52 protein-coding genes and 2 pseudogenes (2 of these 54 only partly in view) are annotated in these 55,680 nt (G+C 63.0%); 34 read left to right on the forward strand and 20 right to left on the reverse strand.

The window, feature by feature from the left end:
• The 6 genes and pseudogenes from ACZ9IU_RS04555 to ACZ9IU_RS04580 all read left to right on the forward strand — a co-directional run.
• A protein-coding gene (locus tag ACZ9IU_RS04555) for a peptidylprolyl isomerase (protein WP_051899649.1) crosses the window boundary here: on the forward strand, nt 1-760 show its 3' portion. 110 nt of this gene lie to the left of the window's left edge; 760 of the gene's 870 nt are visible here — the last part of the coding sequence; its start codon lies beyond the left edge, outside the window; it ends in the stop codon at nt 758-760.
• Between the two features lie 62 nt (nt 761-822).
• Complete coding sequence (gene argJ / locus ACZ9IU_RS04560) at nt 823-2,064, forward strand: bifunctional glutamate N-acetyltransferase/amino-acid acetyltransferase ArgJ (protein ID WP_038540195.1); 1,242 nt, start codon at nt 823-825, stop codon at nt 2,062-2,064.
• Nucleotides 2,033-2,853: pseudogene (locus ACZ9IU_RS04565) on the forward strand (GNAT family N-acetyltransferase). The gene argJ and the pseudogene ACZ9IU_RS04565 overlap by 32 nt, the downstream one beginning before the upstream one ends.
• Nucleotides 2,850-3,263, forward strand: a complete 414-nt coding sequence (gene mutT, locus ACZ9IU_RS04570) for an 8-oxo-dGTP diphosphatase MutT (RefSeq protein WP_038540201.1) — start codon at nt 2,850-2,852, stop codon at nt 3,261-3,263. Before ACZ9IU_RS04565 ends, mutT begins: the two are co-directional and overlap by 4 nt.
• A gap of 107 nt (nt 3,264-3,370) precedes the next feature.
• The gene (locus ACZ9IU_RS04575; protein ID WP_038540203.1) at nt 3,371-3,691 is read left to right on the forward strand and encodes a hypothetical protein; all 321 of its coding nucleotides are present in this window, start codon (nt 3,371-3,373) and stop codon (nt 3,689-3,691) included.
• A gap of 47 nt (nt 3,692-3,738) precedes the next feature.
• On the forward strand, nt 3,739-3,912 hold the full coding sequence (locus ACZ9IU_RS04580) for a Flp family type IVb pilin (RefSeq protein ID WP_038540206.1): 174 nt from the start codon (nt 3,739-3,741) through the stop codon (nt 3,910-3,912).
• Nucleotides 3,913-3,929: 17 nt separating this feature from the next.
• Here the strand turns inward: ACZ9IU_RS04580 and ACZ9IU_RS04585 are convergent, their stop codons facing one another.
• A complete protein-coding gene (locus ACZ9IU_RS04585; protein ID WP_038540208.1) occupies nt 3,930-4,805 on the reverse strand; it encodes a class I SAM-dependent methyltransferase in 876 nt (291 codons plus the stop codon).
• Between the two features lie 58 nt (nt 4,806-4,863).
• Between ACZ9IU_RS04585 and ACZ9IU_RS04590 the strand changes: the two genes are divergently transcribed.
• Genes ACZ9IU_RS04590 through ACZ9IU_RS04605 form a run of 4 tightly spaced genes read left to right on the forward strand, consistent with a single transcriptional unit; the run spans nt 4,864 to nt 7,249 of the window.
• A complete protein-coding gene (locus ACZ9IU_RS04590; protein WP_038548765.1) occupies nt 4,864-5,640 on the forward strand; it encodes a ComF family protein in 777 nt (258 codons plus the stop codon).
• A gap of 59 nt (nt 5,641-5,699) precedes the next feature.
• Nucleotides 5,700-5,957, forward strand: a complete 258-nt coding sequence (grxC, locus tag ACZ9IU_RS04595; RefSeq protein ID WP_038548767.1) for a glutaredoxin 3 — start codon at nt 5,700-5,702, stop codon at nt 5,955-5,957.
• Between the two features lie 12 nt (nt 5,958-5,969).
• The gene (locus ACZ9IU_RS04600; RefSeq protein ID WP_038540211.1) at nt 5,970-6,824 is read left to right on the forward strand and encodes a carbon-nitrogen hydrolase family protein; all 855 of its coding nucleotides are present in this window, start codon (nt 5,970-5,972) and stop codon (nt 6,822-6,824) included.
• On the forward strand, nt 6,821-7,249 hold the full coding sequence (locus ACZ9IU_RS04605) for a DUF1178 family protein (RefSeq protein WP_038540215.1): 429 nt from the start codon (nt 6,821-6,823) through the stop codon (nt 7,247-7,249). Before ACZ9IU_RS04600 ends, ACZ9IU_RS04605 begins: the two co-directional genes overlap by 4 nt.
• 274 nt (nt 7,250-7,523) lie before the next feature.
• Here ACZ9IU_RS04605 and ACZ9IU_RS04610 read toward each other — a convergent pair whose 3' ends face one another.
• The 3 genes from ACZ9IU_RS04610 to ubiG form a co-directional block, all read right to left on the reverse strand.
• Nucleotides 7,524-7,826 (reverse strand): type II toxin-antitoxin system RelE/ParE family toxin, encoded by a 303-nt coding sequence (locus ACZ9IU_RS04610; RefSeq protein WP_038540218.1) that lies wholly within the window; start codon nt 7,824-7,826, stop codon nt 7,524-7,526.
• Nucleotides 7,823-8,092 carry a type II toxin-antitoxin system ParD family antitoxin gene (locus tag ACZ9IU_RS04615; protein WP_038540221.1) on the reverse strand — a complete coding sequence of 90 codons (270 nt, stop codon included), beginning with the start codon at nt 8,090-8,092 and terminating at the stop codon, nt 7,823-7,825. The genes ACZ9IU_RS04610 and ACZ9IU_RS04615 overlap by 4 nt, the downstream gene beginning before the upstream one ends.
• 63 nt (nt 8,093-8,155) lie before the next feature.
• Entirely contained in the window at nt 8,156-8,902 is a 747-nt protein-coding gene (ubiG, locus tag ACZ9IU_RS04620) for a bifunctional 2-polyprenyl-6-hydroxyphenol methylase/3-demethylubiquinol 3-O-methyltransferase UbiG (protein WP_038540224.1), read from the reverse strand.
• Nucleotides 8,903-8,943: 41 nt separating this feature from the next.
• On the opposite strand from ubiG, the gene ACZ9IU_RS04625 reads away from it, so the two are divergent.
• Both ACZ9IU_RS04625 and ACZ9IU_RS04630 read left to right on the forward strand, forming a co-directional pair.
• Nucleotides 8,944-9,279: a hypothetical protein gene (locus ACZ9IU_RS04625; protein ID WP_157885073.1), complete on the forward strand. Its 336-nt coding sequence runs from the start codon at nt 8,944-8,946 to the stop codon at nt 9,277-9,279.
• A 535-nt stretch (nt 9,280-9,814) separates the two neighbouring features.
• The gene (locus ACZ9IU_RS04630; protein WP_038548768.1) at nt 9,815-10,708 is read left to right on the forward strand and encodes an alpha/beta hydrolase family protein; all 894 of its coding nucleotides are present in this window, start codon (nt 9,815-9,817) and stop codon (nt 10,706-10,708) included.
• Between the two features lie 15 nt (nt 10,709-10,723).
• Here ACZ9IU_RS04630 and ACZ9IU_RS04635 read toward each other — a convergent pair whose 3' ends face one another.
• From ACZ9IU_RS04635 to bglB, 8 genes are all read right to left on the reverse strand, one after another.
• Entirely contained in the window at nt 10,724-11,068 is a 345-nt protein-coding gene (locus ACZ9IU_RS04635; RefSeq protein ID WP_038540230.1) for a hypothetical protein, read from the reverse strand.
• A 102-nt stretch (nt 11,069-11,170) separates the two neighbouring features.
• Complete coding sequence (locus ACZ9IU_RS04640) at nt 11,171-12,253, reverse strand: ABC transporter ATP-binding protein (RefSeq protein WP_038540233.1); 1,083 nt, start codon at nt 12,251-12,253, stop codon at nt 11,171-11,173.
• A 9-nt stretch (nt 12,254-12,262) separates the two neighbouring features.
• Nucleotides 12,263-13,315: a carbohydrate ABC transporter permease gene (locus ACZ9IU_RS04645; protein ID WP_038540238.1), complete on the reverse strand. Its 1,053-nt coding sequence runs from the start codon at nt 13,313-13,315 to the stop codon at nt 12,263-12,265.
• Complete coding sequence (locus ACZ9IU_RS04650; protein WP_038540242.1) at nt 13,315-14,331, reverse strand: carbohydrate ABC transporter permease; 1,017 nt, start codon at nt 14,329-14,331, stop codon at nt 13,315-13,317. The genes ACZ9IU_RS04645 and ACZ9IU_RS04650 overlap by 1 nt, the downstream gene beginning before the upstream one ends.
• 336 nt (nt 14,332-14,667) lie before the next feature.
• On the reverse strand, nt 14,668-15,936 hold the full coding sequence (locus ACZ9IU_RS04655; protein ID WP_038540246.1) for an ABC transporter substrate-binding protein: 1,269 nt from the start codon (nt 15,934-15,936) through the stop codon (nt 14,668-14,670).
• Nucleotides 15,937-16,029: 93 nt separating this feature from the next.
• Complete coding sequence (locus tag ACZ9IU_RS04660; protein ID WP_038540249.1) at nt 16,030-18,516, reverse strand: hypothetical protein; 2,487 nt, start codon at nt 18,514-18,516, stop codon at nt 16,030-16,032.
• 11 nt (nt 18,517-18,527) lie between these two features.
• Entirely contained in the window at nt 18,528-19,364 is an 837-nt protein-coding gene (gene kduI / locus ACZ9IU_RS04665) for a 5-dehydro-4-deoxy-D-glucuronate isomerase (RefSeq protein ID WP_080719115.1), read from the reverse strand.
• A complete protein-coding gene (bglB, locus tag ACZ9IU_RS04670; protein WP_038540252.1) occupies nt 19,361-20,461 on the reverse strand; it encodes a beta-galactosidase BglB in 1,101 nt (366 codons plus the stop codon). Before bglB ends, kduI begins: the two co-directional genes overlap by 4 nt.
• 146 nt (nt 20,462-20,607) lie before the next feature.
• Between bglB and ACZ9IU_RS04675 the strand changes: the two genes are divergently transcribed.
• From ACZ9IU_RS04675 to ACZ9IU_RS04705, 7 genes and pseudogenes are all read left to right on the forward strand, one after another.
• Nucleotides 20,608-21,657 carry a LacI family DNA-binding transcriptional regulator gene (locus ACZ9IU_RS04675; RefSeq protein ID WP_038540255.1) on the forward strand — a complete coding sequence of 350 codons (1,050 nt, stop codon included), beginning with the start codon at nt 20,608-20,610 and terminating at the stop codon, nt 21,655-21,657.
• Between the two features lie 142 nt (nt 21,658-21,799).
• A pseudogene (locus ACZ9IU_RS04680) lies at nt 21,800-22,309 on the forward strand (SH3 domain-containing protein); the annotation flags it as partial.
• A gap of 362 nt (nt 22,310-22,671) precedes the next feature.
• Nucleotides 22,672-23,946, forward strand: a complete 1,275-nt coding sequence (locus ACZ9IU_RS04685) for an aspartate kinase (protein ID WP_038540258.1) — start codon at nt 22,672-22,674, stop codon at nt 23,944-23,946.
• Nucleotides 23,947-24,027: 81 nt separating this feature from the next.
• Nucleotides 24,028-26,295 carry a phosphoenolpyruvate--protein phosphotransferase gene (gene ptsP, locus ACZ9IU_RS04690; RefSeq protein ID WP_038548776.1) on the forward strand — a complete coding sequence of 756 codons (2,268 nt, stop codon included), beginning with the start codon at nt 24,028-24,030 and terminating at the stop codon, nt 26,293-26,295.
• A 29-nt stretch (nt 26,296-26,324) separates the two neighbouring features.
• Nucleotides 26,325-27,407, forward strand: coding sequence for a peptide chain release factor 1 (gene prfA / locus ACZ9IU_RS04695; protein ID WP_038540260.1), 1,083 nt, complete (start codon nt 26,325-26,327; stop codon nt 27,405-27,407).
• Nucleotides 27,404-28,267 carry a peptide chain release factor N(5)-glutamine methyltransferase gene (prmC, locus tag ACZ9IU_RS04700; protein WP_038540263.1) on the forward strand — a complete coding sequence of 288 codons (864 nt, stop codon included), beginning with the start codon at nt 27,404-27,406 and terminating at the stop codon, nt 28,265-28,267. The genes prfA and prmC overlap by 4 nt, the downstream gene beginning before the upstream one ends.
• A gap of 301 nt (nt 28,268-28,568) precedes the next feature.
• On the forward strand, nt 28,569-29,459 hold the full coding sequence (locus tag ACZ9IU_RS04705) for a DUF4167 domain-containing protein (protein WP_038540267.1): 891 nt from the start codon (nt 28,569-28,571) through the stop codon (nt 29,457-29,459).
• Between the two features lie 82 nt (nt 29,460-29,541).
• On the opposite strand, the gene ACZ9IU_RS04710 is transcribed toward ACZ9IU_RS04705, so the two are convergent.
• Entirely contained in the window at nt 29,542-30,630 is a 1,089-nt protein-coding gene (locus ACZ9IU_RS04710; protein WP_244447472.1) for a 3-deoxy-7-phosphoheptulonate synthase, read from the reverse strand.
• A gap of 384 nt (nt 30,631-31,014) precedes the next feature.
• Here ACZ9IU_RS04710 and clpB point away from each other — a divergent pair, with 384 nt between their 5' ends.
• A complete protein-coding gene (gene clpB / locus ACZ9IU_RS04715) occupies nt 31,015-33,615 on the forward strand; it encodes an ATP-dependent chaperone ClpB (protein ID WP_038540270.1) in 2,601 nt (866 codons plus the stop codon).
• Between the two features lie 290 nt (nt 33,616-33,905).
• Here clpB and groL read toward each other — a convergent pair whose 3' ends face one another.
• Nucleotides 33,906-35,549 carry a chaperonin GroEL gene (gene groL / locus ACZ9IU_RS04720; protein ID WP_038540272.1) on the reverse strand — a complete coding sequence of 548 codons (1,644 nt, stop codon included), beginning with the start codon at nt 35,547-35,549 and terminating at the stop codon, nt 33,906-33,908.
• A gap of 59 nt (nt 35,550-35,608) precedes the next feature.
• Complete coding sequence (groES, locus tag ACZ9IU_RS04725) at nt 35,609-35,905, reverse strand: co-chaperone GroES (protein ID WP_007752582.1); 297 nt, start codon at nt 35,903-35,905, stop codon at nt 35,609-35,611.
• Nucleotides 35,906-36,358: 453 nt separating this feature from the next.
• Between groES and ACZ9IU_RS04730 the strand changes: the two genes are divergently transcribed.
• Nucleotides 36,359-37,207 carry a TIGR01459 family HAD-type hydrolase gene (locus ACZ9IU_RS04730; protein WP_038540277.1) on the forward strand — a complete coding sequence of 283 codons (849 nt, stop codon included), beginning with the start codon at nt 36,359-36,361 and terminating at the stop codon, nt 37,205-37,207.
• Between the two features lie 39 nt (nt 37,208-37,246).
• Entirely contained in the window at nt 37,247-38,227 is a 981-nt protein-coding gene (locus tag ACZ9IU_RS04735) for a bifunctional riboflavin kinase/FAD synthetase (protein WP_038540280.1), read from the forward strand.
• 4 nt (nt 38,228-38,231) lie between these two features.
• On the opposite strand, the gene ACZ9IU_RS04740 is transcribed toward ACZ9IU_RS04735, so the two are convergent.
• On the reverse strand, nt 38,232-38,690 hold the full coding sequence (locus ACZ9IU_RS04740; RefSeq protein ID WP_038540284.1) for a type II toxin-antitoxin system VapC family toxin: 459 nt from the start codon (nt 38,688-38,690) through the stop codon (nt 38,232-38,234).
• Nucleotides 38,687-38,959, reverse strand: a complete 273-nt coding sequence (locus tag ACZ9IU_RS04745) for a type II toxin-antitoxin system Phd/YefM family antitoxin (protein WP_038540287.1) — start codon at nt 38,957-38,959, stop codon at nt 38,687-38,689. The genes ACZ9IU_RS04740 and ACZ9IU_RS04745 overlap by 4 nt, the downstream gene beginning before the upstream one ends.
• A gap of 280 nt (nt 38,960-39,239) precedes the next feature.
• Between ACZ9IU_RS04745 and ileS the strand changes: the two genes are divergently transcribed.
• Together ileS and ACZ9IU_RS04755 are read left to right on the forward strand one after the other, a co-directional pair.
• Nucleotides 39,240-42,218, forward strand: coding sequence for an isoleucine--tRNA ligase (gene ileS, locus ACZ9IU_RS04750; RefSeq protein WP_038540290.1), 2,979 nt, complete (start codon nt 39,240-39,242; stop codon nt 42,216-42,218).
• A gap of 134 nt (nt 42,219-42,352) precedes the next feature.
• Nucleotides 42,353-42,982, forward strand: a complete 630-nt coding sequence (locus tag ACZ9IU_RS04755) for a hypothetical protein (RefSeq protein WP_038540292.1) — start codon at nt 42,353-42,355, stop codon at nt 42,980-42,982.
• 7 nt (nt 42,983-42,989) lie between these two features.
• Here the strand turns inward: ACZ9IU_RS04755 and ACZ9IU_RS04760 are convergent, their stop codons facing one another.
• Nucleotides 42,990-43,445, reverse strand: coding sequence for a nucleoside deaminase (locus ACZ9IU_RS04760; RefSeq protein WP_038540295.1), 456 nt, complete (start codon nt 43,443-43,445; stop codon nt 42,990-42,992).
• A 147-nt stretch (nt 43,446-43,592) separates the two neighbouring features.
• Here ACZ9IU_RS04760 and ACZ9IU_RS04765 point away from each other — a divergent pair, with 147 nt between their 5' ends.
• Genes ACZ9IU_RS04765 through ACZ9IU_RS04775 form a run of 3 tightly spaced genes read left to right on the forward strand, consistent with a single transcriptional unit; the run spans nt 43,593 to nt 47,265 of the window.
• Complete coding sequence (locus tag ACZ9IU_RS04765) at nt 43,593-45,806, forward strand: pseudouridine synthase (protein WP_038540298.1); 2,214 nt, start codon at nt 43,593-43,595, stop codon at nt 45,804-45,806.
• 6 nt (nt 45,807-45,812) lie between these two features.
• Nucleotides 45,813-46,373 (forward strand): 16S rRNA (guanine(966)-N(2))-methyltransferase RsmD, encoded by a 561-nt coding sequence (gene rsmD / locus ACZ9IU_RS04770; RefSeq protein ID WP_038540301.1) that lies wholly within the window; start codon nt 45,813-45,815, stop codon nt 46,371-46,373.
• Nucleotides 46,374-46,383: 10 nt separating this feature from the next.
• Nucleotides 46,384-47,265, forward strand: a complete 882-nt coding sequence (locus ACZ9IU_RS04775; RefSeq protein WP_038540304.1) for a patatin-like phospholipase family protein — start codon at nt 46,384-46,386, stop codon at nt 47,263-47,265.
• 12 nt (nt 47,266-47,277) lie between these two features.
• Here ACZ9IU_RS04775 and ACZ9IU_RS04780 read toward each other — a convergent pair whose 3' ends face one another.
• Nucleotides 47,278-47,883 carry an NAD(P)H-dependent oxidoreductase gene (locus ACZ9IU_RS04780; RefSeq protein WP_038540307.1) on the reverse strand — a complete coding sequence of 202 codons (606 nt, stop codon included), beginning with the start codon at nt 47,881-47,883 and terminating at the stop codon, nt 47,278-47,280.
• Nucleotides 47,884-47,962: 79 nt separating this feature from the next.
• Between ACZ9IU_RS04780 and ACZ9IU_RS04785 the strand changes: the two genes are divergently transcribed.
• The gene (locus ACZ9IU_RS04785) at nt 47,963-48,583 is read left to right on the forward strand and encodes a TetR/AcrR family transcriptional regulator (protein WP_038540309.1); all 621 of its coding nucleotides are present in this window, start codon (nt 47,963-47,965) and stop codon (nt 48,581-48,583) included.
• Here the strand turns inward: ACZ9IU_RS04785 and ACZ9IU_RS04790 are convergent.
• On the reverse strand, nt 48,580-50,391 hold the full coding sequence (locus ACZ9IU_RS04790; protein ID WP_038540313.1) for a monovalent cation:proton antiporter-2 (CPA2) family protein: 1,812 nt from the start codon (nt 50,389-50,391) through the stop codon (nt 48,580-48,582). The two genes, ACZ9IU_RS04785 and ACZ9IU_RS04790, sit on opposite strands and share 4 nt — an antisense overlap.
• Before the next feature lie 104 nt (nt 50,392-50,495).
• On the opposite strand from ACZ9IU_RS04790, the gene ACZ9IU_RS04795 reads away from it, so the two are divergent.
• The 6 genes from ACZ9IU_RS04795 to lpxK form a co-directional block, all read left to right on the forward strand.
• Nucleotides 50,496-51,842, forward strand: coding sequence for a TldD/PmbA family protein (locus ACZ9IU_RS04795; RefSeq protein ID WP_038548780.1), 1,347 nt, complete (start codon nt 50,496-50,498; stop codon nt 51,840-51,842).
• Between the two features lie 5 nt (nt 51,843-51,847).
• Nucleotides 51,848-52,651, forward strand: coding sequence for a 3'(2'),5'-bisphosphate nucleotidase CysQ (locus ACZ9IU_RS04800; protein ID WP_038540315.1), 804 nt, complete (start codon nt 51,848-51,850; stop codon nt 52,649-52,651).
• A gap of 61 nt (nt 52,652-52,712) precedes the next feature.
• Entirely contained in the window at nt 52,713-52,955 is a 243-nt protein-coding gene (locus tag ACZ9IU_RS04805) for a DUF4170 domain-containing protein (RefSeq protein ID WP_007756862.1), read from the forward strand.
• A gap of 169 nt (nt 52,956-53,124) precedes the next feature.
• Complete coding sequence (gene waaA / locus ACZ9IU_RS04810) at nt 53,125-54,444, forward strand: lipid IV(A) 3-deoxy-D-manno-octulosonic acid transferase (protein WP_038548783.1); 1,320 nt, start codon at nt 53,125-53,127, stop codon at nt 54,442-54,444.
• On the forward strand, nt 54,441-55,169 hold the full coding sequence (locus ACZ9IU_RS04815) for an HAD family hydrolase (protein WP_038540320.1): 729 nt from the start codon (nt 54,441-54,443) through the stop codon (nt 55,167-55,169). The genes waaA and ACZ9IU_RS04815 overlap by 4 nt, the downstream gene beginning before the upstream one ends.
• 90 nt (nt 55,170-55,259) lie before the next feature.
• Nucleotides 55,260-55,680, forward strand: the 5' end (the start) of a protein-coding gene (gene lpxK, locus ACZ9IU_RS04820; protein WP_038540323.1) for a tetraacyldisaccharide 4'-kinase. Its footprint extends 626 nt past the window's final position; only the first 421 of its 1,047 coding nucleotides appear in the window; the start codon lies at nt 55,260-55,262; its stop codon lies off the right edge, out of view.

The following is a 55,680-nucleotide window of genomic DNA, read 5'->3' on the forward strand; positions in this document are numbered from 1 at the left end:
AATTCATCAGTCGGAACTGGAGATTGCGGTCCAGAACCTGGATCCGCAGCTCGCCCAGCTTCCGGACGAACAGAAGAAGGTCGCAGCCCTTTCCGGCGCCATCGACGTCAAGCTGCTCGCCAAGGGCGCTCTCGCCGAAGGCATCAAGGACACCCCGGACTTCAAGAAGCGGATGGATTATATCGCCGACCGCGAGCTGCATAACGCCTATTTCCGCAAGCATGTGATCGACGCCACCACCCCGGCGGAGGTCAAGGCCCGTTACGACAAGGAAATCGCTTCCCTGCCGAAGCAGGAAGAGGTGCATGCCCGCCACATCCTCGTAAAGACAGAGGACGAGGCCAAGGCGATCATCGCCGATCTCGACAAGGGCAAGGATTTCGCCGCGATCGCCAAGGAAAAGTCCCAGGATTCCAACAAGGATGAAGGCGGCGATCTCGGCTGGTTCGGCCGCGGCCGCATGGTTCCGGAATTCGAGGAAGTCGCTTTCGCGCTGAAGAAGGGCGAATATTCCAAGACGCCGGTCAAGTCGCAGTTCGGCTATCACGTCATCAAGCTGGAAGACACGCGCGATGCTCCGGCACCGGCTTTCGACCAGGTCGAGGACCAGGTCAAGCAGCTGGTGATGCGCGACAAGTATGTGGCTCTGATCACCAAGGCCAAGAGCGAGCAGAAGATCGACATCAAGGATGCGGCCCTCAAGAAGGGTTATGAAGACGTCAGCAAGATGCAGGACGGCGACGTCCCGGTGCAGCAGTAATCATTTGACGACGGGCCCGGATCTTCCGGGCCCTTTTCCTATTTGAGCCAGGTAATTATCCGATGTCCGATTCCGTTTCGCCGCTCGCTCCGAAATCCTATCCCGACATGCCGGCGATCCGCGGCGTGCGGATGGCGACTGCCGCCGCCGGGATCAAGTACAAGAACCGCACCGACGTGCTGCTGATGGTGTTCGACAAGCCCGCGACCGTCGCCGGCGTCTTCACCCGCTCCAAGTGCCCCTCGGCACCGGTCGATTTCTGCCGCGCCAATCTGTCGCACGGGGTGGCGCGCGCCGTGGTCGTCAATTCCGGCAATGCCAACGCCTTTACCGGCGTCAGGGGCAAGGCTGCGACTGAACTCACCGCCAAGTCGGCCTCCGAAGCGGTCGGCTGCGGCAAGAACGAGGTCTATCTCGCTTCGACCGGCGTGATCGGCGAACCGCTCGACGCAACGAAATTCGCAGGCGTGCTCGGCGACATGAACAGCGGCGCCACCGGCGACTTCTGGCTCGAAGCTGCCAAGGCGATCATGACCACCGACACCTATCCGAAGGTCGCGACCCGCACCGCCGAGATCGGCGGCGTCAAGGTGACGATCAATGGCATCTCCAAGGGCGCCGGCATGATCGCCCCCGACATGGCGACCATGCTGTCCTTCGTGGCGACCGATGCCGACATCGCGTCGCCGGCACTGCAGAGCCTGCTGTCCGCCGGCGTCGGCCCAAGCTTCAACTCGGTCACCGTCGACAGCGATACTTCGACCTCCGATACGCTGATGCTGTTTGCCACCGGTGCCGCCGCCGAAGATGGCCAGGTCCGTGTCGAGACCGCCGACGATCCGCGTCTCGCAAGCTTCCGCGCCGCGCTCAATGACCTGCTCAAGGATCTGGCCCTGCAGGTCGTCCGCGACGGCGAAGGTGCGCGCAAGATGGTCGAGATCACCGTCACCGGCGCCGAAAGCGATGCCGCGGCAAAGGTGATCGCGCTGTCGATCGCCAACTCGCCGCTGGTCAAGACCGCGATCGCCGGCGAAGACGCCAATTGGGGCCGTATCGTCATGGCCGTCGGCAAGTCGGGCGAAATGGCCGACCGCGACCGGCTGGCGATCTGGTTCGGCGACGTGCGCGTCGCCGTCGACGGCGAGCGCGATCCGGCCTATTCCGAAGCAGCGACCACCGCCGTCATGAAGGAACAGGACATTCCGGTGAAGGTCGATATCGGTCTCGGCAGCGGCCGTGCGACCGTCTGGACCTGCGACCTCACCAAGGAATATGTTGCCATCAACGGCGACTACCGGAGCTGACAGGAATTGAACGAAGCATCATCTCCTCAGAACGATCTGCCATTGGTCCGGCGGCTCGAAGCCGTCGGCTTTCGAGCCTGGCCGGCGGCGTCCGTCATTTATGACGGCAGCTGGCAGGTGCGGCTGACCGGCGGTCATCCTTCCAAGCGCTTGAACTGCATCGTGCCGCTCGACCCGTCCGATCACCGCGACATGGCGATGCGGCTCGAGAAGGCGCGCAAGCGGTTCGAGGACTATGGCCGGCAGCTGGTCGTCAGGGAGACGCCGCTTGCTCCACCGAAACTCATCGACCACCTCAATGCCGCCGGCTGGCGGGCGTTCGAGACCGTCGACGTCCTGACCGTCAACCTCACCGAACTGGAACTGCCGGACACGCTCGATCATTTGCCGAGCCACGATATCGGCCGGTTCTGCGATGCGAGCCTTGCCATTGACGGCGAGGATGCGGCGCTGAAGCCGGCGCTTGCGGAGATCCTGAGCTCGATCAAGCCGACATCCGGCTTCTTCATCAAGGAGAACCCGCAGGAAGGCGCCGCGGCCGTGGCGCTCTGCGTCCAGGACAACGACCTGGCCGGCATCATCTCTTTTGCCGTCGCCAAGGCACATCGGCGCGAGGGTCTCGGCACCGAGATCCTGTCCTCGGCGCTGCGCTGGGCCCGCATCAGCGGTGCACGGTCGGCCTGGCTGCAGGTCGTCTCGACTAACGAACCGGCGCTGGCGCTCTATCGCAAGTTCGGCTTCCGCAAGGCCTACGAATACCGCTATTGGCGGCAGGAAAGCCGGGCATGAGCGACACCCCCCGCAAGATCCTGCTCGTCGCCGCCTGCGCGCTGATCGATACGGACGGTCGCATCCTTCTGGCGCAACGGCCGGAAGGCAAGTCGCTGGCCGGCCTCTGGGAGTTTCCGGGCGGCAAGGTCGAGCCGGGTGAAACACCGGAGGAGACGCTGGTGCGCGAGCTCGAGGAAGAGCTCGGCATCCAGACCAAAATCCCCTGCCTTGCGCCGCTCACCTTCGCCAGCCACAGCTACGAGACCTTCCACCTGCTGATGCCGCTCTACATCTGCCGTCGCTTCGAAGGCATTCCGACGGGGCGGGAAGGGCAGGCGATCAAATGGGTCCGGTCGAACGCGCTGCGGGACTACCCAATGCCGCCGGCTGACGAGCCGTTGATCCCGATCCTGCAGGATCTCCTCTGATCGATAAAATTAGAGCCGCCGAATTCATACGGCGTTAAGGGATCGTTTAGCCGATTGTGGCACCTTCAAGGCTTATCCGGTAACGCGTTGATGAGGCTTTAGAAGGCATGGACGAGGAATTCTGGAAAACTGTGCGGGTCCGTCAACGGACGACGCATGGCTCCGGCAAAACCGGCGCGCTGAATATCGCACTCCTGTTCGGGACGGCCGCGATCGCTCTTTCGCTGATCGTGACGCCGATGCTCGCCAGCCGCAATGACGAGCGCCGTCTGGCGCATGTCCAGGAGGATTTCGACCTGATCAGCACGGGCTCCATCAAGCCCGGCGAAAAGGGAGCAAGACATTATACGATCCGGCGCAGCGTATTGCAGGAAACGCCCGGTTCGGTCTGCATCGTACAAGGCTATGGCGTCGGCAGCGACTGCTGACGCCGGGACTTTGAGGCCGGACTCCCATTTGATCCAAAGGTCAGTTCATGCGCCTTTTCAGGTTCTTTCTGAATAATAACAGCGGCGCGACGGCCGTGGAATACGGCCTCATCATCGGGATCATCTCGCTGTCGATGATCGCCGGGTTCACCACCTTTACCGACGCATTGACGAATACGTTCAAAACCATCTCTAACAGCATTGACGACCCTGTTCCCTGAATTTGGGTCGGGTCCGTTCAGCGCGGGCTGCGACTGTTGAGGGCGTCGGCAAGCCGCATCTTGGCGGAGCCCGGCTTCAACGGCTTCTGCTGGCTTTCATGCGGCGCCCAGCCGGATGCGTAGATGATCGAGAATGTCGCGCGGATGCGGCCGTCCGGATCGGAATAACGCTCGGCATAAAGTTCTGCAGCTCTCACGAAGAAACGCCTCGTCACCGGCACGCGACTGCGTCCCGCGAGCGGATTGGTCATGCCCATGGCCCGCAGATCCCGCATCAGCGGGAACAGCGAGTCGTAACGCACCGTGTAGGTCTCGGCATCGACGACCGGCAGCGAAAAGCCCGCCCGCTGCAGCAGCGCACCGACATCGCGCACATCGGCAAACGGAATGACGCGCGGGCTTGCCCCGCCGGTCAGTTCGGCCTCGGCGGACAGAAGGACGTCCCGCATTTCCTGCAACGTGCCCGAGCCTGGGATCGCCGCCAGGAAAAGCCCGTCCGGCTTCAGTGCCCGGCGAATGCGGATCAGCGTGCCGGGCGTATCATTGACCAGATGCAGCGACAGCGGCGACAGGACCAGGTTGACGGAATCCGGTTCGAGCGGCACGTCCTCCAATGGAGCGGCCGTGAAGGCATCTCCGGGCTTTGCAAAGGTCTCGTCGGTTTCGATCCGGCGGATGGTGCCGATCTTGCCGGTGGCAAGCGCTTCGCGGGCGGCGATGCCGGTTCCGCCATGGAGTTCGACCGCCGTCTCGAAGCGGCGCTCGACGACCGCCAACCGGTCTGCAAGCTCGCGGCCGGCGATATCCAGAAGAAAGGCGGCGTTGTTGTCCTGAGTGGTTATCGCGCGTCTGCGGCGGGCACTCACCAGCTGTTCGTCGAAGAGAATTTCCATGGTTGTCCACTCGTATTCTGCCGTCGCAAAGGCGCGTTCCATCCGCTATTGTCAAGTCATGTCCGCCGAGCCGAACGTCAATGCCCTGCGACTTTTAACATCGTTCGCCGCGGGGTGGACGAGATGGATCGGCGATTTCGTCTATCCGCCGATCTGTCCCGGCTGCGGGGTGCGGACCGGCGCGCATCAGGGCTTCTGCCCCTCCTGCTGGCGGGAAATCCGTTTCATCGAACGGCCCTATTGCGAGAAGCTCGGCCTGCCGTTTTCCTATGATCCGGGGCCAGGCATTCTGTCGGCGCAGGCGATTGCGGAACCACCCGTCTTCGACCGTTTGCGCTCGGCGGCAATCTTCGAGGGCGCCGCCCGCGACCTCGTCCATTCGCTGAAATACCGCGACCGCACCGACCTTGCGGGGATGATGGCCGGCTGGATGCTGCGCGCCTCCGATGGTTACGTGGAAAACTGTGACGCCATCCTGCCGGTGCCGCTGCATCGGTCGCGGTTCGCCTCGCGCAAGTTCAACCAGGCGGCGGAGCTCGCCCGGCATCTGTCGCAGAAATCCGGTCGGCCGTTCCTGCCGTCTACCCTCATTCGCGTCAAACGCACCAACCGACAGGTGGGGCTTACGGCGCGGGCCCGCGAGGATAATGTACGGGCGGCCTTTGCAGTCGCGCCGCGCCATGAGGACCGCGTTTTCGGCAAGCGGCTGGTGCTGGTCGACGACGTCTACACCACCGGTGCGACGGTTTCTTCGGCCACGCGTGCCTTGCGGAAAGCCGGCGCTGCGGAGGTCACTGTTTTGACCTTTGCAATGGCTGTCGGCGGGCCTATATGACAGAAGAAAACACTATTGCGCGCGGCCTTTTCCCCGCCTGGTCGCGCCCGGAGACGATCATGGCAGAGGTCACTATCTATACCCGCGAATATTGCGGTTACTGCGCGCGCGCAAAAGCTTTGCTGGATACAAAGGGCGTCGCCTATACCGAGCATGACGCCACCTATTCGCAGGAACTGCGCCAGGAAATGATTGGCAAGGCGAACGGCCGCTCGACCTTCCCGCAGATCTTCATCGACGGCACACATGTCGGCGGCTGCGACGATCTGCACGCACTCGACCGGGCCGGCAAGCTGGACCCGATTCTGGCGAACTGAGAGGTTTCTTCCATGGCTTTCAAAGCTGCCGCCATCCAGATGTGCTCCGGCGTCGATCCGGAAAAGAACGCCGCCGACATGGCGCGGCTGGTGCGTGAAGCGGCGGCGCACGGGGCGACCTATATCCAGACCCCGGAGATGACCGGTTTCCTGCAGCGGGACCGCAAGGCTATGCGTGCCGTGTTGCGCGACGAGGCGGGCGACATCATCGTTTCGACCGCCCGCAGCCTTGCGAGCGAGCTCGGCATCCATCTGCATATCGGCTCGACGGCGATCGCCGTCGACGGCGGCAAGATCGCCAACCGCGCCTTCCTGTTTGCGCCGAGCGGCCGGCAGATCTGCACCTATGACAAGATCCATATGTTCGATGTCGATCTGGACAATGGCGAGAGCTGGCGCGAAAGCTCGGCCTATGAGCCGGGAAGCGAAGCGCGGGTCGCCGGCCTGCCGTTCGCCAAGCTCGGTTTCGCGATCTGCTACGACGTGCGCTTCCCGCAGCTTTTCCGCACCGAAGCCTTGGCCGGCGCCGAGATCCTGACCGTGCCGGCCGCCTTCACCCGCCAGACCGGCGAAGCCCATTGGGAAATCCTGCTGCGCGCCCGGGCGATCGAGAACGGTGCCTTCGTGATCGCCGCCGCTCAAGGTGGCGTGCATGAAGACGGCCGCGAGACATTTGGCCACTCGATGATCGTCGACCCCTGGGGCAAGGTGCTGGCGTCTGCCGGCGGCACCGGCGAAGGCGTCGTGCTCGCCGACATCGATATTGCCGCCGTTGCCGCAGCCCGGGGAAAGATCCCCAACCTCAAGAACGCCCGCGAGTTCTCGCTCGATGCGGTTCCCGACGCGGCGGGAGAGGTGGCCGCTTGATCAAGTATTCCCTCTCCTGCGACAATGCCCACGCGTTCGAAGGCTGGTTTTCGGAAAGCGCCGATTTCGACCGGCAGGTGGCGAGCGGCTTCCTGACCTGTCCGGTCTGCAATTCCGCCGCGATCTCCAAGACACTGATGGCGCCCTCCGTTTCGACCGCCCGCAGGCAAGAAGAGAAGCAGGCGATGGTGATGGACCTGGCACGCCGCGAGGCGATCGCCAAGCTCAAGGAAGCGGTGGCGGCGATCAAGGCCAATGCCGAGGACGTCGGCGAGAAGTTTCCCGAGGAAGCCCGCAAGATCCACTACGGCGAGGCCGATGCCCGCGGCATCATCGGCCAGGCGAGCCTCGGCGAGGTGCGCGACCTGCTCGACGAAGGCATCGAGATCGCACCTTTGCCGGTCATTCCCGAAGACGCGAACTGAATGAACGGGGCGGCTGGCCATCTACAATTTCGGCCTGTTCGGCGCTCTTCATAAAGGCGCTGAGGTCGAAGGAGTTCGATTTCGCGAGCCTCCAGTCTTCAGGCCTGCGAACCCGAAAGGTTTCCATTTCAAAGAACCCTACGGACCGAACGGCGAAAGGATCGTCATCGACCGAGCCCGAGAACTTTCCGCGCGCAATACGGAGAATTAGACCGACCTGCTTGCGCATGTGCTGTCAGCGAGAGTGTAGCCGAGCGGGAGGCGGCGGGGATGATCAATCGTCGGGAAAGAGGATGCTTTCGTAGTCCTGGGCGCCGTGAAGAATCCTCAAGACGACCAACTCCGCATCCAAAATCTCGTAAAAGATGAGGTAACTCCCATGCGGCCGACGGCGGATATGGGCGGCGCTGCTATGCGGCACCTTGGAGAAAGCGAGCGGCATTTTCGCCAGCTGGAGGCACTTGCTCTCCAGTTCCGTGACGAAGGTATCGGCGCGAACGGGATTTGACGGAAAGATATAGTCGCCGATCCTGACGAGATCCTCGATGGCTTCCCGCGACAGGGTGACTTTCGTCACCGCCCGCTTTTGGTGATGCCCAACCTTCTACGGACTTCCGCGAATGCTTCGTCGATCGGCACCACTCGGCCGGCCCGCACATCGTCGAGCCCCTTCTGCAATTCCGCGTCAAGCTGCTGGCGTGCGCGTTCGCGCTCTTGGCGCTGGCGCAAGACCGTCTCGATATACTCGCTGGTCGACGCAAACGATCCGCGTTCGACCTCGTTGCGAACGAAATCCTGGATGTCCGGCTCCAGCGTCACGGTGATTTTCACGGCCTCGCCCATCGGTCTCTCCAAAAGGAAGCTTTGCGAAGCTTATCACAGCAACGGCAGGCCTTGGAAGTTGTCTCACGCCGGCCGCTTGGCCAGCATCATGTAGTTGACGTCCATATCCGGCGACAGGTTCCAGCGGTCCTGCAGCGGATTGAAGAAGACGCCGGTGCGGTGGATGATATCCATGCCGGCTGAGGAGATCGGCCTTTCGAGCTCTTCCGGGCGGACCAGCTTTTCGTATTGATGGGTGCCGCGGGGCAGCCAGCGCAGGATGTTTTCGGCAGCGAAGATCGCAAGCGCGCCGGCCTTGAAGGTGCGGTTGATGGTGGCGACGAACATCAGGCCGCCGGGGCGGACCATGTTGGCGCAAGTCGTCATGAAGAAATTGACGTCCGCGACATGCTCGACCACTTCCATGTTCAGCACGACGTCGAACGTCTCGCCGGCTTCGGCGAGCTGCTCGGCGGTGACGGCGCGGTAGTCGACCGAGGTGCCGGTCTCGGCGGCATGGGTGGAGGCGATGCCGATATTCTTTTCCGACGGATCGGCGCCGACCACGGTTGCGCCCATGCGGGCGATCGGCTCGGAGAGCAGGCCGCCGCCGCAGCCGATATCGAGGATGCGCAGGCCGGAAAGCGGAAGGTGGCTCTTGCCGTCGCGGCCGAAGTTTTCACAGATGCGGTCGCGCAGATAGGCAAGCCGCACGGGGTTGAACTTGTGGAGGGGCTTGAACTTGCCGGTCGGGTCCCACCACTCGGCGGCCATCGCGGAAAACCGGTCGACTTCGCTCTGGTCGATCGTCGTGCGGGCGGCTTCGGTCATGGCTCTACTCCTTGTTCCGCTGTTGAAGTCGGATGCAGCGGATGAGAAGTCAAGAGATGTTTCTTGGCGCGCCGCCTTGCCGCAACCAAGATGCAGGCGCGGAGCACGTCGAGATTCGGTTCATCGATCGCTATCTGCTGAAGCTTCTGCAAGGTCTGTTTGAAGAGTTCATAATGTTGCGGTTCGCGATTGGCGATGCAAAGCGGAAGGTCGGCGCAGGCCTTGCCGCTCAGGCCGATTTCCTGCTGGGCACGGACTTTCCAGATCTGATGCGCCGATGGCAGCATCGGGCCGCTGCAGACACGCCGGCGGCCGCAGGCCCGCAAATGGCAGAAGCCGTTGCCCAGAAAGCCGATCGACGCCGTGGCGCGGCATAATTCCTCGTGCTGTTCGGCGCGAAGCTTTTCGTAATCGCTAAGATCTGGCTTATCCATGTTCTTCCTTGCCCAATCTCAAGGCGTACTCATCCCTTGGTGCTTTTGCGGTTTTCAGGTCGGCCGGGACACGTCGGGTGCCTCGAATGGAAATTTTAATAATGACACGCGACGTGTCCCGTTCGGTGTATTTTTCCGCGCAACTCCGGTCCCTCTGCGGCGGTATGGACCTCCTTGCGGAGCCATGCCGGGTTGTGTGCGACACACGCACGCCCCGCCAGAAGGCGAGAGGAGGACCATTTTCTGCGCAGCCCCTGGCAACCCGCCTGCATGACGGCGGATCATCAAGGCACCGGTCCCATCTCGCCGGTCATGCGGGCCGGTGTAGCCGAAACGGGACGGGCAGATTGTAGGCATAAGACCACAAGGCGGGGATGCGAGGGGATGAGATTTCGTCTATGTCATTGAAGATCTGGCAGGCACAGATCGCGGTTATCCTCTCTGGAGGGGAGGGATGGCGCACCGGGAGGAGGGCAAGATGGCGATCACGGTTGAGCGATTGAAGGAACTGCTTGCCTTCGAAGAGGTCTCCCTGACGCTGGCGGACAGTTCCGCGGAAAACCGCGACGGCTATATTCTCGAAAGGTTGCGGTTTCGGTTGAACGACGGCACGGAAGTGCGTGGCTTCCTGACCCGGCCGAGCGAAGGCTTCCTCACCCGCGGCCCGGCGATCCTCTATGCCCATGCACACGGCGCTCGCTGGGATATCGGCGCATCGGAACTGGTCGACGGCCGGCCGGCTCTACTCGACGCCCCGGGGCCGGTTCTGGCGCGCGAAGGTTATGTGGCGCTTTGCATCGACATGCCGACGTTTGGCGAGCGGGCCGGGGTGACGGAGGATGCCGCGACCAAGGCGGCGCTCTGGCACGGCAAAACATTGTTCGGACAGATGCTGTCCGAACAAGCGGCGGCGCTGACCTGGCTCGTCGGCCGCCCGGAGGTCGATCCGCAAAGGATCGGCATCTCGGGGCTGTCGATGGGGGCGACGCTCGCCTATTTCCTGGCGGCGATCGATCCGAGGGTGAAGGCGACGGCGCATCTGTGTTGTTATGCGGATTTCGCGACGCTGGTCAAAATCGGCGCCCATGATCTGCACGGTCATTACCTGACCGTGCCGGGGCTGCTCAACGAGACCTCGATCGGCGAAATTGCCGGGCTGGTGGCGCCGCGGCCGCAGCTGATCTGCGTCGGCTGGGACGATCCGCTGACACCGCCTGACGCGGTGGAACGCGCCTTTGCCGAGACGGAGGCCGCCTATTTGAGAGCGCAGGCGCTCGGGGCGCTGGTGTTTCTGCCGCAAGCGGGCGTCGGTCACCGCGAGACGGCGGAGATGCGGCGGGCAACGTTGGCCTTTTTCAGCGGCTATCTCTAGAGGGAGACGCGCAGGTCAAAAGCGGTCGTAGAGGCTGCGTCTTGCTCGATCTACCTTGATCGCTCGCATCTGCCGGTCGAGCGTATTGTACGCTGCCTGCATGATGTCGAGATCCTTCATGGCGCCGATCGCGGCAATCTCCTTCATCAGCTCGCCAATTGCGGTATCGATGGCGGGGGCAGGCCTGGCGGCAGCAGTGGCCGCGGCAGTTGCAAGCCCTTCGGCAGAACCGCCAAGAACGTAAAAAAGTTCTATCGCGGCCACGAGACAGGCCTGGCTGCGTTGCTCCCGGTCGAAGCTGAAATTTTCACCCGCGCTTGCCGTTACCAGTGCGACAGCTCTGTTCTGATACTCGCCCATGATCTTTCCCAATGATGACGCTTTGCCCCTGGGGCATATTAGCGCTCAACTTCTTATCATCGGGTTATCAGCTTGTCCTAATGAACCGCCGCAAGGCGCGGTTCACGTCCCCTTCACCCTCAACCCATTCCTGTCGAACAGGTGCAGCGGGGCGCCGGCGACGGAGAAATAGGCTTCGTCGCCCGGCGAAATCGGCTTCTGGCCGGACACGACCGCGAGCAGCTTTTCGCCGTTCAGATCCGCATGGATGACCGTCTCGGAGCCGAGCGCCTCGACGAGGCGCACCTTGACCGTGAGACTGCCGGGGTCGCCGGCGAGCGTGATGTGCTGCGGGCGGATGCCGATCGTCAGCTTGTCGCCGACGGAAAGCGAATGGCCCGAGAACGGCACGAGAAGGCGGTGGCCGCCGGATGTCGTAAGCGTTGCGGTGCCGGTCTGCAGCTCGGTGACTTCGCCGGCCAAGAAATTCATGTGCGGCGCGCCGATGAAGCCGGCGACGAAGCGGTTGGCGGGCGTGTTGTAGAGGTCGAGCGGCGTGCCGACCTGTTCGATCTTGCCGGCGCGCATGACGACGATGCGGTGGGCAAGGGTCATCGCCTCCACCTGGTCGTGGGTGACGTAGATCATCGTTGAACCGAGGCGGGCATGCAGGGCCGCGAGTTCGGCGCGCGTCGAGACGCGCAACTCGGCATCGAGGTTCGACAGCGGCTCGTCGAGCAGGAAGGCGGTCGGGCGGCGCACGATGGCACGGCCGATCGCGACGCGCTGGCGCTGGCCGCCGGAAAGCTGGCCGGGCCGGCGTTCCAGATAGGGCTCGATCTCCAGCATGCGGGCGGCTTCGGTGATGCGTTCGGCCACTTCGGCCTTCGGCATGTTGGAATTTTCAAGGCCGAAGGCGAGGTTCTGGCGCACGCTCATATGCGGATAGAGCGCATAGGACTGGAAGACCATGGCAAGGCCGCGGTCGGCGGCGGACACTTCGTTGACGCGCTTGCCGTCGATCTCGATCTCGCCGCCGGTGACCTTTTCAAGGCCGGCGATGGTACGCAGCAAGGTCGATTTTCCGCAGCCGGACGGGCCGACGAAAACGATGAACTCGCCGTCCTTGATCTCGAGGTCGATGTCCTTCAGGACGTCGACCGCGCCGAAGGATTTCTTGATTTTGGTGAGTGTGATCTCGCCCATCGGGGATCCTTACTTCAGGCCGGTGCCGGCAATGCCGGTGGTGATGAAACGCTGCAGGAAGATGAAGACCAGCACGACGGGAATCATCGTCACGACCGTCATCGCCAGGATGAAGTGCCACTGGACGTTCAACTCGCCGGAATAGATGCTCAAGCCCACCTGCAGGGTGTAGAGTTCGCGCCGTGACAGGACGATCAGTGGCCACAGGAAGTCGTTCCAGCGCCAGACCACCGAGAAGATCGCGAGCACCGCAAGCGCCGGTGCCGTCAGCGGCAGGACGATGCGCCAGTAGATCTGCCATTCGGACGCCTTGTCCATGCGCGCCGCGTCGATCAGTTCGTCCGGGATGGTCAGCATGTACTGGCGCAGGATGAACACGCCGGTCGGTGTGGCGACCGTCGGCAGGATGACGCCCCAGAGACTGTTGAACAGCCCGAGCGACGAGATGATCGAATAGAGCGGCACCATGATCACCGAAAGCGGCACCATCAGCGTCGCAAGGATGATCAGCATCGCCAGGCTGCGGCCCTTGAACTCATATTTCGACAGCGCGAAGGCGGCCATGGAATTGACGATCAGGGTGATCAGCGTCGCCGTCACCGTCACGAAGACGGAGTTCCACAGGTAGCGCAGGAAATCGAACTGCGTGAAGGGCGTCGTGTAGTTTTCCGTAGCGAACGAGACCGAGCGGACCGGCGTGCGGTCGCCGATGTTGACGCGGACGATTTCTCCGGGCGCCTTCGGATCGACCATCTGGGCGACGAGGCCGATACGGCGCACTTCGGCCAGCACCTTGGTCGAACCGTCCGGCATCTTGGCGTCGAAGAGCTGCAGCGGCTTGTCGTAACCCTGGACCGTCGCCTGGCTGGTGATATAGGGCAGGATCGACGGCGGGAATTCGGCAAGGGCCGCCGGCGTCTTGAACGATGAGAAGGTGAGCCAGACGGCCGGGCCGAACATGATGATCAGTCCGCCGATCAGCCAGACCCAGGTGACGATGTCCGTCCAGTGCCAGCTCTTGCCGCCGCGGCGGCGCAGAATGAAGCGAGAGGCTACACCCATCAGCGTTTCCCCTTCTTTTCGCCACGCTGGCCTATGCCGAGCTGGATCAGTGTCAGGACGACGAGCACGAGGCCCATCAGGATAGAGGCGGCAGCGGCAAGGCCCGGATTGCGGAGCGCCGAGGCAAAGCCGGTCTCGTAGATATACTGGGTCAGATAGAGCGTGCTGGTGCCGGGACCACCGCCGGTCAGGACGTAGACCTCGTCGAAGATCTGCACGGCCTTGATCAGCGCCAGGACGACGACGACCAGAAGGTTCGGGGCGAGAAGCGGCAGCGTGATGCGCCGGAAGACGCGCGCCGGCTTGGTGCCGTCCATTTCGGCGGCTTCATAGAGATCCTTCGGGATCGCCTGCAGACCGGCGAGCAGGATCAGCGTGTAGAGGCCCATATGCGCCCAGATCGATACGCCGATCGTGGCGATGAAGGTCCAGTTGCGGTCGGTGAGCCAGGTATAGGGCTCGATGCCGAACTGGTAGAGGCCGAAATTCAAGAGGCCCTGGCGTTGCAGGATCCACTTCCAGATCAGGCCGACGACGACCGGCGACAGGAGGACCGGGAAGAAGAATACGGCGCGCCAGAAGGAGCGGGCGGCGAGATCACGGTTGAGGATCAGTGCGGTGATCAGCGACACGCAGATCATCAGCGCCACCTGCAGGATGACGAACCAGAACGTGTTGCCGACGGCGGCCCAGAAGGCATCCTCCTGGCAGGACATCGGATCGAGGTAGTTCGTGCAGGTGAAAAGGCGCTGATACTGCTCGGCGCCGACGAAATTGCGCTCGGAAAGGAAGAAGGCGGTGCCGCCGGTCATCGAGTAGACGAAGTTGATGACGAGGGGCAGGAGCACGAAAATGCCGAAGATCAGCATGTTCGGGGCGAGGAAAACGGTCGCCATGCCGCCGATGCCGGTCGCTTTCTGGACGGCGCGCAGCGGTATGTCGATGATGCGCATCAAGAGATGCACGGGCGCCATGAGGAGGCTGCCGAGGCGGTCTGTAAGGGACGTCGTGCTCATTTCAATGACTTCCTCCCCTTGGCCTGGTTCTGTTCGTTCGGCTGTATCGATTCAATGCATATGGAAAAAAGGCGTTGCGGCTGGCCGATCTCCCCCCTTGAGGGGGAGATGCCCGGCAGGGCAGAGGGGGGTGTCGCATAGGCACCTCATAGATCCTCGCACCCGCTGCACCGCTGCCACCCCCCTCTGTCACCTTCGGTGACATCTCCCCCTCAAGGGGGGAGATCAGAGGGAGCTTGCCGCGCCGCCTCGTATCCTCATGCCGAATTTCTCTCCCCGGTGCGGGGAGAGAAGAATGTCCCGCCCGACGGGCGGAGCAATTTCGCCAATTGGGCATCAAAGGCCGCTGTCCTTGACCTTCTGGGCGATATCGGCGTCGATGCGCGTAAAGGCATCGTCGAGCTTCAGTTCGCCGGCAAGGGTCTGACCGACGCGGGTGACGATCGCGGCATAGACCGTGTCGGACCAGCGCCAGCCGGGCAGCTTCAGGGCTGTGTCGGACGTGGTCTTGGATGCCTCGACATATTTGGTCAGGGCCGCCTTGGCGAAGGCGTTGTCGGTCTTGAAGTCAAGGCCGCCCTTGTCGACGACGCCCTTGTGGCCGGGCAGGAACAGGGTGCGCTCGGAGAATTCCTTGACGATCTTCTCCTGGGCGAACCAGTCCATGACGGCTGCGACGTCCTTCGGGTTCTTCGTGTATTTCACAGCGACGAGTGCCGCGCCGCCGGGCATGCCGGTGCAGGCTGCCGGGCCGCAGGGGCTGCCGGTGGCGACCCAGTCGAAGCTGTTGCCGATCTTGGTGGCGAGGTTGGCCACCTGCCAGGAACCGGAATAATAGAAGGCGAGCTGGCCGTTGATGAAGTCTTCGGCCGCGGCGCGGTAGGTCGAGCCGCCGGCGGAGACCCAGACGTCCTTCGCAAACGAACCTTCGGCGACCCAACCGACGAACTTGGTCAGGAAATCCTTGGCGCCCTTGTCGAGCGGGGCCGGCTTGCCGTCCGGGCCGACATAGTTGGCGCCGTAGGACAGCAGCGGAGCGGTGAGGCGGTGGCCGGAGCGGTCGATCGCCATGGCGAACGGAAGCTTCTGGCTATCCTTCACCTTCTTTGAAGCTGCGGCCCATTCTTCCCAGGTAGCCTTCGGGCCCGGCATCGGAACGCCGGCCTGATCGAACAGGGTCTTGTTGGCAAAACCGCCGGTCAGGGTGATCTGCGTCATGAAGCCGGAGATCTGCTTGGAGCCGTCCGGACGCATCCAGTCGGCCTGGGCGCCGAAATTATCGTCCCAGTACTTGGCGTCCTTGACCAGCGGGCGCAGGTCCAGCCAATGCCTGGAAAGGTCCTTGATCGCCGTGACGCGGGCGATATCCGGACCGTTGCCGGCTTCGAGCTGCACGGGCAGCTGATCCTTGATGACGCTGTAGGCAACGTTGTCGAGCGTGACGTTGATGCCCGGGTTTTCCTTCATGAAACGGCCGACGAGGTCCTTCATGACGTCGCCTTCGACGCCGTCCGAATACCACATGATCCGCACGTCGCCGGCATGTGCTGCCGTCGACATGAGAAGGGCGAGCGCAGCGCCCGCCAGAAGCGATTTGGTTTTCATGCTCATTTCCTCCTCTGAATGGACGGGGCCTCCTCCCGTCCGGTTTCCTTAAGGCGCACATCTGTGCGCCTTAACCTGAAAATCCTTTTTATATCATGCGGGGCTCAGCATCGTCGCTTCGCCCTTTACGGTGTAATCCGCCCGCGCGATCACGCGGCCTTCGGCCTCCACGGAGCCGTCCTTCCTGAAGCGGACGGTACCATATTCCGGGTCCTCGACAACGATAGTGCCGTCGGATTCCTGTCTCGGGGCGAGCCCGCTGAAGCGGTACTCGACGGCCGTCAGATTGTCCGCCTCGCAGACGCGGACGATCCAGCGGGTCTTCTGGCCGTACTGGCGCAGTTCAGCCCCCGCCGACGGTCCGTCGGTCACGACCTCCAGCTTCGAGGGCGCGCGCAGCATCACGGCACCCTTGCCGGAGCGGGCGAGCGCCACGCCGCCGGAAACATGGGTTTCATCGAACTCGGCTTTCGGGAACCAGGCGTGGGTGAAATCCGGCTGTTCCTCGTAGGTGGTGAACTCGAGGACGGCGAGGCCGCGATACTGCTGGGCACGCGGAATGGTACCGCAGCCGCCCCAATAGGATGGGCGGCCATAGCCGAACTGGATGGTTTCGCCCGGATGGTTGATCCAGATCGCAGCTTCCGGCTTGTCGCCGAGACGCAGGTGCAGGATGGTTTCCTGGTAACCCCATTCGTCCCAGCGGTAATGCACCGTCGAGCCCATCGCGAAATGCTCGCCCTTGTAGTGATAGAGCGCGGCAAACGAGTTTTCGCCCTGGGCGAAACGCCATTCCTGGTGCTGGCTGCCGCGGTGATCGGCGATCGCGGCAAGCTCGGCGGGGATTTCGAGACCGTGGTCGCGCAGGCAGACGGCCATCTGCGGCAGGCAGTGGACGCGGCGGCCGTACCAGCCCGTGCCCCAGAGCAGGCGGGCGACGCCGGAGAGTTCCAGCGAGCGACCGGCGCAGAGCGTGTGCTCGTAGGAGCGGCCTTGCGCCGCGGTGACCATGCCGTGATGGGCCGAGCGGGCGATGATTTCGCAGAGGCGGACGATGCCGGCCTTGGCGCGGTCGGCGATATCCTTGTCGGGCGACAAGGCAGCCAGCGCGGTCAGGCCCTTGAGGTCGATCGGGAAGTAGGGGGCCGAGTTGAACTCGGCCATTTCCCAATGTTCGAAATGGTCGAGCCAGGCGCGGACGCGGGCAGCGCCGACCTTCGCCTGCTCCGAACCTTTGCGGCCGGAGCGGGCGAAGGTGGCGTCTGGGAGGAGACTGCCGCCGAGATAGGCTGACGTGTGGAAGAGCAGCGCGTGGTTTTCGGAGAAATACCACTGCACGTCGTTGCCCGGCTCATCCATCCAGTAACGGTAGTTGAGGATGGCGCCGTCGATGCGCGCACGGGTCTTTTCGTTGATGTCCTTGCCCCAGACGGTGCGCGACCAGATGAGCGGCACCAGCGAGAAGTCGGCGCAGTCGTGGCAGTCTTCGATCGAAGGCAGGATTTCCTCGATCATCGCGTCCGTATCGGGCCCGGAGCGGCCGCTCGCGAGGCGGGCGAAGGCACGCACCGTATCCCGTTCGGAATGTTCCGAAATCTGCGTCAGGGTCTCGGTGATACGATCGCTCAGCGATGCAGGAGCCTGGCCCTGGCTTTCGGCATGGCAGATCTCGACGCCGAGCGAACGGGAGACGACAAAGCCATCGGCGTTCAGCGTGATGCGGAAATGGCGGAAATCGGCGGGCGCCTTTTCGGACGGGCCGACATTGAGGCTGGTGGCGCCGGCGGGAAGGGTAAAGTCGAAATCGAAACGCTCGCGCGACATGAAGTCGCCTTCGACCGCGACATTGACCTTTACCTCGACCGGCAGGGGCTCGGAAAGAAGCAGGGTGATGTCGCCACCGAAATAATGCTGGCGATCGAAATACATGGTGTCGAGGGCCTGTTCGAGGCTGGCTGCGACGGCGCTTGCGACCGGAACGGGCAGGGCGACGCTGGCAGTCGGGCCGGAGAGATAGTCGAACTGGTAGAAATAACGGGCGTCACGTTCGGCGAGGTCGTCGAAGAACAGCGTGATCTCGTTGAGGCCGGCGACCAGCGGCAGCTCGAATTCCTGCTTGGCTTCGAGATTGCGGCTGTAGGGCGCCATCCAGCCGGCTTCCGTGCCGTTGACCCAGATGACGGCGCCGCCGCAGGTGCCGAGGCGGATCTTTGCCGTGCCGGCGGTTTCCGCGTCGATATAGGTGCGGGTCCAGCTGGCGAGCCGGGTCGGGCGGAACCAGAAGCCGGAAAGATCGAGCCGCGGCGAGCCGAAAGGCAGCCACCAGCGGGTGGCATCGAAGGCGCCGCGGACATCCGGGCGCTTGCCGCGATAGGTCTCGGCAAAGATGGTGCGGCAGGGATATTCGTGCGGAATGAAGTTCTTGACCTTGGTCAGGAAGAAGAACGGGTCCATCTCGCCCTTCATCGGGGCGTCGGGCACGTCGAACCGTTCCTCGGTGATGCGGCCGAGCTGCCAGTACCGGACGGCTTCGCCCGGCTTCAAGGTTTTCCGCATCCAGTTTGCTTCGGGATTCATCATCGGTTCCGCACTTATCTAAGTTCGCTGAGAGCCACGGGGGCCACGTCGTTATATTCCTGGTTCTCGCCGGTCATGCCCCAGACGAAGGCATAAGGCCCGGTGCCGGCACCCATATGGATCGACCAGGCGGGCGAAAGCACCGCGTCGAGGTTCTTGACCACGAGGTGGCGCGTCTCTTCCGGGCGGCCCATCAGGTGGATGACCCGTTCCTCTTCAGGCAGGTCGAAATAGCAATAGGCTTCCATCCGGCGCTCGTGCAGATGCGGCGGCATGGTGTTCCAGACGCTGCCCTCGGCCAGATCGGTAATGCCCAGCAGAAGCAGGCAGGACGGCGTGACTTCCGGGTGGATGTACATGCGCAGGTTCCGCAGATTGGCGCGTTTGGGATCGCCAAACGTCAGCATCTTCGATTCCGCCCGCTTGATCAGGCGGTGCGGAATGTCGGCACCGGCGGGAACGGAGTTCATGTAGAACCGGGCCGGTTTGTCGGCCGAGGCACTGGCGACCGAAATTTCCTGGGCGCCGCGGCCGACATAAAGCACGTCGCGGTTTTCCAGGGTGAAGCTCTTGCCGTCGACCGAGACGACGCCGGTGCCGCCGAGATTGGCGATGCCCATTTCACGGGCCGACAGCAGGAAGGGCGTGCCGATCTCTTCGCCCGAACCGAAGCTCAGGGTGGACGATGTCGGAACCGCGCCGCCGAGGATCAGCCGGTCGACATGGGTATAGGTGAAGCTGACCTTGTTCGCCTGGAACAGGTCTTCCATCAGGAACTCGGCGCGCAGACGCGCGGTGTCGTAGGTCTTGATGTCGTTGGGGCCGGCCCCGTAGAGAACCTTCATCGTCATGCCGCCTCGTTTCCCGGTTCCACATGCCGGATGGCTTCGGAAAGGCAGAGGATCGAAAGCGCCTGTCCGTAGCCGGTCGGCTGGATCGGGATATCCCGATAGAATTGCAGATCATGGCCCATGCGCGTTCCATAGGAGACGTTGAGCACGGTGCCGGTTTCGTCGATATTGGCAAGCACGGCTTCCACGGCCTTGAGGCCGGCCACGCGCCATTCATGCGTGCCGAGGCCAAGGCGGTAACCCTTGAGCAGCCCGTAACCGAAACCCGCGGTCGCCGAAATTTCCTCGTAGGACGACGGATCGTCGAGCAGGGTGCGCCAGGCACCGGAGGCAGCCTGCAGCGGCAGCAGCGCGTTGACCTGCGCCGTCAGCACGCCGAGCAGGAAATCCTTTACCGGCTTTGAAATCTCGGCGAGATCGAAAAGGTCGAGCATGCCGGCGGTGATCCAGGCATTGCCGCGCGCCCAGCGGGCTTGCGCAAAATTATGGCGGCCCTGGAACGTCCAGCCGTGGAACCAGAGGCCGGTCTTGGTATCGGCAAGGTAACGGGAATGGACGAGGAACTGCTTTGACGCCTCGTCGACCAGTTCGCGGCGGCCGCTTGCCTCGCCATAGGAGGCGAGGAACAGGGCGACCATATAAAGCGTGTCGTCCCAGAGTTCGTCGTCATTGACCTTGTCGGAGACGTGATGTTCGAAGGCGCCTTCCTCGGTGCGGCCCATCTCGCTCATGACGCGGTCTGCCCAGGCGTCGAGAACCGGCTGCCAGCGCGGGTCGCGGGTTTCGCGCCAGAGGACGGACAGGCCGAGCATCGGTGCCGTGGTGTTGACGTTGAGCGTCGGAAGACCCGTTTCGATGCGGGACGCATACCAGTTCTCGATCAGCGCCTTCAGGTCGTCGCGGCCGGTGAACAGCCAGAGACGGATCAGGCCGTAAAGACCGACGCCCTGCGGCCATTCCCAGCTTTCGAAAGAGATATAGTCGCCGGCGGTCCCGTCGAGATTGGGTTCGTGGAAACGACCGTCGTCGCGAAGCCCGGTTATGCCGGCCACGAGGCGATCAAGCTTTTCACGGATATCCCGGGCTGAAAGGCCCATGTCTCAATTCCTCCCTTTGCTGCAGCTCTTGCCGCGCAGCATTTCACTCCGCTTCTCCCGAGCGATGCCTTCATGAAAACATTTGAAAATTGATTGCGCAATCTGAAAATTTTTTGCAGTGTGCGCATCTGTGATGGGAGGATGTGATGGCAGCGACGATCGTGCCGGGCAAACGCGGCAAGAAAAGCCGACGGGTGCGGCTGGAGGATATTGCGGAAAAAGTGGGCGTGTCGCTCAGCACCGTCTCGCGGGCACTGGCCGGCGAGAAGGGGGTGCGCGCGGATATCCGCCAGCGGATCATGGAGGCGGCGAAGGACGCCAATTACGCCATGCCGACGCCGGTCGCCGGCAAGAAGGTGATCCTGGCAGCTTCGAGCGCGGCGATGATCGACTATGTGCGCAACCAGTTCACGCTCTATGTGCTGGAAGGATTGCGGGACCGCGCCCAGGCTCTCGGGCTCGACATCGTCACCCGTGCCGTCGCCGATCAGTCGGAGGAAAAGGTGGTGCTGGAGGAGGCGCGGGTCGATCCGGACGTCGCGGGTTTGCTGTTCCTGACCGTCGACGACGAGGGCATGCTCGACGCCACCCGCAGTTTCGCCAAACCGGTCGTGCTGATCAACGGCGACGATCCGATGATGCGGCTGTCGAGCGTGACGCCCTGCAATCGCTCGGCGGCGCATCTGGCGACGGATTATCTGATCCGGCTCGGGCATAAGCGCATCCTGTTCCTGATGCGTCCCGGTCGGCGGACGATCGACCGCCGCCGCGAAGGCTGGCAGGATGCCTTCCAGCAGCACGGATTGCCGTGTCCCCCGGATCTCGTCGTGCCGGTCGACGACTGGCTGCCCGAGCTTGCCGCCCAGGCGGTGAGCGACCGGCTGCGGAAAAACGGGCTCGATTTCACCGCCGTGCTGACGGCGGGCGACAGTCTCGCGGTCGGCGCGATGATGGGCGTGCAGCAGGTGGGTTATACCGTGCCGGGCGACGTTTCGGTGATGGGCATGGACGACCTGCCGCAGGCGGCCTTCCTCAATCCGCCGCTGACCACGGTGCATGTACCGATGCGCGAGCTCGGCGCCGTGGCGCTCGATCTTTTGAGGGACGGCATGACGGGATTTGCAAACCCGGCGCGGCGGGTGGAGCTCGCCTGTTACATCGCCGAGCGGCAATCGACCGGGCCGGCCAGAGGTTAACGCCTGCCAAACGGGGTATTCATGCGCCATTCAGCGGCTTGCTGGAACAATGCGGCTGTCTCGAACATTGATCTGTCGGCGAAATCCGTCCGGCAGATGTCAGCCCGGTTCGAACGCCATTTGGTTTCTCAGGAGGAAGCCCGTGAAGAAAATACTGATGTCCGTTGCGGCACTTTGCGCCCTGTTCGTGGCGCCGTCGATTGCGGATGCGGCCGTGCGCGGGGTTGCCACCGCCGATGTCAACATGCGGTCAGGGCCAAGCACCGGCTATCCGGCCGTCGACGTCATTCCGGCCGGTGCGGCGGTAACGATCTACGGCTGCATGAGCAGCGTCAACTGGTGCGACGTCGCCTTCGTCGGCGGACGCGGCTGGGTGTCGGGCAACTACGTGCAGGCGACCTATCGTTCCAACCGCGTCTATGTCGCCCCCGACTATTACGAGGGCCTCGGCATTCCGATGGTCACGTTCGACGTCGGCAACTATTGGGGCCGCTACTATCGCAACCGCGACTTCTACCGCGATCGCGATCGCTGGGACCGCTACGACTGGAGACGTGAATCGCGTCTTGCGCCGCCTCCGCCCCCGCCGCCGCGCTGGGATCGTGACGGAGCTCCGCGCTGGGACCGTGATCGCAGCTGGAGCCCCGGCGACGCGCAGCCGCCTCGTCCGCCAGTCTGGCAGAGATATCCCGACCGTTTCTTCAGAGATCGGGATTGACTGCAACCGGCCCCTCAGCGGTTCGGCCGTGACGATGACCGGCAACCCGGACCGCTGATCCCGCCCAAAAATTCAAGGAGGCCGCCTATGGGTGGCTTTTTTGCGCTCGGCATTAAGGCAAGCTCATGCCGAAGCGTACCGCTCGGCCATGTTCTGACCATTGCGCCTTTTCAGCCTTTTCGATAAGAGACCCCGCAACTTGATGATCCTGTCATAAACGCCGGGATTTCGAGGCGGTTTGAAAGCAGACGCCCAAGGCTCCCGATCCTTGAGGCGAAACAGTGGTTTTGGTCGGTATGGCTCGCATCGTCATGAAGTTCGGCGGCACTTCGGTCGCCAATCTCGAACGCATTCACAACGTCGCGCGCCATGTGAAACGTGAGGTTGAGGCCGGGCACGAGGTCGCGGTCGTCGTCTCCGCCATGTCCGGCAAGACCAACGAGCTGGTCGGCTGGGTCCAGGACATGCCGAAGGTCTCCGGCGCCAACTCGCCTTTTTACGATGCGCGCGAATATGACGCTGTCGTTGCATCCGGCGAGCAGGTGACGTCCGGCATTCTGGCGATCGCCCTGCAGTCGATGGGCATCAACGCCCGGTCCTGGCAGGGCTGGCAGATCCCGATCCGCACCGACAGCGCCCATGGCGCAGCGCGGATCATGGAAATCGACGGGTCCGAGATCGTCAAGCGGATGGGCGAGGGCCAGGTGGCCGTCGTCGCCGGTTTCCAGGGACTCGGCCCCGACAACCGGATCGCCACGCTCGGCCGCGGCGGTTCCGATACGTCGGCGGTGGCGATCGCGGCAGCGGTCAAGGCCGACCGCTGCGACATCTATACGGATGTCGACGGGGTCTACACGACCGACCCGCGTATCGTGCCCCAGGCACGGCGCATGAAGAAGGTCTCCTTCGAGGAAATGCTCGAAATGGCCTCGCTCGGGTCGAAGGTTCTGCAGGTGCGCTCGGTCGAGCTCGCCATGGTATTCAAGGTACGTACCTTCGTGCGTTCCTCATTCGATGATCCAGATGCTCCGGGGATGGGTGATTTCGACAATCCGCCCGGAACGCTGATTTGTGCAGAGGAAGAAATCGTGGAACAGGAAGTCGTCACCGGCATCGCCTATGCCAAGGATGAAGCGCAGATTTCGCTCCGGCGCCTGGCCGACCGGCCGGGCGTGTCGGCGGCGATCTTCGGCCCGCTCGCCGAGGCTCATATCAATGTCGACATGATCGTGCAGAACACGTCGGAAGACGGTTCGCGCACCGACATGACCTTCACGGTGCCTTCAGGCGACGTGCAGAAGGCCATGAAGGTGCTCGACGACAACAAGGAAAAGATCGGCTTCGACGTCGTCCAGACCGAATCAGGCCTGGCGAAAGTGTCGGTCATCGGCATCGGCATGCGCAGCCATGCGGGCGTTGCCGCGCATGCTTTCAAGGCACTTGCCGAAAAATCCATCAACATCAAGGCCATCACCACCTCGGAAATCAAGATTTCGATCCTGATCGACGGTGCTTATTCGGAACTCGCTGTTCGGACTTTGCATTCCGCTTACGGTCTCGATAAGAGTTGAGAATGAACCGTTTGGACGCGCCGGCAGTGGCGGGCGCCGTCCTGCGGTTGGGGTGACCTCGTTTCGGGAGAGCATATGCCGATGAGAGACCTGTCGGCAGGTCCGCGCGTTCTGTTGAGGCGGCTACGCGAGTTGATGGCGGAGCCGCTCGAGCCACAGGAGCGCCTTGACCGGATCGTTCGCCAGATCGCCAGCAACATGGTGGCCGAGGTCTGCTCGGTCTATGTGCTCCGCTCCGACGGCGTTCTCGAACTTTATGCGACCGAAGGCCTCAACAAGGAAGCGGTCCACACCTCGCAGCTGAAGATGGGCCAGGGTCTTGTCGGCACGATCGCCGCGTCCGCCCAGCCGCTCAACCTTTCCGACGCGCAGGCGCATCCGGCGTTCCGCTACCTTCCGGAAACCGGCGAAGAAATCTACCATTCCTTCCTCGGCGTGCCGATCCTGCGGGCCGGCCGCACCCTTGGCGTTCTCGTCGTCCAGAACAAGGCGAGCCGCAACTATCGTGAGGACGAGGTCGAGGCGCTCGAAACCACGGCGATGGTGATCGCCGAGATGATCGCCACCGGCGAGCTCAAGAAGATCACCAGGCCGGGCCTCGAGCTCGACCTCACCCGCGCCATCACGATCGACGCCGACGCCTATAACGAAGGTATCGGCCTGGGTCATGTGGTGCTGCACGAGCCGCGCATCGTCGTCACCAATCTCCTCAACGAGGACGCGGAGAAGGAAGTCACGCGGCTGGCGGAAGCGCTCGGCTCATTGCGCATCTCCATCGACGACATGCTGTCGCGCCGCGAAGTCTCCCAGGAAGGCGAGCATCGCGAGGTGCTCGAAACCTACCGGATGTTTGCCCACGACCAGGGCTGGGTCCGCCGCATGGAAGAGGCGATCCACAACGGGCTGACGGCGGAAGCGGCGGTCGAGAAGGTCCAGAGCGATACCAAGGCGCGGATGATGCGCCTGACCGACTCCTATCTGCGCGAGCGGATGCATGATTTCGACGATCTGGCCAACCGGCTTCTGCGCCAGCTGACGGGTTTTTCCGGCCGCGCCTTCGACGAAGGTTTCCCGGTGGACGCGATCATTCTCGCCCGCGCCATGGGTGCGGCCGAATTGCTCGACTATCCCCGCGCCAGCCTGCGCGGCCTCGTGCTGGAAGACGGAGCGGTGACCAGCCATGTGGTGATCGTCGCACGCGCCATGGGCATTCCGGTCGTCGGCCAGGCGGCAGGTGTCGTGGCGCTTGCCGAAAACGGCGATCCGATCATCATCGACGGCGACGACGGCCAGATTCATCTGCGGCCGGTTCTCGACCTGCAGAAGGCCTATGAGGAAAAGGTGCGCCTGCGGGCTCGCCGGCAGGAGCAGTTCAGAGCGCTGAGGGACGTCGAGCCGGTCACCAAGGACGGCAAGCGCATCAGCCTGCAGATGAACGCCGGCCTGCTTGTCGATCTGCCGCAGCTTGCCGAGTCCGGCGCCGACGGCATCGGCCTGTTCCGCACCGAGCTGCAGTTCATGATCGCCTCGACCATGCCGAAGCTCGAGGAGCAGGAGAGCTTCTACCGCAACGTCATCAAGCAGGCGGCCGGGCGGCCCGTGACGTTCCGGACCCTCGATATCGGCGGCGACAAGGTCGTCTCCTATTTCCGCGCCCAGGAAGAGGAAAACCCGGCGCTCGGCTGGCGGGCGATCCGCCTGTCGCTGGACCGACCCGGACTTCTGCGCACGCAGCTTCGGGCGCTGCTCCGGGCTTCCGCCGGCGCCGAGCTCAAGATGATGCTGCCGATGGTGACCGAGGTCTCGGAAATCCACGCGGTGCGCGAACTGATGCAGAAGGAAGTGCAGCATCTTTCGAAGTTTGGCCACAGCCTGCCGCGCAAGCTGCAGTTCGGGGCGATGCTCGAAGTGCCGGCGCTGATGTGGCAGCTCGACGAACTGATGGCGGAAGTGGACTTCGTCTCGGTCGGCTCCAACGACCTGTTCCAGTTCACCATGGCAGCCGACCGCGGCAATGCCCGGGTTTCCGATCGTTTCGACAATCTCGGCAAGCCGTTCCTGCGCATTCTGCGCGATATCGCGCGGGCTGGCGAACGCAACAAGACGGTGGTGACGCTGTGCGGCGAGATGGCGGGCAAGCCGCTCTCCGCCATGGCTCTTTTGGGTGTCGGTTTCCGCTCGGTTTCCATGTCCCCGACCTCGATCGGACCGGTCAAGGCGATGCTGCTCGGGCTTGACATCGACAAGTTGTCCGCTGAATTGAACGCAGCGCTCGACGATATAAGGTCGCCGGAGCCGATCCGCGCGCTGCTTCTGCGGTTCGCCGAGGCCAACAATATCCCCGTCTAGCGGATAAAAAGAATAAACGGAGTTAGTGGGTGGCGAAGCTTCCTGTCGAAAAGATGCGCGAGCTGGAACGCCGGTTCGGCGAGATCGAGGCGCGCATGTCGGAAGGTCCGGCGGCCGACGTCTATGTGAAGCTGGCGTCCGAATATTCCGAACTGCAGCCGGTGGTGCGCAAGATCCGCGAATACGAGAAGTCGATCGCCGAGGTGGCCGATCTGCGCGCGATGCTGACCGACAAGGGCACCGACCGCGAGATGCACGAGCTTGCGGAAATGGAGCTGCCGGAGGCCGAGGAGCGGCTCGAGACGCTGGAAAAGGACATGCAGGTCCTGCTTCTGCCCAAGGATGCGGCCGACGAGAGGAGTGCCATCCTCGAAATCCGGGCCGGCACCGGCGGTAACGAGGCGGCACTTTTCGCCGGCGACCTGTTCCGCATGTACGAGCGTTATGCCGCCACCAAGGGCTGGAAGGTCGAGGTCCTGTCGGCAAGCGAAGGCGAGGCGGGCGGCTACAAGGAAATCATCGCGACCGTGACCGGACGCGGCGTGTTCTCGAAGCTGAAGTTCGAATCCGGCGTGCACCGGGTGCAGCGCGTACCCGATACGGAAGCGAGCGGCCGCATCCACACCTCGGCCGCGACCGTGGCGGTGATGCCGGAGGCCGAGGAGATCGACATCGAGATCCGGCCGGAGGACATCCGCATCGATACGATGCGCTCGTCGGGCGCCGGCGGCCAGCACGTCAACACGACCGACTCCGCCGTGCGGATCACCCACATGCCGAGCGGCATCGTGGTGACCAGTTCGGAAAAATCGCAACACCAGAACCGCGCCAAGGCGATGCAGGTGCTGCGCACCCGTCTCTACGACATGGAGCGCCAGAAGGCGGACAGTGAACGCTCCGCCGACCGCAAGAGCCAGGTCGGCTCGGGCGACCGCTCCGAGCGCATCCGTACCTACAATTTCCCCCAGGGGCGGGTGACCGACCACCGCATCAACCTGACGCTCTACAAACTCGACCGGATGATGGAAGGCGATATCGACGAAGTGGTCGATGCGCTGATTGCCGACTACCAGGCCGGCCAGCTGGCGCAGCTCGGCGAGCAACACGGATGACGACGCTCGGAGCGGCTGTCGCGGATGCCAGATCGCGGTTTTCGGCGGCGGGCCTGTCGGATGCGGCGATCGAGGCGCGGCTGCTGATCGGCGGTCTGCTCGGCCTTTCGTCGACGGAAGTTTTTAGCGGCGGCGACCGTATCCTGACGGACCAGGAATTGTCCGTCATCGAGAAAGCAGTCGAGCGGCGCTTGAAACGGGAGCCGGTGCACCGCATATTAGGGTTACGTGAATTCCACGGCATGGAGCTCCTGATTTCGAAGGAAACGCTGGAGCCGCGCCCGGACACCGAAATCCTGGTAGATTCGATGCTCGCCCATGTGAGGCAGATTGTCGCAGGAAAGGGTTTGGCACGTATTCTCGATCTTGGAACCGGAACCGGCGCAATCGTTTTGGCACTGCTGAAAGAAAGCCCGCAAGCTCAAGGGATCGGCAGCGATATTTCGGAGGACGCCCTGCAAACGGCGTCGCGGAATGCGGCGCGGCTGGGAATGTCCGAAAGATTTCAAGCGATCCGCAGCGATTGGTTCGACGCAATTTCTGGCCGGTTCGACATAATCGTGTCAAATCCGCCTTATATATGTAGCGATGTTATCCCCGCATTGGACCCGGAAGTCCGGGATTTCGATCCGCTGACAGCGCTAGATGGAGGTCCGGATGGGCTCGAAGCCTATCGCGCGATTGCAGCGAGTGCAGGAGATTTCCTCGAAAAGGACGGCGTTATCGGCGTCGAGATCGGGTTCGATCAAAAGGAAACCGTGACCGCGATTTTCCGCGTCGCCGGCTTTACGCTGGTGGAGGCGCTACGCGACTACGGCGACAATGATCGAGTTCTCGTATTTACCGTGAATCATCCTTGATTTTGCAGGCAAAAGAAAAGGCTTGGATTCCCGGAGGAAGCGGGATAGCTTGCAAATACGCACTGGGACGGCTGGGAATGAACAGCGATTCGTTCGGGTTACAGGGCAACCCTTTGATCCTTCTCTTTTCGAAGAGTTGCGAAGGTTGAACAATTCCCGGTGCGTGAATCAGTTAATTTGACTTTCACAAGCGGCAGGACGCTTTGATCGGCCTGTGCGCGGCACGCGAAGTCTTGTTCGGCTCTGTCCGACAGACCGCGTGGCCCCTTATCAGCGAAGACAGAGAATTGGTGAACGATAGATGAGGCCAGGACAGCAGAACAAACGCGGTCGAGGTCGCGGCAGTAACAACAATAACAATAATGGCGGCGGCGGCGGTGGTGGAAATAACAACTTCAACCGCAAGGGCGGCAATCCTCTCAGCCGTACCTACGATAGCTCCGGCCCGGACGTGAAGATCCGCGGGACCGCCCAGCATATCGCCGAAAAATATAGCCAGCTCGGCCGCGACGCCCAAAGTTCAGGTGATCGTGTGATTGCGGAGAACTATCTCCAGCACGCCGAACACTATAACCGCATCATTGCCGCCGCACAGGCGCAGATGCAGGATCGGTTCCAGCACGACAATCGCGGTGAGTATCAGGATCGGGACGGCAACGTTCAGGATCAGGACGACATGGACAATAGCGACGGCGAGGACAATGGTTACTCGCAGCAGCCGTCCATGGACGAAGCGCCGCAGCCGCACGTCCAGCAACAGCAGCCGCGCCGGGAGCAGCGTGAACAGCGCGAGCCCCGTGAACAACGCGAACCTCGCGACCAACAGCGCGAACCTCGCGACCAGCGGGAACCCCGCGAACAGCGTGACCAGCAGCGCGAACGGCCCCGCCGCGAGAACCGTCAGGAACAGGCAGCTGCCGCAACGCCGGTCCCGGCCGCGGTCGCAGCACCTCAGCCGGTTGCTCCGGTCATGGATGGTTCCGGCCCGCAGCCGGTAATCGAAGGCACGCCTGCCGAAGTGGCGGTCGAGGAAGAGGCACAGGCAGAAGCCACGCCGCGCCGTCGTCGCGCTGCCGGCAGCCGTCCGCGTCGTCCGCGTCGTGGCGAAGGCGCCGGTGAAGAGGGTGGTTCCGAAGGCGAAGCCTCGGGCGACGGCTCTCAGCCGGCCCTGGCGGATGCTGCTTCGGAATAAGCCTCACGGGCTGGAATAACGAAATCAAGAAGGCCGCTCGGGAAACCGGGCGGCCTTTTTCCGTGAGCAAAGCCCTTCTGCTTCAGGCGCGGGCCTGGCGCCGATCGCGGGCGGAGCGGGCAAGGTCTTCGAGCACAGAGACGGACGTTTCCCAGTCGATGCAGCCGTCGGTGATGCTCTGGCCGTAGACGAGAGGTCTGCCGGGTACGAGGTCCTGGCGGCCGCCGACGATATTGCTCTCGATCATCATGCCCTTGATGGCCATGTTGCCGGCAGCGATCTGCGTCGCGACGTTTTTGACGACCAGTGGCTGGTTCATCGGATCCTTGCCGCTATTGGCATGGCTGGCATCGATGAGGATGCGCGGCTCCAAGCCGCGTTTCGCCGCGTCCCTGGAAGCGGCCTCGACATCGGCCGCCTCATAATTCGGCAGCTTGCCGCCGCGCAGGATGACGTGGCAATCCTCGTTGCCGGTCGTCGTGGCGATCGCAGCCCGGCCGTCCTTGGTCACCGCCGGAAAATGGTGCGTCTGCGATGCGGCCAGTATGGCATCGAGCGCGACGGCGACGCCGCCATCGGTGCCGTTCTTGAAGCCGATCGGGCAGGACAGACCGGATGCCAGCTGGCGATGTACCTGGCTTTCGGTCGTCCGCGCGCCGATCGCGCCCCAGCTGACGAGGTCGGCGATATATTGCGGGGTGATCGTATCGAGGAATTCGCAGCCGGCCGGAAGGCCCGTCGCATTGATGTCCAGAAGAAGCTGTCGGGCGATCCTCAAGCCCTCTTCGATGCGGTAGCTGCCGTCGAGATGCGGATCGTTCATCAGGCCCTTCCAGCCGACGGTGGTGCGCGGTTTTTCGAAATAGACGCGCATGATGATTTCGAGATCACCGCTGAAACGCCGTCGCTGTTCTTCCAGCCGGGCCGCATAGTCCCGCGCGGCAACCGGGTCGTGGATGGAGCAGGGGCCGATGACCACGATCAGCCGGTCGTCCTCGCCATGCAGGATGTGGTGGACGGTGTCGCGCGTCCGGGTCACGGTCTCGGTAACCGCCTCGTTGCGCGGGATTTCCGCGATAATGTCGGCGGGTATGGTCAGCGGGGTGATCTCGACGATGCGGCGATCGTCGATCGTATCTATCGAGGCATCTGCAGGTTTGGCATTCGGCACGGGTATGGCTCCTGTTTGGCGCTACCGTGCGGAATTGAAAAAGCCGCCAGGTAGACTAGCGGCTTGAGGGAATGTCGTTGCGTCGAAATCAGCTACGCACGGACCCGCATCCGCTGGGGAAAGCGGTAGCTATAAAATCGCGAGGCGTAGGCGGACGTGAAAGACATGCGGCTTCTCTATTCGCTCGATTGTGGATTGTCACGCGGAAAATTCGTGACGTTTCCGCTCGCGGATTTTGACGTTCTGAACACTTTAAACACGAGAATCCGCTTACCATATCTCCAGCAACGCCGAGACTTCGGCAGGGCTCGCCTTTGAGGGAGCTCAATCTCAATCATCGGTCCGTGCCTTATAATGGGCGGGTCGATCACTGGAGGTACCGTAATGAACATTGAAAAATACTCCGAGCGCGTCCGCGGTTTCCTGCAGTCGGCTCAGACTCAGGCTTTGGCCTCGGGTCACCAGCAATTCACGCCTGAACATGTGCTGAAGGTGCTGCTCGACGACGACCAGGGCATGGCGTCCTCGCTCATCGACCGCGCCGGCGGCAGTTCCAAGGAAGCGCGCATCGCCAATGACGCCGCGCTCGCGAAACTTCCCAAGGTTTCCGGCGGCAATGGCGAAATCTATCTCTCCCAGCCGCTCGCCAAGGTTTTCTCGACCGCGGAAGAGGCGGCCAAGAAGGCCGGCGACAGTTTCGTCACCGTCGAACGCCTGCTTCTGGCGCTTGTCATCGAGACCTCGGCTTCGACCTCTGCGACCTTGAAAAAGGCCGGCGTGACCGCGCAGGGGCTCAACCAGGTCATCAACGACATCCGCAAGGGCCGCACCGCCGATGGCGCCAATGCCGAGGCCGGTTTCGAAGCGCTGAAGAAATATGCGCGGGACCTGACGGCGGAAGCCCGCGACGGCAGGCTTGATCCGGTGATCGGCCGCGACGACGAAATCCGCCGCACGATCCAGGTCCTCTCCCGCCGCACCAAGAACAATCCGGTCCTGATAGGTGAGCCCGGCGTCGGCAAGACGGCGATCGCCGAAGGCCTGGCACTGCGTATCATCAACGGCGACGTGCCGGAAAGCCTGAAAGACAAGAAGCTGATGGCGCTCGACATGGGTGCCCTGATCGCTGGCGCAAAATACCGCGGCGAGTTCGAGGAGAGGCTGAAGAGCGTCTTGAACGAGGTGCAGTCTGAAAACGGCGAGATCATCCTGTTCATCGACGAGATGCACACGCTGGTGGGTGCAGGCAAGTCCGACGGCGCGATGGATGCCTCCAACCTCCTGAAGCCGGCGCTTGCCCGCGGCGAACTGCATTGCGTCGGCGCCACCACGCTCGACGAATACCGCAAGCATGTGGAAAAGGACCCGGCGCTTGCCCGTCGTTTCCAGCCGGTCATGGTCGAGGAGCCGACGGTCGAGGACACGATCTCGATCCTGCGCGGGCTGAAGGAAAAATACGAACAGCACCACAAGGTCCGCATTTCGGATTCGGCCCTGGTTGCGGCTGCGACGCTTTCCAACCGCTACATCACCGACCGGTTCCTGCCCGACAAGGCGATCGACCTGATGGACGAAGCCGCATCGCGGCTGCGCATGCAGGTGGATTCCAAGCCCGAGGAACTCGACGAACTCGACCGCCGCATCATGCAGCTGAAGATCGAGCGCGAAGCCTTGAAGAAGGAAACCGACAGCGCCTCGGCCGACCGGCTGCAGCGTCTCGAAGGCGAAGTGACCTCGCTCGAAGAACAGGCGGATGCGCTGACGGCCCGCTGGCAGGCAGAAAAGCAGAAGCTCGGCCTTGCCGCTGACCTGAAGCGGCAGCTCGACGAAGCCCGCAACGAACTGGCGACCGCCCAGCGCAAGGGCGAGTTCCAGCGTGCCGGCGAACTGACCTATGGCGTGATCCCGGAACTGGAAAAGCGCCTCGTGGACGCCGAAGCCCAGGATACTTCGACCAATGCCATGGTGCAGGAAGTCGTGAACCCGGATGCGATCGCCCATGTGGTGTCGCGCTGGACCGGCATTCCGGTCGACAAGATGCTGGAAGGCGAGCGCGACAAGCTGCTGCGCATGGAAGACGAACTGGCGAAATCCGTCATCGGCCAGGGTGATGCGGTCCAGGCTGTCTCGCGTGCGGTTCGCCGTTCGCGTGCCGGGCTGCAGGATCCGAACCGGCCGATCGGCTCGTTCATCTTCCTTGGCCCGACCGGTGTCGGCAAGACGGAGCTGACGAAGTCGCTGGCCCGCTTCCTGTTCGACGACGAGTCCGCGATGGTTCGCCTCGACATGTCGGAATACATGGAGAAGCATTCGGTCGCACGGCTGATCGGTGCACCTCCGGGTTATGTCGGTTATGAGGAAGGCGGCGCGCTGACCGAGGCGGTGCGGCGCAAACCCTACCAGATCGTGCTGTTCGACGAGATCGAGAAGGCGCATCCGGACGTGTTCAACGTTCTCCTGCAGGTGCTCGACGACGGTCGCCTGACGGACGGGCAGGGCCGCACGGTCGACTTCAAGAACACGATGATCATCATGACCTCCAATCTCGGAGCGGAATACCTGACCGCTCTTCGCGAGGGCGAGGATTCCGAAAGCGTGCGCGAACAGGTGATGGACGTCGTGAAAGCCTCGTTCCGGCCTGAATTTTTGAACCGCGTCGATGAGATCATCCTGTTCCATCGCCTGAAGCGCAACGAGATGGGCGCGATCGTCGATATCCAGATGAAGCGGCTGCTGTCGCTTCTGGCGGAGCGCAAGATCAGCATCGATCTCGGTTCGGACGCCCGCGAATGGCTGGCCGACAAGGGCTACGATCCGGTCTATGGCGCGCGTCCGCTGAAGCGGGTGATCCAGAAGTTCATGCAGGATCCGCTCGCCGAACAGATTCTCGGCGGCCAGATTCCGGACGGCTCGGCCGTTGCGGTCAGCGCTGGTTCCGACCGGTTGCTCTTCCGCGTCAAGCGGGCGGTCAGCGAAGCCGCATAACCTGCCAAAACGGCGGCTCCGCAAGCCCAGCGTGAGGCGTCGAACAGCTCAGTCAAAGAATGGCCGCACCGGAAACAGTGCGGCCATTTTCATTGGGGGACGGTTTGGAACGGGTCGGGGCCAGGTCTGTTTCGCGAAGTGCGCTCGCGGAGCCTCAAACAGAAAGGGCCCCGGTCAAACCGGAGCCCTTAATCGTTTTCAACTAGGCTGCTTCTTGCCGCCGGTTCAGCACGCTTGACGCGCTGAACCACGTGAGGTGAGAGGCGGCTTCGGCGATAGGCTTGCGCCTATCACATCATGTCCATGCCGCCCATGCCGCCCATGCCGCCAGGCATGCCGCCGCCAGCCGATTCCTTCTTCGGAAGTTCGGCAATCATGGCTTCGGTGGTGATCAGCAGCGAAGCAACCGAAGCTGCGTTCTGCAGAGCCGTGCGAACGACCTTGAGCGGATCGACGATGCCCATGGTGATCATGTCGCCATATTCAGACGTCTGGGCGTTGTAGCCGTAGTTGTCTTCGTTCTTTTCGAGGATCTTGCCGACCACGATCGAAGCTTCGTCACCAGCGTTTTCAGCGATCTGGCGAACCAGCGACTGAAGAGCGCGGCGAACGATATTGATGCCGGCTTCCTGGTCGTCGTTTGCACCCTTTGCGGTGATCTTGACGGAGGAACGCAGCAGGGCAACGCCGCCGCCCGGTACGATGCCTTCCTGAACGGCAGCGCGCGTCGCGTTGAGAGCGTCGTCGATGCGGTCCTTCTTTTCCTTGACTTCGACTTCCGTCGAGCCGCCGACGCGGATCACGGCAACGCCGCCAGCCAGCTTGGCCAGACGTTCCTGCAGCTTTTCGCGGTCGTAGTCCGAGGTGGTTTCTTCGATCTGAGCCTTGATCTGACCAACGCGGCCTTCGATGTCGGCCTTGGAGCCGGCGCCGTCGACGATCGTGGTGTTTTCCTTGGAGATCGAGACCTTCTTGGTACGGCCGAGCATGTCGAGCGTGACATTTTCGAGCTTGATGCCGAGGTCTTCGGAGATGACAGTGCCGCCCGTCAGGATGGCGATGTCTTCGAGCATGGCCTTGCGGCGATCACCGAAGCCCGGAGCCTTGACGGCAGCGATCTTGAGACCACCGCGCAGCTTGTTGACGACGAGCGTTGCAAGAGCTTCGCCTTCGACGTCTTCAGCGATGATCAGCAGCGGCTTGCCAGTCTGAACGACAGCTTCGAGAACCGGGAGCATCGCCTGCAGGTTCGAGAGCTTCTTCTCGTGGAGGAGAATGAAAGCGTCGTCGAGATCGGCAACCATCTTTTCCGGGTTGGTGACGAAGTAGGGCGACAGGTAGCCGCGGTCGAACTGCATGCCTTCGACGACTTCGAGTTCGGTTTCGGCAGTCTTGGCTTCTTCGACGGTGATCACACCCTCGTTGCCGACCTTCTGCATGGCTTCAGCAATGTCGAGACCGACCTGCTTGTCGCCGTTTGCGGAGATCGTGCCGACCTGTGCGACTTCTTCCGAGGTCGAGATCTTCTTGGCCTTGGCCTGGAGATCCTTGACGACGTCAGCAACGGCGAGGTCGATGCCGCGCTTCAGATCCATCGGGTTCATGCCGGCTGCAACGGCCTTGTTGCCTTCGCGAACGATCGCCTGGGCAAGAACGGTAGCAGTCGTGGTGCCGTCGCCGGCGATGTCGTTGGTCTTCGAAGCAACTTCGCGGACCATCTGAGCGCCCATGTTCTCGAACTTGTCGTCAAGTTCGATTTCCTTGGCGACCGATACGCCGTCCTTGGTGATGCGCGGTGCGCCGAAGGACTTGTCGATGATGACGTTGCGGCCCTTCGGGCCGAGCGTTACCTTGACTGCGTCAGCGAGAATGTCGACGCCGCGCAGCATCTTTTCGCGCGCGGTGCGGCCGAACTTGATTTCTTTGGCTGCCATTTTGATAACTCCTGAAAAGGGGTGTCAGCGATTTAGAATGAAGAGTAACCGGCCTGAAATCAGCCGATGATGCCCATGATGTCGGATTCCTTCATGATCAGAAGGTCTTCGCCATCGAGCTTGACTTCGGTGCCCGACCACTTGCCGAACAGGACGCGATCGCCAGCCTTGACGTCGAGAGCAGTGATGTTGCCCTTGTCGTCGCGGGTGCCGGTGCCGACGGCGACGATTTCGCCTTCCTGCGGCTTTTCCTTGGCGGTATCAGGAATGATGATGCCGCCCTTGGTCTTGGCTTCGGATTCGACGCGACGAACAACGACGCGGTCATGAAGGGGGCGGAAATTGGTGCTTGCCATTGTCTAATCCCTCGATCAAATGACATGGACGGGTGGAAACCCGTATCTCGGTGCTGTTAGCACTCCCGTTTGGAGAGTGCCAGCCGCGTCGAGATAAGGGTGCCCGGCGGATGAGTCAAGAACGGCCGTAAAATTTTCGAGACGGCTCGGAACTTCATACGAAATACGCTTAACGATACGGATGCTGGCTGAACGCCTGTTGTCTCGCGGAACTGCCGACCGTCTGCGGTCACATCGGGGTCTCTCGTTTCGGCCACCCCTTCGGGCAGGTCGGCATGTTGCACGGGACTTTGGTGGAAGAATGGCGCCGACGCGGCGGCGATCCGGGCACCGGTGCGAAGAGTTATCCTCGCTGACGTCGGCGATATCGCCGCGGTTTTTCTCCCGATTATCTCTTGTAATCCTCAACCGGGTTTGTCATGTGACCCGGGACTTGCGAGATGGGAATATTACATGGCAAAGCGCATCGGCAATCTGAGCGAAGTGATCGGCGACTACGACGTTGTCCTCTCGGACGTCTGGGGTGTGGTTCACAACGGTGTCGAGGCTTTCCAGCATTCCTGCAAGGCGCTCGCCGCAGCCCGCGAAGCCGGCGCCACCGTCGTGCTGATCACCAATTCGCCGCGCACGGCACCCGGCGTCATCGAGCAGATGCGCGCGCTCGGCGTGCCAGACGGCACCTATGACCGGATCGTCACGTCGGGCGACGTCACCCAGCACCTGATCGTCGACGGTCCGAAAAAGGTTTTTCTGATCGGTCCCGAACGCGACCTCAACCTGTTCGACGGGCTCGGCGTCGAGGTGGTCCCGGCCGACGAAGCCGAATGCATCGTCTGCACCGGCTTTTTCGACGACGAGAAGGAAGTACCGGAAGACTATACCGACATGCTGATGGCGTTTGCCAAGCGCGACGTGCCTTTCATCTGCGCCAACCCGGATCTCGTCGTCGAGCGCGGCCATAAGATCATCCCCTGCGCCGGCGCGGTCGCGGCCTATTACGAAGAGTTCGGCGGCAAGACCCGCGTCGCCGGCAAGCCTCACCGTCCGATCTACGAGGCGACCATCGAAGCCGCCCGAGAAGTGCGCGGCGATTTCCCGATGAACCGGGTGCTGGCGATCGGCGACGGCATGCCGACCGACGTGCGCGGCGCGCTCGCATACGGCCTCGACCTGCTTTATATCAGCGCGGGCATCCATGTTTCGGAATATACCGTCAACGGCCAGACCGACGAAGCGATCCTCAACGCCTGGCTGAAGCGGGAAAATGCCGCGCCGAAATACTGGATGCCGCGCCTCGCATAGCCCCCTGGGCCTGAATTGGGCCTGAACCGGAATCCGCGCATGACTGTCTTCCACCGCAACGAGAAGAAGGAACCGCTGCCCGAGGAGTTGAAGGGCGGCGTCATCGCCATCGGCAATTTCGACGGCGTGCATCGCGGCCATCGCAGCGTATTGGAGCGCGCGCTGGCACTTGCCGAACAGCGCGGCGTGCCAGCCCTGGTGCTGACCTTCGAGCCGCATCCGCGCACCGTTTTCCGCCCGGAAGAGCCGGTCTTCCGCCTGACCCCGGCGCCGCTCAAGGCCCGCCTGCTCGAGGCCATGGGTTTCCGTTCGGTGATCGAATATCCCTTCACCCGCGAGTTCGCGACCCGCTCGGCAGAAGAGTTCATCCAGACCATTCTCGTGGATTGGCTGGCAGCCAGCGCCGTCGTCACCGGCTTCGACTTTCATTTCGGCAAGGACAGGAAAGGTGGTCCGGCCTTCCTGATGGCATCGGGCGCCAAGCACGGTTTCAACGTGCAGCTGGTCGATGCCTTCCGTGACGAGAATGCCGAGGTGATCTCGTCCAGCCGCATCCGCGACCTGCTAGCGGAAGGCGATGTCTCCGCCGCGGCCGGCCTGCTCGGGTATCGCTACACGCTTGAGGCGGAAGTGATCGGCGGTGAAAAGCTTGGCCGCCAGCTCGGTTTCCCGACCGCCAACATGCAGCTGCCGCCGGAGGCCGTACTCAAGGCCGGCATCTACGCCGTCCGCTTCCGCCGCCCCGACGGCACGCTTTTCGACGGCGTCGCCAGCTACGGCCGCCGCCCGACGGTGACCGAAAACGGTGCGCCCCTGCTCGAGACCTACCTTTTCGATTTCTCCGGCAGCCTTTACGGCGAAACCTGTTCCGTCTCCTTCTTCGGCCACCTGCGCGACGAACTGAAGTTCGACGGGCTGGATGCCCTGGTCGCCCAGATCAAGCGGGATGAGGAAGAGGCGCGGGGGTTGCTTTCCGGCGTGAGGCCGCTTGGCGAAGTGGACGCCAAGATCGCGTTTTGAGGCGTTAGCGGCGGCTCAGCGGAAACCGCTCGGGGTCGTCCTGCCAAGGATCGAAGATTGCAGCACCCGACGCGCGGGTGTCTTTCACGTTGCGGGTGGCGAGATAGAGATTGTGCTCGATCGCCGTCGCGGCAAACAGCGTGTCGATCACCGGCGGCGCATGGCTGGTCGCCTGCTTCACTCTTCCGGATATAGCACCCCATCGCCTGACGATCGCGTCGCTGAGGGAAAGGGTCCGGCCGGCAAACCTGTCTTCGAGCGCATCACGGGCTGCGGCATAACGATAGCGGTTTTCGTCATCAGGCGGCAGGTTTTCGATGCCCTTGTCATATTCCGCCAACGTCAGGATGCTGATGAGGAAACGGTTTTCATCTTGACCGGCGGCCCACCGTTTGACGGAAGGAGCTCCGTTCGGATTGATCAGCGCGGCGACGACATTGGTATCCAGCAGCCAGCCGATCACAGCTCGATATCCCGACCGCGATCCGCTTCCCGTTCCAGCTCTAGCGTGTCCAGCCCCAGGCCTTCCATGAATTCCACGAAGGATTTCTCAGGTTCGGCTCTGGTCAGCTTCTCCAGCTCCTCTGTGCTGATCACGACGACGCTGTCGCGGCCCCGCACGGTCACGCGCTGGGGGCCTTCGCTATGCGCGCGCCTCACCACTTCGCTGAAGCGTGCCTTGGCATCCTCCAGTTTCCAGCTATTGTCGTGAGCGGTGGGCTTGCCCGGCATGAAAACCTCCAACTGGTCAGATAGTCAGATATAGTCTCCGCGCGTTTGAAAGTCTAGGACGACATCTTGGTTTTGCCCCTTCCTTTCCGGCGCAAAAACCCTTAAGAACCGCCACCATGAAAAAATTCCGGCTGGCCCAGATCATTCGAATTATAGGCCCGGCCTTCCGCGCGCTGTAAGAGCGGCCGGAGGGTCCGGGTTTTTGGCGCTTCATGAGCGCCTTCCGCCAGTGAATTTTCATCGAGATGCGCCCCGTCGCGGCGCCAGGACGATTGCTTCCATGACCGATACCGCCGAAAAGCTCGACTATTCGAAAACCCTCTATCTGCCCGAAACCGATTTCCCGATGCGCGCCGGCCTGCCGCAGAAGGAACCGGAACTGGTTGCCCGCTGGCAGCAGATGGACCTCTACAAGCAGCTGCGCGCCTCCGCCGCGGGCCGGACAAAATTCGTGCTGCATGACGGCCCGCCCTATGCCAACGGCAATATCCATATCGGCCACGCGCTGAACAAGATCCTGAAGGACGTCATCACCCGCTCGTTCCAGATGCGCGGATATGACTCGAACTACGTTCCGGGCTGGGATTGCCACGGCCTGCCGATCGAATGGAAGATCGAGGAAGCTTACCGCGCCAAGGGCAAGAACAAGGACGAGGTTCCGATCAACGAATTCCGCCAGGAATGCCGCGAATTCGCCGCCGGCTGGATCAAGGTCCAGGGGGAAGAATTCAAGCGCCTCGGCATCGTCGGCGATTTCGAAAACCCGTACCTGACGATGAATTTCCACGCCGAGAGCCGCATCGCCGGCGAACTGCTGAAGATCGCCAAGAGCGGCCAGCTTTATCGCGGCTCGAAGCCGATCATGTGGTCGGTCGTCGAGCGCACCGCGCTGGCCGAAGCTGAGGTCGAGTACCACGATTACGAGAGCGACACGATCTGGGTGAAGTTTCCGGTCGTGAGAAGGCACGGTACCACGGGACTGCATGGAGTTGATCCAGCAGTAGGTTCCGGACATATCGCGGCTACGGCAATCGAATTTGCAAAGCAGTTTGATGAATTGCTAGGCGCCCACGTGGTCATCTGGACCACCACGCCCTGGACCATCCCCGGCAACCGGGCGATCTCCTATTCGCCAAAGATCTCCTATGGCCTCTACGAGGTGACCGAAGCCGCCAACGATTTCGGCCCGCGCCCCGGCGAAAAGCTGATCTTTGCTGACAAGCTGGCGGAAGAGAGCTTCGCCAAGGCCAAGCTCCAGTTCAAGCGCCTGCGCGATATCTCCGCCGATGAGCTTGGCGCCATCGTTGCTGCCCATCCCTTCAAGGGCCTCGGCGGCGGTTACGACTTTGCCGTCCCGCTCCTCGCCGGCGATCACGTTACTGATGATGCCGGCACCGGTTTCGTCCATACCGCCCCCGGCCACGGCCGCGAGGACTTTGACGCCTGGACATCCGTTGCCCGCGAACTCGAAGCCCGCGGCATCTCGTCGAAGATCCCCTTCACGGTCGACGACGGCGGTTTCTACACCGCCGACGCCCCCGGTTTCGAGGGCGCCCGCGTCATGGACGACAACGGCAAGAAGGGCGATGCCAACGACCGCGTCATCAAGGCGCTGATCGAGCGCAACGCGCTGTTCGCCCGCGGCCGGATGAAGCATCAGTATCCGCATTCCTGGCGGTCGAAGAAGCCGATCATCTTCCGCAATACGCCGCAGTGGTTCGTCTACATGGACAAGGATCTTGCCGACGGCACCACGCTACGCTCACGCGCGCTGAAGGCGATCGACGACACCCGTTTTGTGCCATCAGCCGGCCAGAACCGCCTGCGCGCCATGATCGAACAGCGCCCGGACTGGGTACTTTCGCGTCAGCGCGCCTGGGGCGTCCCGATCTGCGTCTTTGTCGACGAGCAGGGCGAAATCCTCCAGGACGAAGCCGTCAACCAGCGCATCCTCGAAGCCTTCGATCTCGAAGGTGCCGACGCCTGGTTCGCCGAAGGTGCTCGCGAGCGCTTCCTCGGCTCCCGCGCCAACGAAGGCTGGACCCAGGTCAGGGATATCCTCGATGTCTGGTTCGACTCGGGCTCGACGCACACGTTCACGCTGGAAGACCGACCGGACCTGAAGTGGCCGGCCGACGTCTATCTGGAAGGATCGGACCAGCATCGCGGCTGGTTCCATTCCTCGCTTCTGGAATCCGCCGCCACCCGCGGCCGCGCACCTTATGACACGGTCGTCACCCATGGCTTCACCATGGATGAGAAGGGCCAGAAGATGTCGAAGTCGCTCGGCAATGTCGTGGCCCCGCAGGACGTCATGAAGGATGCCGGCGCCGATATCCTGCGCCTCTGGGTGATGACGACGGACTATTGGGAAGACCAGCGCCTCGGCAAGACGATCATCCAGACCAATGTCGACGCGTATCGCAAGCTGCGCAACACGATCCGCTGGATGCTCGGCACGCTCGCCCATGACGAGGGCGAGGAGATCGCCTATGCCGATCTGCCGGAACTCGAAAAGCTGATGCTGCATCGCCTCGCCGAACTCGATAAGCTCGTGCGCGAAGGTTATGACGCTTTCGAGTTCAAGAAGATCGCCCGTGCGCTGATCGACTTTTCCAATATCGAACTGTCGGCCTTCTACTTCGACATCCGCAAGGATGCGCTTTATTGCGACGCCCCGTCGTCGCTGCGCCGCCGTGCGGCTCTCGCCGTCATCCGCAAGATCTTCGACTGCACGGTGACCTGGCTTGCGCCCATGCTGCCGTTCACCACCGAAGAATCGTGGCTGTCGCGCAACCCGAGCGCCGTCTCGATCCATCTCGAGCAATTCCCGACGGTTCCGGCCGAGTGGAAGAACGAAGCGGTCGCCGAAACGTGGGCGCGGATCCGCAAGGTGCGCTCGGTTGTCACAGGCGCACTCGAAATCGAACGCAAGGACAAGCGGATCGGCTCTTCGCTGGAGGCCGCACCGGTCGTTTATGTCAACGATCCGGAGCTGATGAAGGCCTTGGAGGGCCAGGACTTCGAAGAGACCTGCATCACGTCGGGCATCGCGATTGTTGCAGGCGAGGGGCCGGAGAGCGCCTTCCGCCTGCCGGAAGTGCAGGGCGTCGCGGTCGATCCGAAACTTGCCGAAGGCACCAAGTGCGCACGCTCGTGGCGGGTGACGACCGATGTCGGCTCCGATCCTGCCTATCCGGATGTATCGGCGCGCGACGCTGTCGCATTGCGCGAACTCGCTGCACTTGGCCGGCTTTGACGGCTTGAAATCACCGGATGATTGCGCTTTGGGCAATCATCCGGTAAAACCGCCTGAAATTGGCCGGATTTTCCGGCCATCAGGCGTTTGATTGTGTCTGAGGCGTCAGGACGGGCGCCGCTGGAAGGGTTTTGATGAAAGCGACATATGCGTTTCGTGTCGGCATGGGCTTGGCCGGTATCCTCGCCTCGACATTGACCCTTTCGGGCTGCATCGGCGGCCCGACCTACGGCACTGACAAGACCGCCATGGAACAGCTGACCGACGATCTCGGTCAGTCCGTCTCGCTGGGTGGCAAGAATACCGAAGCGAAAGCCGGCCTGAAATACAACCCGCGTCCTTCGCTGGTTGTCGCCAAGGGACAGGAGCAGGCACTGCCGGCGCCGCAGCAGTCGCTGGCGAACCGCGAGAGCAACCCCAATTGGGTCGAATCTCCGGAAGAAACCCGCAAGCGTCTGCGTGCCGAGGCGGCGGCGCACGAGAATGATCCCAACTATCGCTCACCACTGTTGGCGGGCAATGGCCAGGCCGGCCAGATGACCGAGACGGAAAAGTGGGAAGCCTTCCGCAAGGCCAAGGAAAACGCCGAGACCGTCAGCGTCACCGGACGCCGCCGTTCGCTTGCCGAGCCGCCGGCGGAATTCCGCTCGGCGGACGCAGCAGCACTGTCGGATGTCGGCGAGCCCGAAAGCCAGAAGGAAAAGCGCCGCAAGGCGCAAGCGGCGGACGCCAAGAAGTCCAGCGATTGGTGGAAGCTCTTCTAAGCCCGCTTTAGCTCTCTCTTTTCGATCTGAAGAAGCCGGTGAGCAGGATCGCTGCCTCGCTTTCGCCGAGGCCGGAATAGACCTCCGGCGCGTGATGGCAGGTCGGCTGGGCGAAGAAGCGCACGCCGTTGTCCACCGCTCCGCCTTTCGGGTCTTCCGCGCCGTAATAGAGCCGCCGGATGCGCGCAAACGAGATCGCCGCCGCGCACATGGTGCAGGGTTCGAGCGTCACGTAGAGGTCGGCACCTGATAGCCGCTCCTGTCCAAGGGCGGCCGCGGCATCCCGGATGACGGCGATTTCGGCATGGGCGGTAACGTCGTTTTCGGCGCGGGTCCGGTTTCCGGAGCGGGCGACGATGACGCCGTCGATGACCAGAACGGCGCCGATCGGAACCTCGCCGCGGGCGGCCGCGTCTTTGGCTTCCGCAAGGGCAGCATTCATGAACCCATCGGTATTAGGCATTTCGGCGATTTCCTCTTAACCCGGATCGCGCGAACTGGTAGGAAGCATCCAACTGGACGCCCGGCTGCGGGCACGAATCCATCTCAGTCAACACGAACAAGAATGTCCGGATCGCTCCGTAGACATCACGCTTCAGGCAAACAACAAATGAATTCCAAAGACAAGCCGAAGCGCGGCGAAGGCAAGACTTTCGTTCGCGAAACCAAACCGAGAGCTGCTCCGAAGGCCGGCGCTGGCGGCAAGGCGGGTTTCTCCGCCAAGGAAGGCCTCGGCCCCAGGAAGAGTTCCGCGGCCAAGAGCGGCGCTGAAAAGGCGGCAAAGCCCGTCCGCAAGCTGCCGCCGGCACCGGAAACCATGGAGGCCGAGGGCAAGCCCGAGCGCATCTCCAAGATCCTCGCCCGTGTCGGCGTCGCGTCGCGCCGCGATATCGAGCGGATGATCATGGAAGGTCGCGTCAGCCTGAACGGCAAGGTTCTCGATACGCCGGTCGTCAACGTGACGCTCGCCGACAGAATAGAAGTGGATGGCATGCCGATCCGCGGCATCGAGCGCACCCGCCTCTGGCTTTACCACAAGCCTGCCGGCCTGGTGACCACCAATTCCGATCCGGAAGGCCGCGCGACCGTCTTCGACAACCTGCCCGAAGGCCTGCCGCGGGTGCTCTCCATCGGCCGCCTCGACATCAATACCGAAGGCCTGCTGCTGCTGACCAACGATGGCGGCCTGTCACGCGTGCTGGAACTGCCGACCACCGGCTGGCTGCGCCGCTACCGCGTGCGTGCCCATGGCGAGATCAAGCAGGAGGAGTTGGACAAGCTGAAGGAGGGCATCGCCGTCGAAGGCGTGCTCTACGGCTCGATCGACGCAACGCTCGACCGCAGCCAGGGCAGCAATGTCTGGATCACCATGGGCCTTCGCGAAGGCAAGAACCGCGAGATCAAGAACGTGCTCGGCGCGCTCGGCCTCGAAGTCAACCGCCTGATCCGCATTTCCTACGGACCTTTCCAGCTCGGAGACCTGCCGGAAGGCGAGGTGGTGGAAGTGCGCGGCCGCATGCTGCGCGACCAGCTTGGGCCCCGCCTGATCGAGGAATCGAAGGCGAATTTCGACGCGCCGATCTATACCGAGACCGCCGGCGACGACGAAGAGAAACCCGTCCGCGCCGAACGTTCGGAATGGACTGCAAGGCCCGAGAGGACGGAACGTCCGCGCGCCGGCAAGCCGGAGGACCGGCGCGAAAAGGCGCTCGGCCGCCCCGACACCCAGCGCGACGACCGCAAGTTTGCCGACAAGCCGCGTGGTGCCAAGCCGTTTGGCAATCGCACTGAAGACGAGGACGACCGTCCGAAGAAGCGTCCGCCGATGGGCACCAGCCGCACCGCCAATGTCTGGATGGCGCCGGGTGCCCGCCCGACCACCGAAAGCAAGACGCGCAAATCCTCCGCCCGTGCCGAGGCCGAGCAGCTTTTCAAGAAGCCCACGCCGCAGAACGACCGGCCGGTCATCGTCAATCGCGCTGAAGAAGACCACGACTGGATCCGCGCCGACGGGCCTGACAAGCCGGAAAAGGCCGATTTCGGCCGCAAGAAGTCCTTTGGCGATCGGCCGGATCGTGGCGAGCGTTCTTTCGGTGACAAGCCGAGGGGCGAACGTTCCTTCGGCGACAAACCCCGTGGCGACCGCAAACCGCGCGAAGGCGGCGACCGTCCGCGCACCAAATCCTTCTCGGGCGACGCCCGCTCGGAACGTCCCCGCGGCGAGCGGGCCTTTGGTGACCGCCCGCCCCGCGGCGACCGCCCGTTCGGCGACAAGCCGAGAGGCGACCGCCCGTTTTCTGACCGCAAGCCACGCGCAGATGGTGATCGCCCTGCACGCTCCTTTGGCGAAGGCCGCTCCGAGCGCCCGCGCGGCGATCGTCCTTCCGGTGACCGTCCGCCCCGTGGTGACCGCTCGTTCAGCGACAAGCCGAGGGGCGAACGCTCTTTCGGTGACAAGCCCAGAGGCGAACGTTCGTTCGGCGACCGCAAGCCGCGCGAGGATGGAGAGCGTCCCGCACGGTCCTTCTCCGCAGGCGAGGGCCGCTCCGAGCGTCCGCGCAGCGACCGGCCGTTCTCGGATCGGCCTCCGCGCGGAGATCGTCCCGCAGGTGATCGTCCCGCCGGTGACCGGCCGCGTGGTGGAAAGCCAGGCGGCAAGCCATTCGGCGCAAAGCCGGGCGGCGGCAAGAGCTTTGGCGGAAAACCTTCCGGCGGTCGCGGAAAACCGGCGGGTGCTGGTGGCAAGCCCGTGGGCAAGCCTGGTGGCCGGCCCGCGTCGGGCGGACGCCCGGCCGGCGGCAAGCCGCGCACGCCGAGAGGGTAACGCGCAGTGCGGATCGTCGGTGGTGAATTTCGCGGCCGGTCTCTGGCCACGCCCAAAACGAGCGATATCCGGCCGACCATCGACCGGACGCGCGAAAGCCTGTTCAACATCATCGGCCACGTCTATCCGCAGGCGCTGGACGGCGGCCGGGTGATCGACCTCTTCGCAGGTACCGGCGCCGTCGGGCTGGAGGCACTGTCGCGCGGCTGCAAGAGTGCGCTCTTCGTCGAGAACGGTGTCGAGGGCAGGGGTCTGTTGTGGGAGAATATCGACAGCCTCGGCCTGCACGGCCGGGCGCGCATCCTGCGCCGTGATGCCACCAAGCTCGGCACGGCCAACAATATCGAGCCGTTTCATTTCCTGTTCGCCGACCCGCCCTATGGCCAGGGCCTCGGCGAAGGCGCCATGCTTTCGGCCCATGTGGGCGGCTGGCTCGCACCCGGAGCCCTTGCCATTCTGGAGGAGCGGGCCGACATCAATCCTGCCGTCGATGCCGCGTTCAAGCTCCTGGAGAGCCGCACATTCGGTGATACCCGCATGGATTTTTTCCGCTACCAGCCGACCTGAGGTCAGAGGAATGAATACGAGGCTTGCAGTTCCCGATCTCGAAGCCGTTGGAGCCAAGGGTGGCCTGACGTTTGCCATCGCTCTCGGCGGCGGCGGGGCGCGGGGCATCTCGCATATCCAGGTCATCGAGGCGCTCGACGAACTCGGCATACGGCCGGTGGCGATTTCCGGCTCGTCGATCGGCGCGATCATCGGCGCCGGCATGGCGTCGGGCATGACCGGCCGCGAAATCCGCCAATACGCGCTGGAAACGGTCGGCCACCGCGGCACCCTTTTGAACAAGCTCTGGGGTCTCGGCCCGGCGACCATGCGCGACAAGCTCGGCGGTTTCCGTTTCGGCCAGTTCAATCTCGAACTGATCCTCGATGCCTTCCTGCCGCCGCAGGTGCCGGAGGATTTCGCCGATCTCGAAATCCCGATGAAGATCTCCGCCACGGACTATTACGGTCAGGCCGAGGTGATCCTCGAACAGGGCGAACTGCGTACCGCGATCGCCGCCTCGGCCGCCATTCCGGGTCTGTTCATGCCGGTCCGGGTCAACGGCCGGGTGATGATCGATGGTGGCGTCTTCAATCCCGTCCCCTATGAACAGCTTATGGACGTCGCCGACGTGGTGATCGGCGTCGATGTGGTCGGTGCGCCGGAAGGTGACGGCACCCATGCGCCCAGTCGCATCGACAGCCTGTTCGGCGCCAGCCAGCTGACGATGCAGGCAAGCATCGCGCTCAAGCTGAAGCTCAATCCGCCGCACATCTTCCTTCGGCCGTCGGTCAACCGTTTCCGGGTGCTGGATTTCCTGAAGGCCCGCGACATCCTCGACGAATCCGAACACGTCAAGGACGAGCTGAAGCGCGCCATCGACGCGCTTCATGCGGCAGCTGCCGAAGCCTGACGTTTGAGCCGGTTATGCGGCCTCGGTTTTCCGCGGCGCGCTGAAAACATTGCGGCCGATCCTGCGGGCGATCTCCGATGGGAAATCGGGTCTATCCAGCTCTTCTTCCAAGAGAAGCTCGGATGCCATGACCGGCGCGCCGCAATAATCGAATATCCCGTGATCGATCTGCGTTCTCATCGCGCCGAAATAACCGTGCCGCGCATAAGTCCGCATGTCGGCGCCGCCGATCGCGACCAGATGGATGGGAAGGTGGCGAAGTTTCTTCACCACTTTGGCGCCTTGTCCGTCGTCATAGGCCCAGCCGTTTGCGAAGACGCGATCGATCCATCCTTTCATGAGCCCCGGCATCGACCACCAGTAGACGGGATAGACGAGCACCAGCGCATCGGCACGATCGATCCTCGCCTGTTCGGCCACGACATCCGCCGATGGTGGTGCCTCCCTGCGATGAGCGGCGAGATCCGCCTGCGTAAATCTCGGATCGAAGCCCTCCGCCGCAAGGTCGGCAATCTCGAAAGAACCGCCGGACATGGTGACGCCCTCGGCCAGATGGGCGGCGACGTTATGGGTGAGCGATCCGGGTTCGGGATGCGAAACGACGATCAGCGCGTGCATGGCGATAACTCCTGCTGGCAGATTGAAACTGACGGGCAATGGCTATATACTTTTAGTAAGTTACTTTTGGTATATAGCGATGTCAAGCAGTGAAATGAAAGAGCCGGTACGTCTCCGGCAGCGCCTCTCGCGGCAGGGAAGGCGCCAGCAGCTGATGGAGGTTGCGTGGCGCATCGTCCGGGAAGAAGGCACCGATGCCCTGACGCTTCCCCGGCTGGCGCAGCAGGCGGGCGTCGCAAAGCCCGTCGTCTACGATCATTTCAGCACCCGGCCCGCTCTCCTGGCGGCACTTTACGAGGATTTCGACAGCCGCCAGACGGCCATCATGGACGCGGCCCTGCAGTCGAGCGGGCCGACGCTCGCCGACCGGGCCGCGGTCATCGCCTCCTCCTATGTGGATTGTGTTCTGTTGCAGGGCCGGGAGATACCGGGCGTCATCGCCGCCCTGGCGAGCTCCCCCGAGCTTGAACGGATCAAGCGCGACTACGAGGCTATTTTCATGGAAAAATGCCGGCTTGCGCTTCTCCCGTTCGCGGAAGCCCGCCACATAGCGCTGCCCGGTCTTTGGGCCATGCTCGGTGCAGCCGAAGCGCTGTCCAACGCCGCCGCGAGCGGGGACATCACGGCGACAGAGGCCAAGGACGAGCTTTCCGAGACGATCGTCGCAATGGTCGCAAGAGCAAGCGCCCGCCGGCCCTAACCATTCTCCGCCGTCGCCGGCTCCGGGCTCAGTTCGTCGTCGACCACCATCGACCGCTTCGGCTTGATCAGCGGCTCCGGCCGGACCGGGCTGTTGAACAGCATTTCGCGGCCGGCGCCGAGCCCCTGGACGGCCTGGATCTGCAACCTTTCCTCGTCGCGCTGACGGATATCGTCGCCGATCTCTTCGGCGTCGATTTCGCCCATGCCGAGCGCTTCCAGCGTCTTTCTTCCGAACAGCAGGCCGGATTCCAATGTCTCGCGCAGCTCGTATTCGACGTTCCGGTCCCGCAGCGACAGGGAATGGATGCGGTCGTAAGAGCGCACATAGAGGCGCACGTCGGGGAATTCCGAACGGATCAGATCGACGATCTGGTCGGTCGTCTCGCGTTTCTGGGTGGTGACCGCAACGATCTTCGCCTTTTCGATGCCGGATGCGATCAGAACGTCCCGGCGCGTTCCGTCGCCGAAATAGATGCGGAAACCGAAGGAGGCGGCCTGGCGGATACGGTCGGCGGAGTCGTCGATGACGGTCACCTCGCGGCCGCCGGCCAGCAGGATCTGCGCGGCGATCTGGCCGAAACGCGAAAACCCGATCATCAGCACGTCCGCCCCGGCACCGTCGAAATCCTCCTCCAGTTCCTCGCGGCTCTCGCCATTGAGAAGACGCTTGGAAAGTGCCGCACCGAACGGCGTGAGCGCCATCGACAGCGTCACGCCGGCAATCAGCAGCGAGGCGGTGGCCGACGAGAACAGGCCGCTGGCGGTAGCGGTGGTGAACAGCACGAAGCCGAATTCGCCGCCCTGCGGCAGCAGGAAGGCGATCCGCACCGCATCGTTGTGCGGCGAACCCCACAGCCGGGAGAGCCCGTAGACGATCAGCGCCTTGAGCGCCATGAAGATCGGCACCGCCGGCAGGATGAAGAAGATGTTGTCGAGGATGACGTGCACTTCCAGCGACAGGCCGACAGCCATGAAGAACAGCGCCAGAAGCAGGCCGCGGAACGGTTCGATATCCGCCTCCAGCTCATGCCGGTAGGAGGATTCGGCCAGCATCACGCCGGACAAGAAGGCGCCCATGGCCATCGACAGGCCGACCGCCTGCATCGCCGCCGCCGACCCCAGCACCACCAGCAGAGCTGCGGCGATCATCACCTCGCGCGCACCGGTGCGGGCGATGATCTGGAACATCGGTGTCAGGAGATAGCGGCCGGCAATCACCATGGCGCCCACGGCTCCGACCGCGATTGCGAAATCCAGAAGTGGCGACGCTTCCGTCTCCGTGGTCCCTGGCGCCAGGATGGTGATCAGCGCCAGCAGCGGCACGATGGCGAGATCCTGAAACAGCAGTACCGAAAACGACCGCTGGCCGTGCCGGCTGTTCATCTCGCCGTCGTCGTTGAGGATCTGCAGGGCAAACGCCGTCGATGACAATGCAAGGCCGAAGCCGACGATCAAGCTGCCGCGCCAGTCCGCCATGTTGCTGAGATAGGCCAGCCCGGTGAGCGCGAGCCCCGAGATTGCCACCTGTGCCGGACCAAGGCCGAACACGTCGCCGCGCATCTGCCAGAGACGCGAAGGTTTCAGTTCGAGCCCGATGATGAACAGCAGGAACACGACGCCGAATTCGGCGAAATGCAGCACTTCTTCCGTTTCGATGATCTGCTGCATGATTGGTCCGATGACCACGCCGGCGGCGAGATAACCGAGCACCGTGCCGAGCCCCAGCTTTCTGAACACCGGGGCGGCGATCACCGCGCCGGCAAGCAGGAGAAGCATTTGGGAAAATAGCGAGCCGGGAGCGGTCATGCGGGATACTTTCAGTCTAAGGTGGGATATCAAGAATCGGCGAGCCGCCCTTGATGCTTCTGACAGTGCACAATAAATGGGACGAGAATGAAAGGCTTGCAATCATGACCTCTGAAATCGATTCCGCCGACCTGCTTTCCCGCGCCAGCCAATTGATCGATCTAGCCAAGGCCGCGGGAGCGGATCAGGCGGACGCGGTCGTGGTTCGCTCCCGCTCCCGCTCCGTCAGCGTCCGCCTCGGCAAGGTCGAGGGCACGGAATCGTCCGAGAGCGACGATTTCTCGCTCCGCGTCTTCGTCGGCCGGCAGGTCGCCAGTGTCTCGGCCAATCCCGGCTTCGACATAAAGGTGCTTGCCGAACGCGCCGTCGCCATGGCCAGGGTGTCTCCCGAAGATCCCTTCGCCTGCCTTGCGGACGAAGCCGATCTCGCCAGATCCTATCCGGACCTCGAGCTTTACGATCCCACCGACATCTCGACCGACGCGCTCCGTGAAGCATCGCTCGAAATGGAACAGGCCGCGCTCGACGTTCAGGGCGTCACCAATTCCTCCGGCGCCGGCGCATCGTCGGGCATGGGCGGCCTCGTGCTCGTCACCTCCCACGGCTTTTCCGGCAGCTATATGGCTTCCCGTTTCGGCCGCTCCGTCAGCGTCATTGCCGGCGAGGGCACCAAGATGGAGCGCGACTACGATTTCGACAGCCGCCTTTATGCTGCCGATCTCGACGATCCGAAGCTGATCGGCCGCCGCGCCGGCGAGCGCACCGTCAAGCGCGTCAATCCCCGCCAGGTCGATACCGGCAGCAATGTCACCGTCGTCTTCGATCCGCGCATCGCCCGCGGTTTCGTCGGCCATATCGCCGGCGCCATCAACGGCGCGTCGGTCGCCCGCAAGACCAGCTTCCTGCGCGACAAGATGGGCCAGCAGGTGCTCAAAGCCGGGCTCAGCATCACCGACGATCCGCTGATCGTCCGCGGCTCCTCTTCGCGTCCTTTCGATGGCGAGGGGGTGTCTGGTGAACGCATGGTGATGATCGAGGACGGTGTCCTGAACCACTGGTTCCTGTCGACCTCGACGGCGCGCGAGCTCGGGCTTGTCACCAACGGCCGCGGCGTCCGCGGCGGCACGGCGGTCTCGCCCGCCTCCACCAATCTGGCGCTGGAGCCCGGCGACATCTCGCCCGAGGACCTGATCAAGTCGATCGGCAACGGCTTCTACATCACCGAACTGATCGGCCAGGGCGTCAACATGATCACCGGCGAATACTCGCGCGGCGCGACCGGCTTCTGGATCGAGAATGGCGAACTCGCCTATCCCGTTTCGGAAGTGACGGTCGCCTCCAACCTCAAGGACATGTTCATGCGCCTGACGCCGGCCAACGACATCGACCGAAAGTTCGGCGTCGCCTCCCCGACCATCGCCATCGAGGGCATGACGCTGGCGGGACGCTGATCCCGATGGCGGAAGTGCAGGACTGGGGCCAGGACCTCGAACTCATTCTCGACGCGGCGCGCCAGGCCGGCGAGATCGCCCACGGGTTTTTCGGCCGCTCGCCGGAAGTCTGGTGGAAGAACGAGGGCCGGTCTCCGGTCAGCGCCGCCGATTTTGCCGCCAACGACCGGCTGCTGAACCTGCTCCTGGCGGCCCGGCCGAACTACGGCTGGCTCTCCGAGGAGACCGACGACGATGTCGCCCGGCTTAGCTGCGAAACCCTCTTCGTCGTCGATCCGATCGACGGCACCCGCGCCTTCATCAATGGCGAGAAGACCTGGTGCGTCTCGGTTGCCGTCGTGCATCGCGGCCAGCCGGTCGCCGGCGTCCTGGTCGCGCCGGCGCTCGACGAAGAATTCTGTGCGGTGAAGGATGGCCCGGCGCTGAAGAACGGCCAGCCGATTACCGTCACCGGTGAGCGCGCCAACGGCGAACTGGTTATCGCGGCCGACGAAAACCTCGTCAAGAAATTCGAGCCGGATTTTCGCGACGAAGTCCGCCGGGTGCGGCATGTGCCGTCGCTCGCCTACAGGCTCGCCATGATCGCCGACGGCAGCATCGACGGCACGGTCGTCAAGCGCGCCTCCCACGACTGGGATCTGGCCGCCGCCGACCTTATCCTCGAACGGGCAGGCGGGCGCCTCATCGATCTTGCCGGCAACCGGCTCGTCTATAACCGTGAGAGTGTTGTCCACGAAATGCTGGCTGCCGGCGCCGAACATGCGCTCCGCAGCCTTTTGCCCCAGCTTGCCGGCCTTGCTCCGGGTTGACCTTTCCTTTGGAATGCAGCACAGGAAGAGCCGGGGGAGCTGGAACGGACGGATACGGACAATGACGGAAACGGGCGAAAAGAAACAACTTCTGCATCTGGTCTTCGGCGGCGAATTGCAGAGCTTGGAAGGTCTTCAATTCAAGGATCTTTCGGCGCTTGATATCGTCGGCATCTATCCCGATTACGCAAGCGCGCTCGTCGCCTGGCGGGGCAAGGCGCAGCAGACGGTCGACAACGCTCATATGCGTTATTTCATCGTCCATATGCACCGCCTGCTCGATCCTGATACTAAGTCGGCTTGAGATAAGCCTCGCGTTTTACAATGTGCTCGCAATGCTGGTCCCTCGCCTGGTATCGATCCCGGGGACCCTTTTTTGACGCATTTGTAAAACACAAAAAACTGGGCTACGGATGAGCAATCGGAGGGTCTATCACATTGATGGCGGCCATCACGCATCGGGGGCAAACACGGTGAGCAAGATTTCTGCGCGCCTCGCTCTCGCTGGCTACCGGGCGGCCGGTATTACGCTTTATCCGTTAGTCGGACCTTACCTTGCCTATCGGGCGATGAAGGGCAAGGAAGACAGGACCCGCAAGCTGGAACGGCTCGGTTATGCAAGCCTTGCCAGGCCCCGCGGGCCGCTGATCTGGGTGCACGCGGCAAGCGTCGGGGAAACCATCGCCATCATGCCGATGATCCGCGAGCTGCGGCGCCGCGAAGTCCATATCCTTCTGACGACGGGCACCGTGACGTCGGCAAATCTCGTCCGGTCACGGCTGGCCGACGAGGTGATCCATCAATATGTGCCGCTCGACCTGAAATTCCCGATCAAGCGCTTCATCGCCTATTGGAAGCCTGACGCCTGCATCACGGCGGAGTCGGAGATCTGGCCGACGACGATCGCCGAACTCGCCCGCCGCCGCATTCCGCAGATCCGCGTCAATGCCCGCATCTCCGACCGGTCCTTCGATCGCTGGCGCAACCGCAGCTCGATCGCCGAGGCCATTTTCGGCAGGATGGCGCTGGTCATCGCCCAGTCGGATCTGGATGCTGAACGCTTCCGCGATCTCGGCGCCTGGCCTGTCATCACATCCGGCAACCTGAAGAGCGACACCGACCCGCCGCCCTGCGACGAGGCGCTGCTTGCAAGTTATCGCAAGCAAATCGGCAACCGCCGGACCTGGGCGGCGATCTCGACCTTCGACGGAGAGGAAAAGGCGGCGGCGACCGTGCACAAGGCGCTGAAGCCGAAAAACGGCCAGCTGACCATTCTCGTGCCGCGCCACCCGGATCGCGCTGACGCGGTCGAGGAGATGCTGAAGGAAGCGGGCCTCACGGTGGCGCGCCGCTCGCGCAACGACGTGGTGACGCCGGAGACCGACGTGTTTCTCGGCGACTCCATCGGCGAAATGGGACTTTACCTGCGCTTGACCGAAATCGCCTTCGTCGGCAGGTCGCTGACCAACGAAGGCGGGCAGAACCCGCTGGAGCCGGCCATGCTTGGCTGCGCCGTGCTTTCCGGCCCGCACGTCCAGAATTTCCGCGACGCCTATCAGCATCTGGTGCGCAAGGGTGCTGCCCGCATCGTCAAGGATGTCGAGATGCTGGCAAAGGCCGTCCATTACCTGATGATCAACGACCTCGCCCGCGTCAAGATGATCGATTCCGGCCATGACGCGATGGAGGAGATGCGCGGGGCGCTGTCGAAGACGATCAAAGCGCTGGAGCCCTATGTCAATCCGCTGACGGTCAGCGCCAGGCTGCAGCCGAAAGCCGCCGCCGTTCGATGACCGCGGAAAAGCTCGCACATATCGCCGGCATCCTGTTCGATAAGGACGGCACGTTGTTGCTCTATAACGAGAGCTGGGGACCGGTGAACCGCGAGGCGGCCCGCATCGCTTCCGCCGGTGATACCGAACTCGAACCGCAGCTTCTGTTTTCCGGCGGCATGGACCCGGTTTCCGGCCACACCCGCCCGGACAGCCTGCTGGCCGCCGGCAACGCCGCCGAGATCGCTGCCGGCTTCGTCGCCGCCGGCTCGCCGATTGACGTTGCCGAACTCACCCGGCTGCTCGACGACCTTTTCATCCGTTCGGCTGAATTTTCCGTGGCCGTCACCGATCTGGCGGCACTGTTTGGCAAGCTCAAGGCGCGGGGCTTCAAGCTCGGCATCGCCTCCAGCGACAACGAACAGGCGATCCGCCAGACCGCCATCCGCTTCGGCATCTTCGATCATGTGGATTTCATCGCCGGCTACGACAGCGGTCATGGCGTGAAGCCGGGGCCCGGCATGGTGCTCGGCTTCTGCCGCGCCACCGGGCTCGATCCCGCCGAGGTGGCCATGGTCGGCGACAACAATCACGACATGCATATGGGCGCGAGCGCTGGCGTCGGCCTGAAGGTCGCGGTGCTGACCGGCACCGGCTCCCGCGAGACGCTGTCGGCCTCGGCGGATATCTGCCTTGCCGACATCACCGCGCTCATGGACCTTCTGCCGGAAAAGCTTCACGCCTGAAGCGGGCTTTGGTTTCAAGGACTTGCCTTTTTTCAAAAAGTGCCATTTTGTTCGCGGGCTGTTTCAGGATGGATCAGCCGGAGTTTGGGTATGGTATCGGAAGCACCGCCATTCTGGTGGACGAAAGCGGATTGGCGTGCCTGGGGCCTTGCCCCCGTTTCTTTTCTTTATGGCCGGATCGCCGGCCGGCGCATGGCCAAAGCCAAGCGCGCCAGCATTCCCGTGCCGGTTATCTGTGTCGGCAATTTTACGGTCGGCGGCGCCGGCAAGACCCCGACCGCCATCACCCTTGCCCGAGCGGCAAAAGAAAAGGGCCTGAAGCCCGGTTTCCTCAGCCGCGGTTACGGCGGTTCGCTTGACGTCACGACCGTGGTCGATCCCGAACACCACCGGGCCGAGGCGGTGGGCGACGAGGCGCTGCTGCTCTGCCGCGAGACGCTGACGGTGATTTCCCGCACCCGCGTCGAGGGCGCTCATCGACTGGTCGCCGAGGGCGCCGACCTGATCATCA

The organism is Mesorhizobium sp. USDA 4132, from assembly GCF_056279545.1.

Bases quoted from the DNA above. Each gene is read 5' to 3' on its own strand.
- clpB (WP_038540270.1), top strand. From the start codon at position 31,015: ATGAACATTGAAAAATACTCCGAGCGCGTCCGCGGTTTCCTGCAGTCG.
- ACZ9IU_RS04755 (WP_038540292.1), top strand. From the start codon at position 42,353: ATGAAAGCGACATATGCGTTTCGTGTCGGCATGGGCTTGGCCGGTATC.
- ACZ9IU_RS04790 (WP_038540313.1), bottom strand. From the start codon at position 50,391: ATGACCGCTCCCGGCTCGCTATTTTCCCAAATGCTTCTCCTGCTTGCC.
- ACZ9IU_RS04815 (WP_038540320.1), top strand. From the start codon at position 54,441: ATGACCGCGGAAAAGCTCGCACATATCGCCGGCATCCTGTTCGATAAG.
- ACZ9IU_RS04580 (WP_038540206.1), top strand. From the start codon at position 3,739: ATGCGCCTTTTCAGGTTCTTTCTGAATAATAACAGCGGCGCGACGGCC.
- mutT (WP_038540201.1), top strand. From the start codon at position 2,850: ATGAGCGACACCCCCCGCAAGATCCTGCTCGTCGCCGCCTGCGCGCTG.
- ACZ9IU_RS04785 (WP_038540309.1), top strand. From the start codon at position 47,963: ATGTCAAGCAGTGAAATGAAAGAGCCGGTACGTCTCCGGCAGCGCCTC.
- argJ (WP_038540195.1), top strand. From the start codon at position 823: ATGTCCGATTCCGTTTCGCCGCTCGCTCCGAAATCCTATCCCGACATG.
- ileS (WP_038540290.1), top strand. From the start codon at position 39,240: ATGACCGATACCGCCGAAAAGCTCGACTATTCGAAAACCCTCTATCTG.
- ACZ9IU_RS04735 (WP_038540280.1), top strand. From the start codon at position 37,247: ATGACTGTCTTCCACCGCAACGAGAAGAAGGAACCGCTGCCCGAGGAG.
- ACZ9IU_RS04760 (WP_038540295.1), bottom strand. From the start codon at position 43,445: ATGCCTAATACCGATGGGTTCATGAATGCTGCCCTTGCGGAAGCCAAA.
- ACZ9IU_RS04660 (WP_038540249.1), bottom strand. From the start codon at position 18,516: ATGATGAATCCCGAAGCAAACTGGATGCGGAAAACCTTGAAGCCGGGC.
- ubiG (WP_038540224.1), bottom strand. From the start codon at position 8,902: ATGACCGAAGCCGCCCGCACGACGATCGACCAGAGCGAAGTCGACCGG.
- ACZ9IU_RS04675 (WP_038540255.1), top strand. From the start codon at position 20,608: ATGGCAGCGACGATCGTGCCGGGCAAACGCGGCAAGAAAAGCCGACGG.
- ptsP (WP_038548776.1), top strand. From the start codon at position 24,028: ATGAGAGACCTGTCGGCAGGTCCGCGCGTTCTGTTGAGGCGGCTACGC.
- ACZ9IU_RS04590 (WP_038548765.1), top strand. From the start codon at position 4,864: ATGTCCGCCGAGCCGAACGTCAATGCCCTGCGACTTTTAACATCGTTC.
- ACZ9IU_RS04765 (WP_038540298.1), top strand. From the start codon at position 43,593: ATGAATTCCAAAGACAAGCCGAAGCGCGGCGAAGGCAAGACTTTCGTT.
- bglB (WP_038540252.1), bottom strand. From the start codon at position 20,461: ATGGGCCTTTCAGCCCGGGATATCCGTGAAAAGCTTGATCGCCTCGTG.
- ACZ9IU_RS04650 (WP_038540242.1), bottom strand. From the start codon at position 14,331: ATGAGCACGACGTCCCTTACAGACCGCCTCGGCAGCCTCCTCATGGCG.
- ACZ9IU_RS04805 (WP_007756862.1), top strand. From the start codon at position 52,713: ATGACGGAAACGGGCGAAAAGAAACAACTTCTGCATCTGGTCTTCGGC.
- ACZ9IU_RS04655 (WP_038540246.1), bottom strand. From the start codon at position 15,936: ATGAAAACCAAATCGCTTCTGGCGGGCGCTGCGCTCGCCCTTCTCATG.
- groES (WP_007752582.1), bottom strand. From the start codon at position 35,905: ATGGCAAGCACCAATTTCCGCCCCCTTCATGACCGCGTCGTTGTTCGT.
- grxC (WP_038548767.1), top strand. From the start codon at position 5,700: ATGGCAGAGGTCACTATCTATACCCGCGAATATTGCGGTTACTGCGCG.
- ACZ9IU_RS04780 (WP_038540307.1), bottom strand. From the start codon at position 47,883: ATGCACGCGCTGATCGTCGTTTCGCATCCCGAACCCGGATCGCTCACC.
- ACZ9IU_RS04585 (WP_038540208.1), bottom strand. From the start codon at position 4,805: ATGGAAATTCTCTTCGACGAACAGCTGGTGAGTGCCCGCCGCAGACGC.
- ACZ9IU_RS04730 (WP_038540277.1), top strand. From the start codon at position 36,359: ATGGCAAAGCGCATCGGCAATCTGAGCGAAGTGATCGGCGACTACGAC.
- ACZ9IU_RS04600 (WP_038540211.1), top strand. From the start codon at position 5,970: ATGGCTTTCAAAGCTGCCGCCATCCAGATGTGCTCCGGCGTCGATCCG.
- ACZ9IU_RS04630 (WP_038548768.1), top strand. From the start codon at position 9,815: ATGGCGATCACGGTTGAGCGATTGAAGGAACTGCTTGCCTTCGAAGAG.
- ACZ9IU_RS04615 (WP_038540221.1), bottom strand. From the start codon at position 8,092: ATGGGCGAGGCCGTGAAAATCACCGTGACGCTGGAGCCGGACATCCAG.
- groL (WP_038540272.1), bottom strand. From the start codon at position 35,549: ATGGCAGCCAAAGAAATCAAGTTCGGCCGCACCGCGCGCGAAAAGATG.
- ACZ9IU_RS04795 (WP_038548780.1), top strand. From the start codon at position 50,496: ATGACCTCTGAAATCGATTCCGCCGACCTGCTTTCCCGCGCCAGCCAA.
- ACZ9IU_RS04625 (WP_157885073.1), top strand. From the start codon at position 8,944: ATGAGAAGTCAAGAGATGTTTCTTGGCGCGCCGCCTTGCCGCAACCAA.
- ACZ9IU_RS04575 (WP_038540203.1), top strand. From the start codon at position 3,371: ATGGACGAGGAATTCTGGAAAACTGTGCGGGTCCGTCAACGGACGACG.
- ACZ9IU_RS04645 (WP_038540238.1), bottom strand. From the start codon at position 13,315: ATGGGTGTAGCCTCTCGCTTCATTCTGCGCCGCCGCGGCGGCAAGAGC.
- ACZ9IU_RS04705 (WP_038540267.1), top strand. From the start codon at position 28,569: ATGAGGCCAGGACAGCAGAACAAACGCGGTCGAGGTCGCGGCAGTAAC.
- ACZ9IU_RS04685 (WP_038540258.1), top strand. From the start codon at position 22,672: ATGGCTCGCATCGTCATGAAGTTCGGCGGCACTTCGGTCGCCAATCTC.
- prmC (WP_038540263.1), top strand. From the start codon at position 27,404: ATGACGACGCTCGGAGCGGCTGTCGCGGATGCCAGATCGCGGTTTTCG.
- ACZ9IU_RS04635 (WP_038540230.1), bottom strand. From the start codon at position 11,068: ATGGGCGAGTATCAGAACAGAGCTGTCGCACTGGTAACGGCAAGCGCG.
- kduI (WP_080719115.1), bottom strand. From the start codon at position 19,364: ATGACGATGAAGGTTCTCTACGGGGCCGGCCCCAACGACATCAAGACC.
- ACZ9IU_RS04745 (WP_038540287.1), bottom strand. From the start codon at position 38,959: ATGCCGGGCAAGCCCACCGCTCACGACAATAGCTGGAAACTGGAGGAT.
- ACZ9IU_RS04775 (WP_038540304.1), top strand. From the start codon at position 46,384: ATGAATACGAGGCTTGCAGTTCCCGATCTCGAAGCCGTTGGAGCCAAG.
- ACZ9IU_RS04800 (WP_038540315.1), top strand. From the start codon at position 51,848: ATGGCGGAAGTGCAGGACTGGGGCCAGGACCTCGAACTCATTCTCGAC.
- ACZ9IU_RS04640 (WP_038540233.1), bottom strand. From the start codon at position 12,253: ATGGGCGAGATCACACTCACCAAAATCAAGAAATCCTTCGGCGCGGTC.